Genomic DNA, 57671 nt, shown 5'->3' with positions numbered 1-57671 from the left:
GAGTGTACTTAAGTTTTTGATAGCACCATACAAATAAGTTCATATAGCACCCTGCTCGTTAAACACTAACAGATAATCGATATTAGGGCATGTCCTCAATCTGAACGGAAGAGACTAAACAGGCTAAATACTACCAAATTGTATCAAATAGCTGGTCAATATCTCGATACTATAGTCAAGGAATTTTAGAATCGCTACAAGGCGACCGACCGCAGATAGTACACTGAGTACATCTAGGGCGGGCAACACCGTAGCGGTTTAAAAATGCTCTGACTATATCTGCGCTATTTTTCTTGTTTGGCTACCATTTATCTCATTTTTATCGCCATTTTTAAAATGATGACATGCCCGAATAGTGAGTACTTAATTTTAACTGCTTAATTTTCAATGCGAGCCTTTTAACTCAGTACCTTTTAAGTAAGCTGCTACCTGTAAATCAATGCCTTTAGATAGGGCATAAAAAAGCACCTTAATCTAGGTGCTTTTTTAGAGTCATCACTATAAAAAATTATGAACACAGTCGTCAAAAACGGTGGCGTTGATTATTACATAATAGCGCCAGCAACCAACTTCACCATGATGTCAATGAAGAAGCACTCCGCTGACTGATAAAACCATCTGGCGTTTGCCCGTTATCGGCTTGCCAACGCTGGAATGCTTTGCGCGTGTTGGTACCGATAATACCATCCGTGCCTTTGGTATCATAACCTGCACTGGTTAAGCGCTGCTGCAATCTGGTCACTTGAGAAGTCGATAATGGGTTTTCATAGCGCGGCCATGATTTTCGTAGACCACTTTGCCCAGCCAGTGCTTTACCCAGCAAGCTCACACCCAGCGCATAGCTCGATGAGTTGTTATAAACCTTGATCACATCAAAATTTGGGCTTAACAATAGCACTGGGCCATCTTTACCCGCTGGTAGCCATAGCTCCATTTGCGTATTGGCATCGAGATACACATCATCTATGGTATCAACGCCAAGCGCCGCCCATCTGGCTGCAGGTTGCTTGCTACCGACCACTGAATAATCAAATGAAGATGGAACCGTTACCTCATAAAAAGGCGCCAGACCGCGAACCCAGCCTGAGTTGCTGAGATAATTGGCCGTAGAGGCTAAGGCATCGCCTGTTGACCATGGGTTGCGGTGACCATTACCATCACCATCGACACCATGCTCTAACCAAGTACCTGGGATGAACTGCGTTTGTCCCATGCCGCCAGCCCAAGAGCCTTCTAACTGTGACCACGACACATCACCACGCTGCAATAGCGTCGCTAATGATAGTAACTGCGTTTCGGCGAACTCTTGGCGACGACCGTCATAAGCAAGGCTAGAGAGCGCGCTTGGTAAATCGCTATTGCCAGTCACCACGCCGTATGACGACTCCATGCCCCAAATCGCGGCGATGGTTTCTGCACTTACCCCATACTGCGATTCTAATTGTGACAAAAATGCCCGTTGCTCAGCAAACTTACGCTTACCCGTACTCACACGCCCATCTGATACCGCAGAATCAACATATTCCCACGGCATTTTTGAAAACTCTGGCTGTCCTGAGTCAAGCGAGATGACCTGCTGATTTAAGTAAGCAGAATCCATCAGACGTCGAATCGTTGAGGCATCATAGCCTGATGACAGCGCGCGCATGGAGAAGTCAGACTTCCAATCAGAAAAGCTGTTGTAGCTTGGTTTTGCCACTGGCTGCGGCTTGACGACCGGTGCCGGTGTTGGCTTTACTTGAATGGTTTGGGTCTGGGTAATCTGTACATTACCTTGACGCACAGGCTTGCTGGGTTTTTGCATCGCCTGTTGACTGGTACAACCGACCATTACTAAGGCAGGGAAAAGGGCAATGTACTGTTTTTTTAACATCATAAAAACTCTCAAGTATGGATAAGTAACTTAGCGATTAGCGGCAACAATTAGCAGCCGTTCATCAAATTTAACGTCTAAGCATTTAAAATCAAAGCATTTAACGTCCGAGTACAGCCCGTGGATCGATAGGATTGCCATTCAAGCGAACTTGAAATTCTAGACCGACTTGGTTGGTTTGACCACTGCTACCCATACTGGCAATACGTTGACCAAGTTGTACCTGCTCGCCTTCTTTAACCAGTAATTGACTATTGTGAGCGTAGGCGGTGATGTAATTATCGCTGTGGCGAATCATGATGAGGTTACCATACTCTGGTAGACCATTGCCCGAATACAATACAGTACCAGATTGGCTGGCAAGCACAGGATCACCTTCGTTACCAGCGAACCACATGCCCATGTTACCGGCTGCCGCATCAAAGTTGCGAACCACTTGGTTACGACTTGGATAATCATAGCCCGATGTCGCGTTGGCCGTTACTTCATATGCTGGCGTTGGCGTGCTGGTGACAGGAGGGGTATAAGTCGGCTGTGACGGAGCAGAAGTATTAGCACCATTATAAGTATTATAGCGATTGTTGCTAGCTGCCGTTACTGGCGCGCCTTCCCATAGCTTCAACCACTGACCGCTATAGATGGTATATTTACTATCCAAACCGTTCATCGCCCCAATTTGACGATAGCTCAAGCGATAGCGTTCAGCGATTTGACTGACCGTATCGCCACGCTGCACGCGATGATAGTTAGGAACGCCTTGCGCATTGGTAATAATCTTAGGTCCCACTTGGTTAGCTGATTGGTAAGTAGGCTTCGTCGCACAGCCTACTATCGTTAACGATGCTGCTGTCAACGTTCCTATCAATGCTACTGTTGCCAAGCGCGATCCAGCAATAAGCTTCTTCATACAAGATTTCCTATTCTTTATGTTACTCACAAACTCCTTGTGCTAATCACAAGCATTTTGCTAACTTTTATACCGTTTAGTATTTGGCAGCTAGGATTTGGCAGCACCAAATTATAGCATTAACGCCGACAACGTATTAAGGGTGTCAGCTGGCGTATGATGCAGGCGCACTGGAGATAGACTAATATAACCCGCTGCCACCGCTTGGTCATCCGTCATGTTCATGGCCGATGACTGAATATCTTCAGTTTCTAGTGACGATTCATGTTGCCGCTTACGTAGCGATAGCCAATAGGCATCTCTCCCGCGTGGATCTACCACATGATGTACAGGCCGTGCTATCTGACTATGTCCCAGACAGGTGATTTTTCGACCTTTAATATCATCAGCATCATTTACATCAGGGATATTAACGTTTAATACATGATAGGGCAAACTTTTGAATGCCTCTACTATAGATGTTTCGGTCAACAGTTTGACTATTTCATCGGCGGCCATTTGATAGCGGTGCGCTTGGTCTTGCTCGTCGCCTTTTATTCTCGCCCCTACCAGAGAAGTCGCAATCGCCGGTAAGCCAAAGAGTTGGGCGGTCAATGCCGCGCCAAAAGTACCCGAAAACAATACATCTTGTCCCAAGTTGGCCCCTGAATTGATACCGGTAATCACGCAGTCAAAGCGCGTGTCTTGATACAGCTCGTGTAACGCCAAATAAACACAATCCGCAGGCGAACCATTGACCGCGATAAACCCCGACGGCAACTGCTGAGTATACAACGGCTGAGAGATGCTCAAGGCGCTACTGCAGCCGCTCTGCTCATTGTTAGGTGCGACCACCTTCACCTCACCAACCTTTGATAAAGCTTGCGCCAGCGCTAACAATCCTGGCGCATGTACCCCATCATCATTACTAACTAAAAATTTCATTTGTGCTCAATATATTTAGGTTTGACCGTCTGTCTGCTTGTCTACTTTAGGGTGGTAAAATTGCTATAATTAGCCCAGTATTTGACTATTAATTGCTGAGCGCACTTCACCCCGATGCACCACTGGGAACGATTGTTATCACTCCGTTTTATGCTAACTGTGGTCATTATTAGATAGCACTTTAACCCTATAGTCGTGTCAGGTGCAACGATATTATGGGCGATTATACCTGAATCGCTAGCAGACACGAACCCACTCTTTGCGCAGAATTTGCCTGTTGCTTGACAGCATCCTTTATTTTTCACGGTAGTCAAACGGCAATATAGTCAGTCCCAAATAAAATGAGTATAAGTATTATAATGCGCCACTGGTATAAATTTTCCTTGCTTGCTGTGTCTAAGCTGACAGAGGCGACGAAAAATTCATCCCAGTAGTACTATGTTTATTTTATAGTGGCTCGACTAGATGCAATTAAAACTGGTCGGTAACACGTTACAATAGACAACAACGTACAACAATATAAACTTATACTTTTATGCTGACGTAACTTATAGGTTGATGCTACTGATATGTTGCTGCAAAATGCCTTTGGCTCACAATATATCTACACATAAATCAATATTTTATGTGACTTTTGTTTTTTTACCCATTAACATATGACCATTAAATAAAGATAAGCGAGTGTAATACTGAATGAATAATCAATCGATATTATCTATAGCTTCTGTGATAGCAAAGACCGTCTCAAAAATCGGTTTTGCAGGACTGATAACGTCTGTTGCCATGCTGTCTCAAGCGACCAATGCTGCACCCAATCCAGCAACCACTATCCCATTGGATATGTCTGGCATGAATATCACCAAGCACGAGATTGCCGTGATGCAAGTATTGTCTGAGATTTGCCCGCCGATGCTAAATGGTAAACAGAAACAGCGTTTTTATAAGTCTTATACGGTACAGCTGCATGAATTGATGCCATCGTTAGAAGACCCAAAAGCGGCGATTCAATATCTATCAACACAGCAAGACTATCGCCAGATATTACAAGGCATCCGTAGCTGGACCATGGGCTTCTCTAAACAAGAAAATAAAGCCTTGTGCGAAGATTTGGCGAACGCTGAATATTAATGGATAATTAATAGATGCTTTCGTTGTATGACAAAAGTAGAACTTTTGCTAAGTCTAGAAATATTACTCTGTACAATCCTTTCTATTATTCACTTGGACATTAACAGCAATAAATAATGATAAAAAAATATAGATATTGCTGCCTTTGCCTTATTGAGTTAAGCAAATAGAACGCTAGCGCGACGAGCTTTATAAGTGAGCTTATCGCGTCTAGGAAAAGCTTGCTGTCACCCCACTGCTCCATTGCAGTTGGTGCGGCAAGCTTTTTTGTGGCAAGTAAAAAAACATGCATAAATCTCAATATACCTAAAAGCCTTTTAAGTATTGCCTGCCTTTTTCAGTTGCGTCCTATTTTTTTTATTTATCGATTCCCCATCGGTTGGCATTTTGCTAAGATAAGGCGTTAATTTTATGTCCGTCGCTCAGGCCTCGTTTTCCTCACACATTGGCTCTTTTAAAACCTTATGTTTGAGACATAGGGTTTGAAATAACGTATGAGGTTTAGTACTAGCCATGATGCGATAGATACATTTGGTTCCATGATGCGGTGTAACAATCTATGACAGTAAAGCGTGTAAAAAAACAGCTGGTGCAGCTGGTCGTTGGTATGAGTATTTCTATGAGTGCGGTGATGGCGAGCGCTGCCATTCAGCCACCTGAGATGGAAAATACAGCCTATGTGCTAATGGACTACAATACTGGTGAAATATTGGCACAAAAAAATGCCAAACAAGCTCTCCCACCAGCGTCTTTGACGAAAATGATGACCAGTTACATCATTGAGCAGCGCTTAGCGTCAGGTGATCTTAAAGAAGACGAACAAGTATTGATGAGTCAAAATGCTTGGTGCCGTGGTAGTAGCAGTCAATCTTGTATGTATGTGCCAGTGAACCAAAAGGCCAGCGTTATTGATATGCTGCGCGGTATTATCATTCAATCAGGTAATGATGCCTCAAAAGCCATGGCGGAGCATATTGCTGGTAGCGAAGATTCATTTGCCATCCTAATGAATGAGCAAGCAGAAAAGCTGGGTATGGAGAATACCCACTTCGTCAACTCTACGGGTATGCCTGACGAAGGTCATGAAGCCTCGGCGTTGGATTTGGCCAAACTAGCCCGTGCTATTATCAAAAACAGCGGTGACTATTATGGTATTTATGCCGAAAAAGAGTTTACCTACAATGGTATTACCCAAGGTAACCGTAATGCCCTACTCGCCACTGACTCTACCGTTGATGGCCTAAAAACAGGTCATACTGATGCCGCTGGCTATTGCTTGGTTGCGTCAAGTAACCGTGAAGGCATGCGCCTAATCTCTGTCATCATGGGTACCGAAAGCCAGCAAGCGCGTGCCGATCAGTCACGTGAGCTACTCAACTGGGGCTTTGGCCACTTCACGACCGTAACCAAGGCACCGGCTGGCCAGTTCGTGAGCAAAATCCCTGTATGGTTCGGGGAAGCAGAGGAAGTAGAGCTGACTACAGGTGATAATCTGCAAATTCTAACCAGTAAAACGCAGAAGAACAAAATCACGACCGTAGTTGATATCCCTGAAAGCTTAGAAGCGCCTATCAAAAAAGGTCAAGAAGTTGGCAAAATGATGGCAGTCATCGATGGTAAGGCAGTCGCATCAGTGCCTATCATAGCGACCAATGATGTCGAGCAATCAGGCTTTATGAGTCGTATGTGGCAACATGCCGTACGCTGGGTACAAAACTTATTTTAAAGTAAGGCTATTTAGTCATCGCACAAATACTTTTTAAGAGCATGAGTGAATAAAAAAGACGCCTCCAATTTGGGCGTCTTTTTTTGTTTCTATACTGAGTTATAGCTATACTAATTGATACTTATATCTATTGCTTTTAAAGCAATTAAGCTCAAAGTGAATACTTTTGAAGTAAGCCACTTTTGAGATAAGCTATGCCCATATTAGCCAACTTTTCAGCAGATTACTTAAGGCTTTATCTTCATAAGCTGCGCTATAACAGTAATCGATACCAGCCGCTTTTAAGCCATGCTCAAAGCTGTCTAAGTATTGCGCTTGATGCGGCGCGTACCAGTAGACCAATAGCGCGCGGTTCTCACTCTCGTAGCTTTCAAACTGGCGAATACGCTTGGCGATAACTTCAGCGATGCCTGCGGACACATCTTCTGCAAACATCACCATATCGACTTTCTTCGTATGCAGTGCTTCGATCACAAGATGTTCATGCTGGTGACAGATGACTGTCGCCCCTAAACGCTCAAGCTCATCTACCAAAACTCCCGTTTCATGATCATAGTAGTAAACCACGTCCAATCCAGCCAATAGTTTTTGCTGACGAACGTGGGTTTTTTTGGGTAGAGGAATGGTGAGTATAAACTGCGTACCGACGCCTAGAGCGCTTTCAACTTCGATAGTTGCACTCATCAGCTGAGCGATTTGTTTGACCACCGGCAAGCCGATACCTGTCCCTTCGTACTGCCGAGTTTGTGAGGAATCTATCTGAAAAAATGGATTAAAAATATCATCGATATAATCGCTATCGATACCAATCCCCGTATCTTTGATAGTAATTTGCCAGCGGTTACTATTGTCAAAATGGGTCAATTGCGAGCTGATACTCACTTGTCCCACTGGTGTAAACTTAATTGCATTGCTCAGGAGTATTGATAATATCTGTTTTATTTTGCTCGCATCGCCTTCGAGCGTATAGTCTATATGGTGAATATGACTGACTAACGCCAAGCCTTTTTGTTTAGCAGCACACTCAACATCCGCTAACAGATCAGCGATTAACTGTAAGGGGTTAAATTCACTAAAATGTAGGCTAACTTGACCCTTTTGTATTTGATTCAATTGAATGATTTGGTCAAGCGACAATACCAATTTTTCACTGCCATTACGGATGATATCAACCGCATCTTTTTGCTCATTGTTTAAGCGCTCATCATCTAATAGATGCAAACCGCCAACAATAGCATTCAACGAGGTTTTTAACTCGTGAGTGATCATACTTTGAAAGTTATGCAACTGCACATCTAGGGACAAGTCCTTATGATGTAGCTGCTGTTCAAAGACGGCAAGTGCCTCGTAGTCTTGTTTGGCCGCTTGCAGGCGATCAAACAAAGTTATAAAGGTCTGTTTGATTTGCACCAGTTCTTGAAACTCAAACTGCTGCGGGATCACTGGCAGCTGTTCAAGCTCTGGGTTCTTACTAACGATCTCACACACCTCGGTTAGCGCTGCGATGTCTTTGACAGGCCAGCTGAGCTTACGCAGAATGTATAGCGCCCAAATAATAGCGAGCATGGTAGTGATAAGCCATAACAACAGGTTGCTACGAAACCAATTGGCCCGCAACTTATCTACATCTAAAGTGATATTAATATAGCCAACCAAGGCACTATTATCGGTTAAGGCTTCAGGGGCTGCCAGCTCAAGCGTGTTGTCTGATAAAAGCGTGTTTGGTTGCTGAGTGGCGTTTATCGTTGCAGCACTATCGTCAACGATATCATCACTGATGACTGGATAATTAAAGCTGACCGTACTGGCAAACAAAGCGTTTTGCCAGTCATCGTTTGACTGATAGGCGGTGAACCTATCTATATCAGCAATAGGCTGCGGCGTTGAATAAAATAGGATGCTTTGGATATTTGGTTCTGCCGCCAACAGAATGCTGACTTGCTTGGCAACAGTGTCGGCACCATCTACTGTCGACGCACTGCTTGTCAGTAAGGCGGCCAATTGCTGAATATGACGATGCTTCTGTTGATAATGATGCACCAAACCGTAAATAAAAGACAATAAAATACCAGCCAATACAGCCAAAATGATGGCTTGCACGACCGAGCGCCAGATAAGCTTAGGAAGGGTTTGCAGCGGTTGGTTGTTCATGTCACTCAACTGAGTTAAGACGACTGTTTATTTATACTACAGGTATTTGTAAGATATGGTAAGAGCAACATGCACATACTGTGTTGCAGCCTTGTTATAACAAAGCTGCAGTGAGTCTATATTCATAAATAAAATTATAAACATTTAAAGGCAGGTAAAACCGTTGTTTTAACGCGGTTTTTTATCTTTTGTGGTGAACTTCTGCGTTCGATTACGCTCACGTTGACGTAACTGTTGCGCTTTTGCTTTGGTTGGCGTATCACTTTTATTAGCGTAAGGATTTTCGTTGAGCTTAAAGACCACATTAAGCGGCGTACCTTCGAGCTTAAACACCTGACGGAATTGGTTTTCTAGATAACGCTGATAGCTCTTAGGGAGCGAGCCAGTTTGGTTACCATGAATGACAATCACGGGTGGATTGTGACCACCGATATGCGCATAGCGTAACTTGATACGGCGACCAGCGACCGTCGGTGGTGGATTGGCAGTCACGGCATCTTGTAAAATCTGAGTCAAACGGTTGGTCGACACTTCAAACATAGAGGACTGATAAGCACGCAGGATAGATGGATATAAATTACCCACGCCAGTGCCATGTAATGCTGAGATTAGATGCACTTTTACATACGGAATAAAATTAAAGCGGCGATCCATCTCAATTTTGATATAGTCTCTTTGATCTTGAGTCAGACCGTCCCACTTATTGATTGCTACGACTAAAGCACGACCGGCATCAAGGGCGTAACCAATCATATGCAAATCTTGATCGACGATTCCTTCATGAGCATCAATGACAATAACCGTGACGTTAGAGTCTTCAATGGCTTGCAAGGTTTTGATAACTGAAAATTTCTCTACTTTTTCATCGATTTTACCACGGCGACGGACACCAGCCGTATCAATCAATACGTAGTCTTTACCATCGCGCTTATAAGGGATATAAATACTGTCACGCGTGGTGCCAGGCATATCGAACACCACAACGCGGTCTTCACCCAATAGACGGTTCACCAAGGTGGATTTTCCCACGTTTGGACGACCGATAATGGCAAGCTTTAAACCTCTCGGCTCTACCACTGCATCTTGTTCAGGCATATCAGCAGTCAGAATTTCGAGCAAGTTACCGATACCGCGACCATGGCTGGCTGCCATCGGATACGGCTCGCCCAACCCTAAAGCATAAAATTCTGCAGGGGCAGAGTCATGGACACCATCGACTTTGTTGGCAACCACATAGACCGGCTTGCCAAGGGTGTGCAAGAACTTACCGATTTCGGCATCAGCGCCAATCATCCCAGCCCGTGCATCAACCACAAACACAATGATATCCGCTTCGTGAATGGCAGTATGCGACTGTTCAGACATGTAGTCATCGATGTTGCCGCTGCCATCATCCGCTTCACCAATACCGCCCGTATCGACGACGATAAAGGCTTTGCCTTCATATACCGCATCGCCGTATTGACGGTCACGAGTCAATCCTGACAAATCAGCAACCAGTGCCTGCCGACTTTTAGTGAACTGATTAAATAAGGTAGATTTACCGACGTTTGGACGACCAATTAAGGCGACCACAGGCTTGATACTCATGGGTTACTCTCAGTGAAGGGCACAATGACGGACAAGACAGTTACTCGCTTAATAATACGAGTAAACATGCTGTGCTTGAACGTAAACTAAAATGAATGATAAATATAAAACGATATAGTCAATCCTCTATAAATTAGATACGGTGTCAGTCTCGTTTAGTCTACTATTTGTAGTACTTTCACTCGCCTTTCTTGTCTCTAAATTATATTAAACCGACTATAGCAATAAAAAGGTATTATTTACTATTTTGCAATAAATAGATGGTATGCCTAGAGACAGCATTATTTATGAATACTGTCTCCAGATACCATACATAGGCATTACCTACCGCTATTATATAGAGATAATGCCGACAGCGCATCGGTCGCATAGAGTACGCGAAACCCTGTCGTTAAACAAGCCATTTACACAAGGCATGAAACGCTGACAAAGCAGCGTTTATATCTCTTAGCATCGACATTAAACAGTACGCTTAGTCATAGGCTTAAAAAAACCATTGATAAAGCGCCTGTTCATCAAGTCTTAGCGAGCTAATTGCCAGATAGCAACTTGGCCTGAGGTACTTTGGGTCAGCAAGCGGCTACCTTGAGCTTGCAAGTTGGTAAGCGCGCCTTTGGTCTCTACACGGCTGACGATTTTTCCGCTAGCAGGGTCAAATAAATGCACAACCCCATCATAATCACCCACTGCAATATAGTTCCCAATCATGACAGGGTTGGTTAAGTGGCGATAAGCCAGCTCTTCACTTTCCCATAGCATCTCACCATTGCTACGATCATAAGCGACTACTTTTCCGTCTAAGCTGGTGGCAATGACTTGCTGATTGTTTACCGCTAGCGCTTTTAGGCTGGCAAGATCATTGACAAACATCACTTGACGTGACGCCAAGTCAATCCCTAATAGTTGCCCACTATAGCTGATAGCAAACAGCTGATTATTATTGACGACAGGCTTGCCGTCAACATCGCTCATACGCTCAACTTCACTACTGCCCGCGCCCACGCCCACACGTCTTGACCACTGCGGTAGACCGCTATCGGTGGTCACTGCATGCAAACGTCCATCAGCCGTTGCCAATAATGCTGTTTTTTCATCTAACAACGTCGGTGCCGCACTACCGCGCACACTGATAGCAGGTACTTGAGTGGCGAACTGCCATACCAACTGACCAGTCTGTAGTGATAAGCCGTGCAAGAAGCCATCATTGGCCGACAAAATCACCCGATTATTACTAATAAGCGCTGGTGACAGTACCGAACCTGATAACTGTTGCTGCCAGCGTTTTGCGCCAGTCGCACTATCAAAAGCCATGACTCGCCCGCTACGTGTACTGACAATTGCAGTTTGGCTCAAGGCATCTATTGCCACGCCGCCTGTGATTTGATCACCGACATTGACCGACCATGACTCTTGACCAGCGCTATTAAAGCCGGTCAAATCACCACCGCGTGATGCCGTTACTATTTGACCATTGGCATATCCGACCTGTAAATCTAATGGGTCTTTTTTGCTGGCTTTTCTGTTACCGACATCAGTGCTAAATACAGGCTGTAGCACGCTAATAGGCTGAGCAATTTGCACCAGTTTTACAGGATCGTTAACGACAGGTTTGATACCGCGATTACAGCCAACGACAGCCGTTGCCAGTGCTGCGATGACAGCCACGTGCATGACAGTCGTCTTGATGGTCTTAGCCTTTAACGTGTTGCTAGAGCGAATAGATTGAGTCATGATAGGTTCTCACTACAAATAAATTAATCATTAATAAATTAGCCATCAGTAAATAGGCAATTGAGCAGTAATAAAAAAGTCCGGTACATTCCCGCTACATTGGTACCGACTGTTAATACTGCTCTGCTGACTTACTGCGCTACTTAGTTTGTAGAACGGTTTGAGTTACGATATAAATCATTAAAACTAAGAGGGTTGCTCGGCGGTAGCGGTATTTTCCTCAATGACTAATGGCTGCTCAGCAGTAGCAGGCTCTTGCAGCAGGCCAGCTTGCGGCTCAATAGGCTCAGGCACGATACCCAAACTTTCCATCTTTAAAGCCAATACCGCACGCGTTTCTTGACGACTACGTAACAATTCCCAAGCATTGTTATAAGACTTAATCGCTGAGTCTTTATTGTCTTGCACCAGATAAATATCACCCAGCAGCTCTTGCTGACTGGCTTCAAAGGAGCTTGGCATATCGTTGTTGGCTTCGGCTAAGGCTGCATCTGCATCACCAGCCGCCAATAGCGTCTTAGCATAACGCAGACGAGTAATCGCAGTCAGACCCGCATCACCCAAATCGATTGCCAGCGCTTTTTTTAGCGTCTCACTTGCGCCTGTAAAGTCATCACCATCAACCTGTTGACGCGCTTTAATCATCAGCGCTTGCCACGCATAGACGGAGTCACCATGCGTGCTGACCAAGTCATCAATGTCTTTATTAAGCTGCGTACGGCTGTCTGATAGTGCTGCTTTTGCCTCTGCTTCTAAATCTGGATTTTGTGACGCCAGACTGACTTCTTCATTCAATCGCTGGATGTCCGCATAGTGATCGGCAGCAACCGTATCCACACGGGCATGATTGTCCTGCCAATATGTCCAGCCAAAATAAGCGGCCAGTGCCAACAAAATCGCAGTGACAATATAGCTGCCGTATTGCTTTAACGCTTGCATTGAGTTGTCTGCATTCGGCGAATTGGGTGTCAGAGCCATAGGTAGTTACCTGATAAAATTGTTATTAAGTTGCTGATGCTAAAGCGGTTCAGTGACGAGAAAAGTGCTCTTTACTCGATAGCCAATCCTGCGCGACCGTCTGTTGCTCACCTGTCTGCATGTCTTTGATGCTAATAGTCTGATCATCCAGCTCTTGCTGCGCAATAATAACCGTCAACGCAGCGCCCGATTTGTCCGCTTTTTTCATTTGCGCCTTTAGACTCGTCGCACTTGCCATTTTTACCCGCACATCTGGACGGCTATAACGCAAACGTTGTGCATAGCCAATACCCGCACCATAAACATCGGGATGAGCCACGACAAAGACATCGCAAGCTGGCACATCAGCAATCGGAGCGACAGCTTCCATGAGTAACAATAAACGCTCAAGTCCCATGGCAAAACCAACCGCAGGCTCAGACTTCATCGGCTTGCTACTATCGCTACCGATTGATTTTAGCTGTCCAATTAAACCATCGTAGCGCCCACCGGCACAAACGGTCGCTTGGCTACCAAGCTTGTCAGTGACCCACTCAAAGACGGTTTTGTTATAGTAATCAAGACCGCGTACTAGATGCGGGTTAATCTCAAAACTGATGCCAAGGTCGGTCAAATACGCTTGCACTTGTTCAAAATGTGCGACGCTCTCTGCTCCTAAGAAGTCAGCCAGCTTTGGTGCATCTGCCAATACTGCTTGGGTACTCGCCTCTTTACTGTCTAAAATACGCAGCGGATTGGTCGTCAAGCGGCGTTTGCTATCATCGTCTAGCTGCTCTTGTTTGTCCGTTAAATAAGTAACCAGCGCCTCACGATAAGCATGGCGCTCATCCAGCTCGCCCAAGCTATTTAACTGCAAATGCATCTCATCTTTTAGACCCAGCTCTTGCCACATCAGATGCGTCATAGCAATTAATTCAGCGTCGGCATCCGCTAGCGCACTGCCAAAGCTCTCGACACCCAATTGATGAAACTGGCGGTAGCGACCTTTTTGTGGACGCTCATAGCGGAACATCGGGCCGATATACCAAAGCTTAGGCGTATCACCACGCAGCAAATTGTGCTCAATCACTGCACGTACCGCCCCAGCTGTACCTTCAGGACGCAATGCTAAGGGCGTTGGTGGCTCGGACTTATCGGTAAAGCTATACATCTCTTTTTCGACGATGTCGGTTGCCCCGCCGATAGCACGGGCAAATAAGTCGGTTTGTTCTACGATAGGCAGGCGAATGTGTTCATAACCGTATCTACCCAATACATCAGCCAATATCGACTCTAAGTGCAGCCATTTTGCGGATTGGTCAGGCAAAATATCATTAAACCCTTTAATAGCTTTAATCATGGTACGGTTGTATCCTTAAAAATTTTAACAAGTATTCTATTATTGTTGTCATGCTTTAAAGAACGCTACTGGAATCTGAATTATCCCAGCTTATTTTACTCGAATAATTTCATTCTCACGTTTTTTGGCCAATTCTTCTGCGTGCGCGCGAACCATACCTTCTATCTCATCGACCAAATTTTCGGTATCAATCAGATGGCTTTTCTCACCCATACGGTACACCAACGATTTTGGTGCAGCACCGACAATACCAATATCCGCTTCTTTCGCTTCACCCGGACCATTTACCTTACAGCCAATCACGGACAGGTTCATCGGCTCACGGATGTCTTCTAAACGCGACTCAAGCGCAGTCATCACTCTAATCACATCAAACTCTTGACGCGAGCAGCTTGGACAAGCAATAAAGTTCACGCCGTTAGATCGAATATTAAGCGATTTTAAAATATCGAAACCAATTTTAATCTCTTCTTCTGGCTCTGCTGCCAAGGAGATACGAATAGTATCACCAATACCATCTAGCAATAAGCCACCAAGAGCAATGGCTGACTTGACCGCGCCTGTGCGATAGACACCCGCTTCGGTCACGCCTAAATGCAGTGGATTGTCAATTTGAGCAGAGATAAGACGATAGGCATCCAAGGTCAAAAACACATTGCTGGCTTTAACCGAGACTTTGTATTGATCAAAGTTCAGACGCTCCAAAATATCGATATGACGCATCGCTGACTCCAGCATTGCCTCGCCAGTTGGCTCGGTATACTTACGCTGAATGTCTTTTTCTAGGGAGCCTGCATTGACGCCAATACGAATCGGAATATTGTAATGCTTGGCACAAGCGACGACTTCACGTACTTTGGCGTCGCTACCGATATTACCCGGGTTAATACGTAGACAATCCGCACCCGCTTCGGCAACCGCTAGCGCAATCTTATGATCAAAATGTACATCGGCGATCAATGGGACGCTGACCAGCTTGCGAATCTCACCAAAGGCTTTGACCGTATCCATCGTGGGTGTCGATACGCGCATCAGATCCGCGCCCGCTTCGACGCAGCGCTCAATTTGCGCCACGGTCGCTGCCACATCACAGGTGTCGGTGTTGGTCATGCTTTGCACACTAATCGGTGCATCGCCACCAATCGCAACATCACCAACATAGATTTTTTTGGTCAGACGACGGTTAATAGGCGATGGCATTGACATACATAAATCCTTTAATCAGAACTGAAAAAACAATAGGCGAAGAGGTAAAAAGGCAGAAAGACTAAGGAGCCAACTCAAAACTGGCCTGCTTATCCGTAGCATAGGTATCTAAGGCGACGGCTTCTTGATTGAGCATTAAGCTGACGTTATCGACATTATCAATCTGCACATTAAATGGTGGCATGCCTGACAATTGGTAGTCACCAGCTGTCTGCGCGCCATTCATCAAGTTGCTACCAGAAGCGTCAGTAATACTAATAACGGCATTATCCGTAATCTTGATATCCAAAGCCGCCACACTGGTATTGGCATCACCGCCCAAATTGAGTGCAGAGCCAGACGCGCCGACCCCATTGGCATCGGTGTTGACTGCAGCACCTTGTGCTTGCTCTATGGCTGAGATATCCTCGACAGCTGCCGCTGGCTCTTGGTTATTCTCTTTGCTCGCATTGCTCACCATACGAAATAAAAATATCGCTAAGATGATTAGCGCGATAACGCCTATGATTAATAGGGGGTTAAAGCGAATACGGTTGTGCGTATCACGCTGCAATGTACCCATTGGGCGCAAAGGCGTGTCTATATTGCTTGCCGACTGGGCTTTTAGCTCTTTGGGATAAGCGGCATCGAAACTGCTCGCTATTTTTACCGGATCTAAGCCCAAAAATTTGGCATAATTAATCGCAAAACCACGAGCAAAAGCCGCTTGCGGTAGCTCAGAGAAGTTTTCACTCTCTAGCGCTTGCAAATGACGCTTTAAAATAAATAGCTCAGCTGCCACCTCTTCTAAGCTGATTTGTTTATTTTTTCGGGCTTGCTGCAATACGGCACCAAATGATCCCTGCGGGTTAGATTGAGTGTTTGATGATGGGGTGATCATTTCCATGGTGCCTCTGGATTATTAAGCCAAGTCTTAAGTTGTTTTGCCTCATCGCTTAACGGGTAAGCCGATAAAAGCTGCTGTGCCAATTGTTGGCGCGTTGTCTTGTTGTTTTGTACAGCGGCAATTTTGATGCCTTGCAACAGTAAGCGTGGGCTAATACCCTGCCCTTGTACCAGCATCAAAGTCTCGTCATAGAGCCGCTGCGCTTGCTGCACACGCTGCTGCTCAAGCAATAAGTCTACCAATTCAATATGGGCGATAATACTATTGCGATTGCCATCTAATGCCCGCAAGAATGCTTTGGCTGCTGCTGGATGATCATTGAGTTGCAGATAGGTGCGACCCAAGTTTTCTAGCGCGCCAATACGGCCTTCGTAACCCAATGCTGCACCGGCGATTTCAAACTGCGCCGCCGCTTCTTGGTAACGCTTCATTTGCGACAAATAAACGCCGTAATTATTGTGCGCTTGCTCAAAATCTTTATCAAGCGCGATGGCTTTTTTAAAATACTGGTCGGCTTTTTCAAGATTGATGCGGCTGCCTTCTTGCTGCAACAAAACGCCCATCATATCATAGGCTGGCGCGTAACGGCTATCAGCAGCAAAGGCTTTTTCTAACTGACGCTGCGCGGTATCAAGCTCGTTTTTGCGGATATATTGCGCAGCAAGCGAGGTGCGCACACGAGCGATTTCTTGTTGATCCAAGTTGCGATTGTCACTCGGTCGCGTGGACGTTTGATAAGGGGTGCTACCCGTTAGATCATTGGTCGTCGTGCTTTGACAGCCGCTCACTAGCAAGCCTGCCAATGCACTTGCCAGCAGCATACGCTTTGGCGTAGTCAGTGACTCAAGCGCTGATATCAACGGCTTGAATGCCGAAAGAAAGGGTTTTTGATATTTGAACTGACAAGAATCTTTAGAAGTCATCATAGCCGCCATCATAAAACTGTGGTTCAGTACAGAGGATCAAAGAAGCATCAGTTTAATAGATTTAGCCCCCATAAGTACAATTTAGTTACTATTAATTGTGGTCTTCATGATTATTAGCCGTTGTGACTACAATTTTATTACCGTTGTGATGGATAAAAGACAGCTAATGAGTAGAAATTGATAGATTGTTCATCACTTTTATCCATATCGTCTTTAATTATTGACACCAGTCTAAACGGTTGATACCGCCCCTATCCATGCTACTTTAAACCATTAATATTACAAACGGCATCACCCTAAACGTTTTCACGGTCTTTGATACTTTGCTGCCACGCCGCTGAGCGACGTGTTCTATCAGCCACTTGTCCGACTAATTGACCGCAGGCCGCATCAATATCATCACCACGGGTTTGGCGAATCGTACAGACAAATCCCGCTTGGCTCAAAATATCACTAAAGGCATGAATACGATTGTTGCTTGATTTGTCGTAATTGGCATGTGGAAACGGATTAAATGGTATCAGATTAATTTTGCTTGGCAAATCACCTAGTAAAGCAACCAATTGATGAGCGTGCTCGTTGCTATCATTGACACCATCAAGCATCACATATTCAATGGTCACATGCTTTTTATGGCGCGGATTCACGTCATAAACATAATTGCGAGCGGCTGCCATCAACTCTTCTAGCGGGTATTTCTTATTAATCGGCACTAGCTCATTACGCAGCTCATCATTGGGTGCGTGCAGTGAAATCGCCAGTGCCACATCGATATCTTGTGCCAACTGATACATTTTTGGCACGACCCCTGAGGTTGATAATGTCACCCGACGCTTTGACAAACCGTAGGCGTGATCACTCAGCATCAGCTCCATCGAGCCAACCACTGGCTTATAGTTTAGTAATGGCTCGCCCATGCCCATCATCACCACGTTGGTCACGTTATTTTCCCACAAGCTATGATCAACGTTGTCTAAACTGTCATTTTCATCAGTCATATAAGAAGCATTAGCTACCCAAAGCTGTCCGATGATTTCAGCTGCCGTCAAATCGCGCTCAAAGCCCTGTTTGCCAGTACTACAGAAACTACAATCTAACGCACAGCCAACTTGTGAAGACACGCACAAAGTCTTACGGCCGTTTACTTTGCTGTCATCTGCTGGAATCAGTACCGTCTCAACCAAAGAGCCGCCAGTGACTTCAAACACCCATTTGCGCGTACCATCATCACTATATTGACGATGAATCACTTTTGGCGGAACGACGCAAGCATTGGCTGACAGTTTATCGCGCAGTGACTTACTCAGATTGGTCATCTGCTCAAAATCTGTGACGCCGTGCTGATATATCCATTTAACCACTTGCGTCGCTCGAAACGGCTTTTCGCCAATACTCTTAAAGTAATCGGCCAATTGCGCTTGTGTCATCCCCAATAGATTGGTCTTGGCCTGCGCTTCATCTACTAGCTTAATACTACTCATAGGCTTAGTAGGTACGTGCTGGATGGGTGTTTGAACAGTTGACATAATAGGTAACCTTTTTGCATAAGCTTAGATAAGCACTGCAATTATTTGTATGAATGTTGCCACGAGCAATGCATGAGCAATCCGTTATGAGCGTATTTTTTATCGATGCTGGTGTGAGCACTGAGCATTTATGAATACCGAACTTTGATAAATGCCAGCAATTTGATAAAAGAATGCTGATAAGGGATTGATAACGCTACATAAAGTCAATAATGAGGCAAGTCATTAAGGATTTCAATGAATAATACAGATTATTATAATAGCTAAAACGGCTTATACCCATAAGATATAAGCCGTATTCTCACACCAGTTATTAACAATTAATTTTGTTAATAATAGCTGAATAGTGAATTAAATATAGAGCTGGTACAAGGCAGACGAGCGCAAATCGTAGCTAGCTCATCAAAGCCGGTACATTAAGCGAGTCTGACACAGTAACAGCCTATATTTAGTTTACTATATTAACGCGTACGTGCACAAACTTCATCATCATTGAAGAAGTAGCTGATTTCACGTGCTGCTGATTCAGCTGAATCTGAACCATGAACGGCGTTTTCATCGATGCTACTAGCGAAATCAGCACGGATAGTACCTTCAGCAGCGTCTTTTGGATTAGTAGCGCCCATGATGTCGCGATGCTTAGCGATCGCGTTTTCGCCTTCTAACACTGATACCAATACTGGACCTGACATCATGAAAGATTTTAGGTCATTGTAGAATGGACGCTCAGCGTGCTCAGCGTAAAAACCACCTGCTTTTTCATCATCAAGTTGCATCATTTTTGCTGCAACAATTTTTAGACCAGCTTGTTCGAAGCGGCTATAGATAGCGCCGATGTGGTTGCCAGCAACTGCGTCAGGTTTGATGATAGATAAAGTACGTTCGTTAGCCATGAAAAGCTCCTAATAAATGAAAAATAAAATGATAAATTCAATAAGAAATGAAATAGTAAAAGGGTTATTTTATCTCTGACCACAATGTTGACATAGGTTAGTTTAAACCACTCATTGCTTATCAATACGAAAACATGAGCGCCAACATCGGATTGCTGCCTATTATAATGATTAAGCCTATAAATGATAGGGTTAATTTATGACCGCACCTTGCATAAAAGTAAATTTATAAAGGCGGCATATCTTAAGACAAAGTAAGTATCCGTCAATAGCAGGTACTTACCCTACTTATCCAATCACTGACCATCTTTGTCCTTTATGAGCATGGGACTGGCTAAGCAAAAACGCTATACAAACACTATTAGCGAAAAACCCTCAACATATAAGGCTAAGGGTTTTCGTTAATACGAAGCTATGCAGATCACTGCTTTCAAGCAAGGCTAAAAACAACTACTCGCCTAGGCGGCTGTCTCGACAACTGCCCGCATTACATTCACGCACCCGCTCATTTAAGAAGTTAACGCGACTGGTCGTCGTGCGAGTGGCACAGCCCATATTAACAAAAAATCCATTTTCATCATCATGATAGCTACAACGATCATCACGCTCACGTATCCAAGCCAGTTGTCCACGTTTTAGCGTGGATTTTTGCTTTTTATTGAGCTGTTTGCTCAACTTATTATAAGAGTTATTCAGCTCTTTATCGGCTTGCAAATATACCTTTGTTAAACAGTACAAACCATCAAAGTCATTATTAGGATTATCACAATTTTCAGCGCCCCAAGAAAGCATAGGTATCATAAAAGCTGCAGAAGTTAACAGCGCTAAAGACGTCTTGCGAACGGAATGCTTAAGAATATTCGTTTTCATCACGTTTTCCTTTTCGTGTATTGATAAAATTAAAGCCACTGATGACATAATACACCGAATTAAACCAAAATAATGTTAGCAAGTCTATTTTTTCATGCAAAAAAAACCCCAATGCTCAGCACTGGGGTTTTATCGCTCAATCTACCTATTAATAGTAGTTTTTTAACACTACTTACGCATCATATGGGTCACGCAATACGATGGTCTCTTCGCGGTCAGGACCGGTTGAGATAATATCAACTGGGCAACCAATTAGTGCTTCGATACGTTTGATATATATTTTGGCGTTTTCTGGCAAGTCGTCATAATTGGTGATACCAACCGTTGACTCACTCCACCCTTGTAGCGTTTCATATTTTGGCGTCACTGACTCATAGAATTCAGCATCATGCGCGCCAGCAAACTCCGTATCTGGCACGTCATAGCCTACCCCAATGAGCAGCTCTTCAAGTCCGTCTAGGACATCAAGCTTGGTCAAGCAAATACCTGATAGTGAGTTCAATACCACTGCACGGCGCAAGGCTTCGGCATCGAACCAACCACAGCGACGTGCACGACCTGTCGTCGCACCAAATTCATGACCAACTCGAGCTAAATGCGCGCCAACATCATCGAACAATTCAGTTGGGAACGGACCACTACCAACACGGGTGGTATAAGCTTTGGTGATACCCAATACGTAGTCTAAGTACAATGGACCAATACCCGTACCAGTCGATACGCCGCCCGCGGTGACGCTTGAGCTGGTCACAAACGGATAAGTACCATGATCGATATCAAGCAATGTACCTTGTGCGCCTTCGAACATCAGGTTCTTGCCAGCCAGTCGCAATTGATTGAGGTCTTCAGTTACATCAGTAACCATGCCTTTGATTTCTGCTTTCCACTCTTGGCAAAGCTTAAATGTTTCATCAAAATCAATCGCGTCAACTTTATAATACTGGGTCAGTTGGAAGTTATGATATTCGATTAAGTTACGTAGTTTTTCTTCTAAATCATCACGGAATAAATCAGCAAGCTTGATCGCACGGCGTGCCACTTTGTCTTCATAGGCAGGACCGATACCACGACCTGTTGTACCGATTTTGCCAGTACCACGCTTGGCTTCACGCGCCTGATCAAGTGCGACGTGATATGGCATAATCAATGGGCAGTTTGGTGAGATGCGCAGACGCTCACGTACCGGCACGTTGTTGTCTTCTAACTCTTTCATCTCTTTGAGCAATGCGTCTGGTGCTAACACCACGCCATTACCGATGAAGCACGTCACGCCTTCACGTAAGATACCTGATGGGATCAAATGCAAGACCGTGGTTCTGCCATCGACAACTAGCGTGTGACCTGCATTGTGACCGCCTTGAAAGCGAGCAACTGCTGAGGCTTTTTCGGTGAGTAAATCGACGATTTTACCCTTACCTTCATCGCCCCATTGGCTACCCAAAACTACGACATTCTTACCCATGATCAATCCTTACCTTTATGTATTGAGGTGTGTGCAATAACGGTTAAAAAACTAAAATGATGTTAAAACTGCTTATAACCTAAGACAGTTTTAAGGTATTTACTATCTGTTTTGCTAAGTACTAACGTATTTTTCGAAAGCGCTTAGCATGATGATTTTTTCTTACACTGGCGGCTATTTACTTAAAATCTGCTACAGCTAAAGGGTTTTTAGTTGCCACTGATTATCAGCAAAATCCAAACGGTGCGTGACATCTGCGGGACTATCTTGCGCATCTAATGGTATGGTAACGCGGTAGCCTTGCTGACGTAAGCTTTCAACTTGTTGTAACAACGTCTGCTTTTGAGTCTTATCAGCATTGTGCAAGGCGGCATAATCCACCAATACAATACTTGGCGCATCAAGCTGCGTATGGGCAAGCAAACGACTGACATCCATACTAAAACCGGTCGCTTCACGTGGCTGCTGGCTATAACTTTGCATACCATCAAAACGCCCACCGCGTACTAGCGGCTGGGTCTCACTATTGATATAGCCGTTAAAGACAATACCCGTATGATAATGATAGCCTGACAGTTCTGTCACATCGATACTGACCGGACACTGCCACTGCTCTTGCAGATGGGCAGTTAGGCGCTGTAACTCGTCAACAGCAGTAGCAATCTGTGTATCCTGCTGCGCCGTCGCTGACAATTTTGCCAATAAATGCGCCATATCATGACCAAAACGTGCCAATGCGTAAAAGTCATCGCCCATCGGTAACGCTTGGCAGACGCGCTTTAGCTCTGGCAAATTCTTATTGGCATACAAGTTCATCAATTGCTGAGTATCATGCTCAGGCAATTCGGCCAATTCAGCCAAACGCTTGAATATCGCCACGTGACCCAAATCGATGTGTAGCGCGGCACTCATATTGAGACTATTGAGCATCGTAAACAACACATCTATAAGCTCAATATCTGCCGCAAGCGAGGCGCAACCAAATATCTCAGCACCTAATTGCAACGGTGTGCGCGAACCAAAAAGCCCTGATGGCAAGGTATGAATCACATCCCCTGCATAGCAGTAACGCGCGATACCTGTGCCGCCGTGATGCGCATCAATACGCAAAATCTGCGGAGTAATATCCGCGCGCACACCCATTAGGCGACCGGTCAGCTGATCGATGATTTTAAAGGTTTGACGCTTTAGATCTTCTGAGGCATCACTGAGCAGCGACTCAGTAAACTCAATCATCGGTGGATTGACCAACTGATAGCCATGAGTAATCAGTTGCTGTGTAAGCTTGTGCCTGAGCACTTCTTGTTTTTGAGCATCTTCAAACAATACATCGACCACCCCATCAGGCAGCAACCAGCTATTGGCAACATCGCTGGCGAAATTGCTCAAATATGGTAGGCGGTTGGGTGCGGCGTTGTGATCAGCGGACTGAGTCGCTGCTTTGTTGGCAATATTTGACTGGACAGGTTTTGCAGAATCAGAACTGACAGACACAATAAATCCTTGTTTGGCGTATCGCTTACCAAAAACGCGGTACTGATGCGGTACTTAAAGGTTATCTTTACAATTGCATTGACGCTGGGCGTTTTTATTTTTAACGCGCAACATCGTTGACCCAATTATTTATAAACAAACTAGGTAACCGCAAAAGGGTGAGTAATAAGTATAAGTTCGGAAGATAAGACGAGTATCTTTATGCGCTAATAAACGACGATAAATAATCAAGGCACTTTATGCTTTAGTTTAGCATAGCAGTTAAGGTTCGCCTAGTGACAATTCGCCACAATCACCATCTAATTTCGGGACATCGCTGCTACAAAGACAACGATTATATTCACCTTAGATACATCGCTGTGCGCCTAAGAATGTTAACATTATCCCTGTATAATAAAGACAGTCATGAGCATGGCGAGAACCACGCCTTCGACCCAGACTCATGGTACACTATCCTATATTTTTATCTCGGAAGCCTTATGTCATCTGATTATCATCCAAACCCAGCCATCAACCAAAGCAACGTTTTAGGCACTGCTCTTGCCAGTTGTTGCTTTGATCCTATCACCGGTTTTTATCGCAATGGCTTTTGTCATACTGGCAATCACGATGTCGGTCAACATACCGTTTGCGCCAAGATGACCAGTGAGTTTTTAAACTTTTCCGCCAGTCGTGGCAACGATCTCATTACCCCGCTACCTGAGTATAACTTTGCAGGTCTACAGCCTGGTGATTACTGGTGTATCTGCGCCTTACGCTGGGTCGAAGCGCTAGACTTCGATATTGCACCACCAATAAAACTCGAAGCGTGTCACGAAAGCTTATTGAGCTTAGTCGATATCGACACCCTAAAAAGCTATGCGCTTTAACGGATACGATTAATGGTTAGTGGTTAGTACTTAACAATGACTACTGTTTAATAATGGTTAGTTTTTAATAAATGACGGCCGTTAATAAATGGTAGCCGTTAATAATGACAACGGTTAAACGGATAAAAAGGTTTGCTTGGCGCGGGCTTTTATTTTATTAAAGGAGGGTGTATGGACAATGATGATGACCAATTGATCAAAAAAACGGCGCGTATTACACCTGAGTCTAACGTCAGTCGTATTTATGCCGATATGCACGACGAGCATCTTTATTTAGACAATTATGACAGCTATATCTACGGCGATACTGACGCCACTGCCGAAGATACGATTGAAACCATGACGGTCTATGATCCAGACTCTGAGCGTTATGAAGATATCGAATATAGCAGCACAGATGAAGTGGTCAGCTGTTACTCCTACTCGCGTAAAACTGGCGAAAAACTCGATCAAATAGCCTTAAATGACGTCAATCGCTGTTTGAGCAACAATGGTCAATTTGTCTGGCTCGGTCTGTATGATCCTAGCTTAGAAACCATGGTCAAAGTTCAAGACGCTTTTGGTTTACATGAGCTGGCGATTGAAGATGCTTTTGCCGATCATCAGCGCGCCAAAGTCGAAAACTACGACAACGATATGGTGTTTGTGGTGCTGCGTACGGCGAAACTTGAAGACAATGTCATTCGCTACGGTACGACAGCGATATTTATGGGCAAAAACTACCTGATTACCATTCGTAATGGCCCATCCAACTCTTACGCTCCTGTGCGTGAACATTGCCATCGTCGTCCTGAAAAGCTGCGTATGGGACCGATATTTGTCCTGCATGCTATTCTCGATTTTATCGTGGATAACTATATGCCGATTACCGATCGTTTGGGTCGCTACTTGCGTGAGCAGGAACGCTATGTATTTACCTACGAGTTCGATAAAAGCACCCTAAAAAACCTCTATGAGCTCAAATCGCAGCTGGTACACATGCGTGCCATTATTTTACCAGTGCAAGACATCTGTAGCTTCTTTATCAATCACAAAAAGAGCGAGTTAATCTCAGGGTTCTCGCAAGCAGCCAAGCCTTACTTTCGCGACGTCAATGACCATCTATTGCACTCTTTAGATGCCATCAATGGTCTCAATGAAATGCTCAGCGTCGTGATGAATACCTATATGGCAATGGTCAATATGGGACAGAACGAAGTCGTGCGTAAGCTTGCAGCGTGGGCTGGTATCTTGGCAGTACCGACAGCCATCGCTGGTATCTACGGAATGAACTTCGACTTTATGCCTGAGCTGCATTGGAAGTATTCTTACTTTGTCATTATGGCAGTAATCATCACTCTATGTAGTTACTTGTATTACAACTTTAAGAGATTAAAATGGTTGTAATATAAAATAAAAAGTATAAAAAAGGGCTGCCATTGGCAACCCTTTTTTTATGCTCATTCTACGTCAATTAGGTGTAATGGACATTATTCACGGCGGTGCTTGGTATGACTATCGGGCGCTTGAGCATTATCAGGAAGAAGCGCCTTGATAGCCAAGTTGGCATACTTCCGATCGAGATTGTCTTCTGGACGACCAAACGTTTTTGCCGTCCACGTTAGCACCACAATAGAGGCGCTCAGTACCATAATAGCCACAGAAATCGTCGCCAGTAGCCACAGATGGAAGTAGTCTGATACGGCCTGCACATCGACTACCAAATGTCGTGACAAAGCCGTAATGGCGATAAATATCAAAAACTGTACCGGCAGACGATGGGTCTTAAAATAAATACCAATCATGGCCAACAGTTCAAGATAAATAAACAACATCAAGATATCTTTTAAGTCCGCTGAGCCTTTTTGGATAATGCCAATAAACTCTTTGCCCGCAGCCCAAACCACGACCACACTGATTAAAAATAAGATTATGTAATGAGAGATATCGACGAACTCTCTACCAATATTTTGCAATCGCTCATGAATACCCACGTTCTTTTTAGCCATGTTAGATCCTATCAACGGTAAAGGGGTTGATGTAGTCTGAGTCTGTATAGGCTCAGGCTTCTTATCTATCGGCAATCCGTGCTCTTATGATTAACTTATTAACTGATATCTAAACCGGCGGCTTTTTCAGCGGCATCAACAGTTTGGCGAATAAGGGTATTAATCGTCATTGGGCCCACGCCACCTGGTACAGGCGTATAAGCACTGGCGATGCTTTCCACACTCTGCATTTCGATATCGCCGACGCCGCCATTATCCGTTGGATGGAAACCTGCATCGATGACCACCGCACCCGCTTTAATCCACGCAGCTTGAATCAATTCAGGCACGCCCACTGCTCCAACCACGATATCAGCGCGCTGAATATGAGCGGCTAAATCCTGTGTTCTTGAATGACAAATAGTCACCGTACAGTTTGCATTCAATAGCATCATCGCCATTGGTTTACCCAAAATAGCACTACGCCCGACGACGACCGCTTCTTTACCTGCCAGCTCAATACCGTGATGCTCTAATAAATGCATGATGCCTTGCGGTGTACATGAGCCATAGGCCGACTGCTGCATGGCCATACGACCAAAGCCGATACAAGTCACGCCATCGACATCTTTTGCTAAGTCAATCTGCTCAAAACAAGCACGCTCATCGATGTGCTCAGGGACCGGATGCTGCAGCAAAATACCATGAACGTCAGGATTGTTATTAAGCTCATCTATCTTTGCCAATAGCTGCTCTGTCGTCGTTACACTTGGCATCTCAACACGTATAGAGTCCATACCAACACGCTTACAGGCATTGCCCTTCATACGCACATAAGTCGCTGAGGCGGGATCATCACCGACCAATATCGTCGCTAAGCTTGGTGTACGTCCAGTTTTATCCTTGATAGCATCCACGCGCGTGCGCAGTTGCTGTTCTATTTGTTTGGCAAGTGCTTTGCCATCCAATACGGTGGCGGACGCTTGGGCAGTAGACGCAATAGACATAGGAACTCCAATAGAGGGTGCGATAAAAAAATAAAGACAGCGCCGCAATTACTTGCATGCCTGTCTTATCCTTAATCAAGGTATGGTTGATAGTCATATTGTACCTGCCTACGCTAAAAAATCCTAGCGCACAATAGAACTTAACGGCTCGCATTCGACTCAATAAAAAAGTTAAAAACGCTATTTTATTAAAAACTGTCATTTATTGAACCCTTACTCACTGAACAAAGAAAATGACAGTGACTCACTAGAAACGTCATATTTATTATTTTTCTAAATATATAAGCATTCACGTTAATGAATTTTATTTTTTTGTTGAGTTAGATTGCTGTGCTTTGAAACATTTTTTAAGTTTGCTATATTTATGATGAATTTATTTCTCAGGTAACTATCAGAATTAGTTAACTATTGAGGAATTAGCCATTAAACAGAGGGCTATTAAAAATAATAATTAGGAGACAATCACGATGCACACCACAGAAAATAAAGAACGTATTATCGATAATTCTGAAGATTTAAAAACTAAAATTACCGAATCCATAGATGCTTTTAAGCTGCGTGCTGAGCTGTTAATGGCCAATATAAAAGAAGGCGGTGATGATAGCTACGATCACTCGACCAGCAATGCCGGAGAAAAAGGTCTTAAGTCAGGCAAAGTGTCTGAGCTTACCGTTATCGCCCCTTTAAAAGAAGGCGGAGCAGAGCGTTTAAAAGAAATCTTAAAAATTGCAGGTGGCAACCTCAAAGGCGCTACGCGAGTAGGTACGCTGCACGATCTGCGTTTTGCGTTTTTAGATAATGATACTCGAGTGCTATTTTGCACGGCTTATGATGGAAATTGGGATCCATACATTGATGATTTTGCGACCAAAATTCCTGAGTTGATGGACATCTTATTTGGTAGTGTCGAAGGCTGGCCTGGTATCAAAGACCCAAGCGTCAAACAGTTTATTTTAGACCATCAGATTACAGCGGCGGCTTGGTACGTTGGTGTCCCTCATCTCACTATTCAAGATATTCGCCGTCAAGACCGTATTGTCAAAGGTATCAATAAAGCTTTGGATGATGCGCAGTCTTAACCTTAAAAAACGTCTAATTTTCAATAACTTTGTATTGTAGAAGAATCCTTTAAAAGTAGGCTTACCTATGAGTAATATTAATAATAAAAAACCACTAACAGAGTTGACCAATAAGTTGCATGACTTAAAAGATGAGTTTGGCAATCGTATTGAAGACAGTAAATTCGATTCGTGGCTCCAAACTATTAAAGAAGACGTTGGCGATAATATTGAGATGTTTGCCCGTAAAGCGCGCGGCGTATTCAATCCCAATCTGGTCGATATGCAGCTAGAAGACATTCAATCTCTTATTTTGCGTGAGCGCCCTAGCCCTTATTTCGGTACAGTTATCGCCGTCAAAGTCAATAATGCCGCCGTTGGACGACAAATGCTTGCCCAAGTTTTGCCCGATGTGACGGGCAGCAAAGAGTGGCATAAAGACATGCAAGCGACACTGTCTATCGTTATGACTTATGAGGGGCTAGAAGCATTGGGTGTGCCGCAATCCTCCTTAGAGAGTTTTCCTGATTCCTTTAAAGCAGGTATGGCGAATCGTGCCGATAAGTTGCGCGATACCGATGGCAATGATCCTGAAAACTGGATGGCACCTTTTGGTGATAAAGGGGATATCCATGTTTGCGCTGCAATCATTGCCGATAGCAAAGAAAAATGGCAAGCAAAACTTGCTGAACTAAAAGAAAACATGCAAACGCATATCGACTATGAGCATCCTGCCAACGGTGATATCGAAATCCTCATGGAACACGATTTTGGTTCTGACAACAATGTCAAAAATGTCTTTGGCTATCGTGATGGTATCAGTAATCCAGAGATTAAAGGCAGTGGTATCCAAACGCCGCCGAGTAGCACGAACGAAGCCATCGCAGCGGGTGAGTTTGTCTTGGGTTATGAAGGAGAAGCTGGCACGATTCCACCGATGCCGCAGCCAGAGATCTTGGGCAAAAATGGCTCGTTTATGGTACTACGTGCTTATAATAGCCATGTTGCTGCCTTCAATAAATTCCGCAAAGATAACACCGATAGCGAGGAAGAAGCTGAGCTTTTAGGCGCAAAAATGTGGGGACGCTGGCGTTCTGGTGCGCCCCTCGACTTGTCCCCTGATCATGATGACGAAGCGTTGGGAGACGATGCAAGCCGTAACAATGATTTCGGCTATAAAGACGATCCCTACGGTAAAAAATGTCCCTTCGGTGCCCATGCACGGCGCATGAACCCAAGAGACAGTAAGGACTTTATTTTATCTGATGTACGAATTCATAGAATTGTCAGACGTAGCGTCGGCTTTGGCGAAGTATTACCGCCTGATGTGACCGAAGACGATGGCAAAGAGCGCGGTTTATTTTTTATTGGTATCAATGCTCATGCGATGGAAACAGTCGAATTCTTACAATCACAGTGGATTAACGACGGCAACTTTATGAGCCTAGGAGAAGAAAAAGATCCAATGATAGGTTTGCATCATAGTAATAAAAACAGCGATGCGAATACTTTTACTGTGCCTGATGATCCTATTCGCAAACGCTATCATGGTATCGAAACTTTTAATACCTTGTACGGCGGTGAGTATTTATTTATACCAAGCTTATCAGCACTAAAATGGATCAGCCAGCTGTCGTAATAGGATAATAATCCTACAGGTTTCGTACATTCTATTACTTATTTATATCTTACAATTGTTCGCTCTTTAAATAAAAGCTATAAACTTTTTATCAATCTATCTCTCGGTGCTGTTCAACCATTTCAACACCCCCACTATTATAATAAATAGGAAAAACCATGTTAAAGAAATTATTTAAAGCCAAATTTACGCCTTACGATGCTAAGTATATTCAGCTAACAGCAAAAGATGAGCAGAACATTCGTGTGATTACCGATGATATCAAGAAATACATCGCTAGGAGCGACGATGCCAGTAATATTGGTTACCATACCCGCGATGCCCATGCCAAAGGCTATTGCGCACTCAAAGCTAAGTTTGAGATTTTGGATAATATCCCAAAAGAATATGCCCAAGGTCTGTATGCCACATCAGGCATTCATGATGCCGTGATTCGTTTTTCTAATGGCGCCTCACGCGTTTCACCTGACCGTAAATTAGGGTTAGCACAAGGACTGGCTATCAAAGTTTTTGATGTACCGGGCGAGAAGCTAGCACCAGGTGAAGAAGATAGTACGACTTTTGATTTTAACTTGATCAATCATCCGGTGTTCTTCTGTAATAGAATCGAAGATTATGCCTATATCTCTAAGCTTTTTTTAGAGCTACCGGAGTATGCTGAAAAAGGCGCGAGAGGCAAAGCAAAACTGGCTTTTAACTGGCTAACCAATTACGGCTCAAGACTACCAAGCAAAGAATCATTTAAAACGTTTAAAGCGCTCGGCGGTTTTACGACGATTGAGTCTAAAAACACCTTACTTTACGATTTTCACTCGCAAGGAGTAGTACGTCATGGTGATTACATGGCCAAAATCAGAGTTACGCCAACAGCAGCATCTACTAAGAAGATAACTCGCCGTGATTTAGATGTTAACGCAAGCCAAGAAGCGATTCGTCCATTGATCATCGAAGAGATACGTGAGCATGATTATCAGTTTGACGTCCAGATTCAGCTTTGCCGTAACCTGAAAAAGCAACCCATTGAAGAGATTACGACTGAATGGAAAGAGTCTGACGCGCCCTTTGTGACGGTCGCAACATTGACGATTCCGTGTCAAGATGTGCCAGATGATGGCAATTTTGAGATTATGGAGAACTTGTCCTTTACACCGTTTCGCTGCTTAGCAGAAAACCGGCCTATTGGTAATCTACAACAGTCGCGCCTAAAAGCTTATCAGATCGCGTCGGAGACTCGTCATAAACTTAATGATGTCAAACGCCAAGAGCCTAAGAGCTTAAAGCAGACTTTTGATAAATCGTTCTTTTAAGTTTTAGATGTAGATTTAGAGGATGCTGAACATACTATTGTCCGTACGACCTCATCAAATAATTAACCAAAAAATCGGTCTTTTATAGGCCGATTTCTTAATAAGGTTGGGTTATTTTTTTAGTGTCTAGGGTCTGTTGAACATTCAAATGTGGCAGTGGCGGTGGCTATTTTTTAGACAATACGCAGTGAAATTTTTGACGCCTAGTCGTTCTAGGTTAGACAATTTCGCCATGTATTGGCAAATAATTGCAGACTACAATATAACATCAAGCAAAGTTTGTACCGCCCTATTTGCTGCGTCGATAGCACCAGCGATATAACCAGGAAATGCTTCTGACCATTCACTTGCGCTGCCCGTTATACCATCTTGCCATATGCCTGTTTTTGGCTTGGCAGTAGGTGCTACGGCATGCTGATCTGTGCCACTGGCATCAGCAGGTATTGCAGTCAATGGGTCTTGCGCCCAATCTTTTAGATATTCAGCCGTTGGTGTCTCTGCCTGCACCCCAAATAGACGTACCAGCTGCGCTCGGCAATGGGCTTTCAGCTCTGTTTCAGAGACGCTTTGGCGAACATGAGCAGGAACCCCAAAGAAGCCAAATAATGCCCCATCGCCCTCTAGCAAGGACGCATCATGAATCTCAGTAAGCGGTCCTACTGCACTGCGCGCTGAACCCGATAGTCCTTGATTCCGCCAAAATGGTGAATCATAAACCGCCACATATTTGGCATGTGGCGCCATCCACGTCGCAGTCTCTTGCCATTCATTTGCTACATCTAGCGGTAAAGCAGGTTCAAATATGATATTACTGACCGCCAAGCGAGGCGGTAGCGCAAGCAACACATGCTGCGCTCGATAAGTAGTTATTTGACCATTTGTCATGTGTTCAGAGCTGCATTCGCTCTCTATTTTGATATAGTGATCAGTCTTGGTTAAGCGCCTTACTATCTGTCGCGTTACGATACGCTTGGCATCTAAGCGCGCGTATAAAGCATCAGTTAGAGCCGTCATTCCACCCACGAGGCGCATAGATGGTGGCGAACTCTGATAGCTTTGAGTACGGCTAGGTAACTCATTGGCAGCACGCTCAACCATCATGTCGCCTTCTTCGAACTGAGCGAAACGTGTCAAATCTAATGCCTCAATCAAATCACTTAATTGCGGCTGATACTCTGGCCAAAACCACGAGGGCCCTAAGTCGAAGCCATCGTTTGATTTTTCATTATCCACACTTTGACTACTAGCATTCTGATCTACTGATGATTTCGCAATAGCGATGCGCCCGCCCACTCTATCACGTGCCTCAAGCAATATATAATCGATGCCTCGTTGCTCTAATAAAAATGCCGCATATAGACCACTTAAGCCACCGCCAACAATCACAATAGGTAGGTTTTGCATAACAAATCATTCCTGCTCAATAAAGATTATTCAGCCAATAACTTGGTCAGCAGCTCGTCTATCTCAACCTTAAACTCTTTATCTTCAATCTTATTGGCAGTGATTTTGGCATTTTGCAGACTTTGAATAGCCGCTTCTTTGTTACCTGTCTCAAGCTGTAGCACCGCCATAGAAAAAGCAATCGACGACAGATGATCTTTCGAATTGATCGCCGTGGCTTTGGTTAGTGCTTTGTCATAAAGGACCAGTGCTTCGTCCAAATCTTCTGTAAAGTCAGCAAGCGTTTCCCACTGCTCTGGATGATCTTTGTCTGTGTTTTCGTTATCAGTACAGATGGCTTTTAGCTCAGCATAAAACGCATCAAACGCTGCTTGATTGCCTATACGGTCGGCCTCCAATAACTCTTCAGCTAACTTATAAATAGATTTATATATTTTGGTATTAATCATTGCTTACAACCTTTTATTAACTTGGGGTATAGATTATTTGGTTAGGATTATAACGTAATTCTAGGGCGTGTCCTCATTTTAAAAATGGTGATAAAAATGAGATAAATTGCAGTCAAACAAGGAAAATAGCGCAGATAATATCGGGATATTAACCAGCTATTTAACGATGTTTGGCAAAATTTAGCCATTTTTAGCCCGTTTAGATATGATCAATTGAATTGAGGACACGCCCTAGCGGCTCAGATGATTGCCACAGAAAAGGACACGATATTTATATGGCTGTTATTAAGATTACTATGAACGTTATTAGGGCTACAACTCTCGCCAGTGCAACCAAAGCCGCGTATCTAGCTCAAACTGGTGATATTCAGGCTCCATATGGCAGCATAATTGATAAAACGCTTTGTTATGCTCATGCTCTTTAAAATGTGCCAACTCATGCACAACAATCATGCGCAAAAACTCAGGCGGCGCTTCTTGAAATAAGCTCGCCACGGTGATGCTATTATGCGATTTCAGCTTACTGCCCTGTACGCGAGACTGAGTGGTATGAATACCCAGCGCATGTTTTAAGACTTTTAATTTACTGCTATAACTGACATTCGATAACGGGCCAACTTTGCGCATATATTGGTTTTTTATCTCATTGATATACTGATAAAGTGCTTTATCGCTTTGTACTTGGTGCTGAATAGGATACTTTTTTGCTAGATAAGCGCCCAGTTTACCTTCACTAATGAGTAACGCGGCTTGGGTTTGAATTTGCTCAGAATAATGAGCGATGTACTTGAGTGTGGTCACAAATTTATCCTTTGCTGGTACTTCAAATTTTGTCTGTCTAGATTTTACCCTATATCTACTATCTGCCTATCATTGGTTCATAAATAAACCCCATAAGTTGAATCCAACTTATGGGGTTATCTCTTACAATACTTTTATTTAGAACCTACTACGTATAGATAGTTTTATACGCGATTGCCAATGAATCCATTAACGCTCTAAATGTAGATACTGCAAATGACGCTCGTACTGATTTAAGATATCGACCAATACTTGCTCTTTAGAGTAGCCCACCAAGTCATACTCTTGCGAGCCTTCGCTTAAGAACACTTCGGCACGATAATAGTACTCTGCATTCTTAGTTGAGGTGCTCAATGTGAAGTTAGGACGCTCAGCTTTGATCAAATTAACTTCATAAATAAAGTCATCTTCATCGCCATGTCCAACACGCAATTTGAGACCATCTATTTGACCGCTACTCTCGTCCATACCCTCATCTATATCTTGCCCGATATGTTCAGGGTTACGGATATCCAAAGACGTCTTTAAACCACCTGCGGCAAATTCTTTTTCAACTTCCGTCATGGCAGGTCTGACCACATTTTGTAAAAACCGTTCAACTTGTGCATGTTTAGGGAAGCTGACAATACGTTGCAAGCGAGCTTTCCAGCTCTTACCGCTATCGAGCACGTTAGCCGTACCAATCGTACTGGCTTTGCGCTTATTACCCTCTTCTTTTAATGATCTCCACATCGCCACCATATAAAGGACTAAAATAAGCGAGAATGGCAAACCGGCAATCACAGATACTGACTGTAATGAGGCAAAACCACCAGCAAACAATAAGCCTAAGGTAATAAGACCGGTCGCTGCTGCCCAAAATAAGCGTAACCAAACTGGTGCGTCGGTATCATTGGTCATGCCTCTTGAGCTTAGGTTCGCCAATACTAAAGCGCCTGAGTCAGCTGAAGTCACAAAGAATACTAACCCAATCACAACACCGGCAAATGATAGCACTTCGCTGTAAGGAAAGTACTCAAACAAGGCAAACATACCCATCGCTGCATCATTAACAGCGATTTCGCCAAGCTCGGTTGCACCATTGGCGACCAAATCTATCGCTGAATTACCAAAGATAGAGAACCATGCAAAAATGAAACCAAGTGGGATAAACATCACGCCAAACACAAACTCACGCAAGGTACGACCACGGCTAATACGCGCGATAAACAAACCTACAAATGGCGCCCAAGCGACCCACCATGCCCAGAAAAATATCGTCCAGCCTGATTTCCAATCGGCACCAGCAGTACCGTCATAGGCATACACATCAAAGGTTTTGAAAACGATGGTTTGGAAGTATTGACCAATATTTTGGGTAAAGGTATTCAGCAAATATACCGTGTTACCCATCACCAATATCGCGATTAATAGCAATATCGACGATAGCATATTAAATTCGGATAAACGGCGGACGCCTCTTTCCACACCAGTCATCGCAGAGATCGCTGCGGCAGCGACCACACCTATGATGATAAAGGTTTGAACCATTTTGCTGGATTCAATCCCAAACACATGAGTCAAACCCGCATTGGCTTGCAATACACCAATACCCAAACTGGTCGCAATACCCATCAAGGTACAAACCACACCAAAGGTATCGATACCATCACCAAGCCAGCCTTTAATTAAGCGCTCGCCAAAGATAGGCGTCAGTGGTGAACGTAACGCGAGTGGCATGTTTTTGCGATAAGCAAAGTACGCCAATGCCATACCGATTAAGGCATAAATACCCCAACCATGTAGACCCCAATGTAAAAAGGTCTGCGACAGTGCTTCACGCATGGCCGCCTCACTACCAGGCTCAAGCCCTGTATGCGGCGTCAAATAATGCATCAACGGCTCAGATGCACCAAAGAACAATAAATCAATGCCGATACCAGCAGAGAACAGCATTGCTGCCCATGCTAAAAAGGGAAACTGGGCTTTTTCGTGGTCTTGCCCAAGCTTGATATCGCCATATTTAGAGAAGCCAACAAACAGGGCAAAAATACTATAAGCGGCTACCACCAGCATGTAGTACCAGCCAAAACTCTCCGATACCCATGCCATGCCAGCGCTTAATAATGTCTCGCTATAATCTGGAAACATGATCGTCCAGATTATCAATAAAATAGAAATAATAGCTGAGCCTAAAAAAACCGTCTTATTTAGAGTCAGGGATTTCGTCGCATCTTCTGATGGCGAGCTGTACATAAAAGACCTCAATAGGTAAATTAAACAGGGTCTGATATTGCTTTGTCCGTCATAACCTTATGACTGATAACCGCATGACATATAAATAACCGCATGACGCACAAAGCAGTACCAATCAATAACAATTTGCTAAGCAATGAAATCTACCTTTAGCAAAACCTCAAAAACCAATAATACAAACTGAAATAACTGTCACGCTATAATCCGATAAAGATAGAAGAAATAAAGCGTGAGCAGAGTAGTGCTGATAAAAAAGACCTTTACTATGAAAGGCCTTCTTATTGAAATTGTCTTATATTATTCATTGTCCAATAGCTTAGACAGTCGTTTAGACAACAGAACTGTAATTACGCATCGGCTCCGCTCTGAGCGGCGCGCCATTGGCAACATAATAGTCTGCTGTTGAGCGTGGCAGCTGCACACCGCGCATCTTATCAACGATTTTTTCTGCCAGCATAATGGTGGTGGCGTTTAGGTTGCCGCTGATGATATTTGGCATAATCGATGCATCAACGACGCGTAGGCCATCGATACCATGTACCAGCCCTTCACCATTAACCACTGAATCATTGTCTTCGCCCATCGGACAAGTACAAGAAGGATGATAAGCCGTCTCACTGTGGTTACGAACGTACTCATCCAACTGCGCATCGGTCACCAAATCATCGGTCGGCGCAATAGCACGACCGCGATAAGGGTCAAGCGCTGGCTGATGCATAATCTCACGCGTGATACGCATCGCCGCGCGGAACTCTTGCCAGTCTTGGTCATGAGACATATAGTTAAATAAGATACTTGGATGCGCGCTTGGGTCTTTTGAGGTCAGCTTGACACGACCACGACTTGGCGAGCGCAATGAACCGACATGCGCTTGGAAGCTATGTGATTTGACCGCGCTACGACCATCATAACGCACTGCTAACGGCAAGAAATGATACTGAATATTAGGATGCGTAAATTTCTCATCGGTACGGATAAAGCCGCCACCTTCAAACTGATTTGAAGCACCAAGCCCTGTGCCATTAAATAGCCATTCCGCACCAATCGCTGGCTTGTTCCACCATTTATTGGCAGGTGCAATTGAGACCGGTAGCTTACATTCATACTGCATATACAGCTCTAAATGGTCTTGTAGATTATTACCGACACCCGGCAAATCTAAAATCTCAGTCACGTCCAAATCTTTAAGCCATTGACCAGGACCAATACCTGAACGCTGTAATAACTGAGGTGACGCAATCGCGCCCGATGAAACAATCACTTCACGAGACGCGTAGAATTTTTTGGTTTGACCTTGGTGTTCTACTTTGACACCGACAGCGCGCTTACCATCAAAGAGAATCACATCGGTCAATGCGCCCGTTAAAATGGTGATATTACTGCGCGGTTTGGCACGGTCAAGATAACCACGAGCCGTTGATGCGCGGCGACCATTGGGTGTCACAAAGCGATCCATTGGCCCAAATCCTTCTTGCTGATAGCCATTTAGATCATCTGTACGTGGATAGCCTGCTTGCACGCCCGCTTCAATCATGGCTTCAAACAGTGGATTGACTCCTGGCTTTGAAGTGGTCATCTCAACCGGACCACCGACGCCATGATAATCATTCTCGCCAGCGTCGCAGTTTTCTAGCTTTTTAAAGTAAGGCAGACAGTCCGAATAGGTCCAATCCTCTAAGCCTTTGATTTTCGCCCAATCGTCAAAATCGAGCGCATTGCCACGGATATAGCACATACCGTTAATCAACGATGAGCCACCAAGCCCTTTACCGCGACCGCAGTCCATCACGCGATTATTCATATTCGGCTCGGGATCGGTTTTGTATCCCCAGTTATAAGTCGTCCCTTGCAACGGCATGGCGAGCGCCGCTGGCATCTGGGTGCGAAAATCTAAGCGATGGTCTGGACGACCAGCTTCTAACAGCAACACCTTAATGTTGGCATCTTCCGTCAAGCGCGTAGCCAGCACATTTCCTGCTGAGCCTGCGCCAACAATGATGTAGTCATACTCAGGTGTGGTTGTTGTCATAAAATGCTCCATAATATAGTCTGTTTAAAATAAGAATTAATAAAATACAATTTATTAAAATACAGACTCAAACGCGCCCAACTCTACTTGAATAGATTTGGTCTGTGTATAGTGCTCAAGGGCTTCAATGCCATTCTCACGGCCAATACCCGAATGCTTATAACCGCCAACTGGCATTTGTGCAGGTGATTCACCCCAAGTATTTAACCAGCAAATACCGGCTTCAATCTGACCGATCACTCGATGTGCGCGAGTCAAATCAGCGGTTACCACCCCTGCTGCCAAGCCGTACTCGGTATCATTGGCACGGCGAATGACTTCTTCTTCGGTCTCATAAGTCAATATCGACATCACTGGGCCAAAGATTTCCTCACGTACAATAGTCATATCATCGCTGCAATCGGTAAACACCGTCGGGGCGACAAACGCGCCATTGGCAAGTTCGCCTGACGTGATACGTTCGCCGCCAGTCAATAGACGCGCGCCACCCTTTTTACCTTGCTCGATATAGCCAAGCACTCTGTCCATGTGCGTAAAGCTGACCATTGGACCCATATTGATGTTCTCATCCATTGGATCGCCCAATTTGATACGATTGGCGCGCGTTAAAATAGCCTCTTCAAATTTGGCTTGTAGCGCTTTAGGAATAAATACACGCGTGCCATTGGTACAGACCTGACCACTGCTATAGAAGTTCGCCATCATCGCAATGTCAGCAGCGGTATCGATATCGGCATCTTCAAATATGATTAATGGCGACTTACCACCAAGCTCTAAGGTCACGTCTTTAAGAGACGATGATGCTGCACTCGACATGACTTTTTTACCAGTCGGCACACCGCCAGTAAACGATACTTTGGCAATATCAGGATGCTGGGTTAATGCTTCGCCAACTTCGTAATTACCCTGCACGACGTTAAAGACGCCATCTGGCAAACCCGCTTCGGTAAATATTTCTGCCAGTTTTAAGGCGGTTAATGGCGTGACTTCTGATGGTTTAAAAATCATCGCATTACCTGCGGCCAACGCAGGACCCGCCTTCCACATAGCGATTTGGATAGGATAGTTCCATGCGCCAATTCCGGCTACCACGCCGAGTGGTTCCTGACGGGTATAGACAAAGCTGCTATCACGCAGCGGAATCTGACGACCTTCAATCATTGGCGCGAGCCCTGCATAGTACTCAACGACATCAGCACCAGTGACGATATCGACATACTTGGTCTCAGAGTAAGCTTTACCCGTGTCTTTGGTCTCAAGTAACGCCAGCACATCGTTGCGTTCGCGTAGTATGGCTACTGCATTTAACAAAATACGACTACGCTCAACTGCCGTCATCGCTGCCCAAACTTTTTGACCTTTTTGCGCCGCTTTTACCGCTTCGTCTATCTGCTCATCGGTCGTTTGCTGAATAGTGGCGAGCACTTCACCCGTCGCTGGATTAATATCTTCAAAAGTAGTCAGCGTTTCATCGACAGCCAGATAGCGACCGTTAATATAAGCGGTTTGTACTTGTTCTAAATCGATAATGTCTGTTAAGTTACTTAGATTTGGGTTCGGATTTGGGTTTGTCTTTGAATCTGTCATGAGTTCTCCTGTCGACGACTGGCAAAAGCTTTATAAAAAGCGCTTATACCAAATAATTTCGTCATTGTTTAAGTTTTAAAAAATAAAATTTACGTGGTTCTTTCTTAAGGTTTTTTTAATGAGTTATTTGAGAGCTATGTTTTAATCATTCTCAGGTTGCGTCATCTTTATCAAACGCGCGCGTAATGATTTTTTGTCCGATATATTAATTCCTGAAAAATCAGAAAGCCAAATACCATCAGCGACCAAACGCACCATACATAGCGTTTCAGTATTATCGGTTGCTTTATGCTTTTCCAATTGCTCATTCGACCACGCAGCCCACAACTCACGCAGCTCGCTATCACCCAGCATCAATACATACAAAGTGGCTTGATTATCAAACTCTTCCTGCCCTTTTTCGCCCAAGCTAATCGTGGCATCGATATAAGCGCGGGTGAAAGAACCATAACGCACAGGGTCTTGCGCCATAGCTTGATTGACTTCTGCCTCAAACTTCGCCATCGCATCATGAAACACTTCAAGAATGAGCGCATTCTTAGTAGCAAAGTGATGCATCACGCCACCTTTGGTCACCCCGACTGCATCAGCAACGGCTTGAAAGGTCACTTTAGACAGCCCCTGCTCTAACGTGATTCGTGCCGCTTGATCTAGCAGTGCACGGCGCACCATTTCTGGCTGTTTTTTACGTTTATAAGGGTTTTCTGTTTCCATCTTTATTTCCATGTTTGTTTTCACCTACCTGTCAGTGCACCACAGAGTTAGACAGTAAGTTCATTACAATGACACCGCCGACAATCATCGCAATGCCTACCACCGCTGCGGTATCGAGATTTTGCTTAAAAAACAGCAAGCCCACGAGCGAGGTCAAAACAATGCCCAATCCGCCCCACAGCGCATAAGCGATACCAAGCGGAATGATTTTGAGAGTTTGGGTCAACAAGTAAAACGAGATAGCATAAAGCACGCCCATAATCAGGGTCGGCACCAAACGCGTAAACTGCTCTGACTTTACTAAAAATGTCGTGCCAATCACTTCACAAATGATAGCAATGGCTAGGTAGCCGTAAGCAATAGTGGTAGGACTCATAGTTAAGATACCTGCTTCAAATCATGCATATCTTCTCGATTAAGCATAAGTTAGTCTGCATAAATAGTTTGAGTATGCATTAAAGAAACCATACGGTCGGTATTGTATAGAAATAATTTAGCAATGTGAAGGGCTGGTTTATGCTATTTTGTTTCATTGCATACAAACGATTGTCTTATTATTCAAAATACTAAGTCGAAAATCTACACGATTTATCTGATTAAATTGCAATTATGATTTTATAGTCATTCTGCATAGATAAGGATTTCAGCTATTTTTAGCTCATTTAGCATGACTATTGAGCGAATTGAAGACACGCCCTAGCTAATAAATAAAAATTGTAAAGGTCAAAATGTGCCAAAGCAGTTCGTTTTATCAGGGATTACCGGTTATTTTTGACAGATTACGACAATATTTATAATTAATGGCGTAATAAGGTTGACAGCCTATAACTACTTGGCTAAAATGTGCTCCTCTTAACGCAAACAAGCAATGCTTTTTAGCATCATGTTTGTTGAACTTGTCGTTATGACCGCTTATTCTCCAATAGCTCAGTTGGTAGAGCAACGGACTGTTAATCCGTGTGTCCCTGGTTCGAGCCCAGGTTGGAGAGCCATATACTAAAAACCTTCATCATTATTTGATGAAGGTTTTTTTATGTTGCCCGTTTTATGGTAATAATATTAGCACTGCCGTGGTGTTCTTTTAGGCGTTTTTGTTGTATGGTAAGGATAGTTTGATTGAGTCAGTTTTCGTCTGAGTGCTTTACTCCTACTCACTAAAAGTAATGGTTTATTATGATACCTGTACGTATAAAAAATAAGTTTTCTGATCATCCGCAAAAAATCATGCGTCCGGTCAGTATTCGCTTGTCTGAAGAAATGATTGAGCTGTTAGAAGCGACCTCATCGGAGTTGGGATTTAAACGTATCCAAGGACTGATTCGTCTATATATTCGTCAAGGTCTAGACCGTGACCATCAAGATTATACCTTAGCGCATGACGAAGTATTTATCGAGACCTTGCGTAAGCGCGGTGTCAGTCAACGCATCATCGATGAAGCCATTGTGGTAACCCATAATAACAATATCACTCACCCATTGTCTGAGCTGCAAAACGACGACTAAGCGCGTGACTCTTAACCGTTAAAGTTTACTGATTTCCAAAAAAAGACTGAGTCTGCTTAATAGCGCTCAGTCTTTTTTTGGCTTTGATAAATCCCTATTTTTCTGTCTGTGAATTTGAATACAGTCATTAGCCATAATTCAACACAAAAGACAATTAAACGAGGTATATTAATAATAGTCATTATTCATTGTTATTCATTATGGCCGACAAGGAGGTACACAATGAGTGGGTTACATCAGTATTTCAGCAAAGCCTTTTTATGCACTTGGCTATTAGCACTGCCTTTAACACTGTCTTTAACATTGCCACTCGCTGGGTGCTCAGCGCCGCAAGCGGATCCCAGTAAAAAAACCATTCCGACCAACTCTGACCAATGGCAAAAGAAACTTGGAGCGACTTTTGAGGAGCTACCAAAGTCCGACCAACAACTGCTGAGCCGCTATATGCTACGTATGAAGTTGAGCGGCGCTTATGAATCAGGTGCTATGCCGCGTATTACTATCAAGCAAGCGCTGATACAACAACGTGAATACGAGCGCTTACATCCCAATAATCCAACTGGTAAAAAAAGTCCTATTATTAAAAGTCAGCAAGCTGCATCAGCCAATGCACAGAACTATCCGGTTGCCCTATTACCTGTCAAAACCAGTGATAGCGACAGCTTAAACCAAGTAAAACTACAATTTATGCTCTCAAATCATGGCAAGGTTGCTATTCAAAGTTTCAAAGGCACATTGACCATGCAAGATGCAAAACTGGAAAAAGGTAAACGCTTCAACATACCGCTCACACAATTCGAGCCAGCTATAAAGCCTGAACAATCTGGCAAGATAATTATCGAGAGTAGTATTGAGGACATCAACGTCATGCGCGCTATCAGAAACGCCCACGACGTGACGATAAATATTAGCAAAGGCATGCTAGTTTTAGAAGACGGACAACGAGTTGAATTTGATGAGTCATTAATGAAGTAAATGAACTCATTCAAGCTGCTAAAAAACATCTATAAAAAAAGCCCCAATCAATTACTGATTGGGGCTTTTTTCGAATTTGGCGGAGACGGAGAGATTCGAACTCTCGAAGGGCTATGAACCCTTGTCGGTTTTCAAGACCGGTGCATTCAACCGCTCTGCCACGTCTCCATTGGTGCATCATTATATAGATATCATCTCATAATGCAAGCGATTCATATTAAAAAAATGAAATTAATTTGCCGATGGTTTTAAATCAATGACTTACCGTTTGCTCGCAACTCTTTAATCAGCTTTTCAGCTTAACCTATTCACTTGAAGCCGTTTTATTTGCTCGAAGCTAAATGTAAGCACATATCAAGCAACCTGTTGGCATAGCCCCATTCGTTATCATACCACGCAAAAACTTTATACTGGTCGCCTACGTGCATAAGCTGTTGCCCATCAATAATCAGTGACTCCGTTTGATGAATAAAGTCACTTGAGACCAATGGCTCATCGGTATAGGCCATGATATCGAGTAAGCAACCTATGCTAGCCGTTTTAAGCACATCACGAATCTCTTCTATACTGACATCTGGAGTATCAAAGACAAAGGTGACATCAATAGCGGCAACATCGATGGTCGGCACTCTGATTGAATGTCCATTTATTTTACCAACCATCGCTGGCAACACCCGTTCTGTCGCAGCGATACTACTAGAAGTAGTTGGGATAATATTATGACCGGACGCACGCGCGCGCCTTGGATCGCGATGGGCTTGATCCAGCACCGTCTGGTCAGCTGTGACCGCATGGATCTCAGTCATCATCGCTGACTTGACGCCAAACACTTTATCAAGGGTATCAATCAGCGGCACCAACGCCTGCGTGGTACAAGAGACGCTCGATATAATCGGCAGCTCACGCGTGAGCTCCTCGGTATTAACGCCCATGACGATACAAGCATCGACATCATCAAAGGGTGCAGCACTGATAATGACTTGCTTGGCGCCAGCTTCGATGTGCAATTGCGCTTGGGCGTAAGAGCGAAAATGACCCGTACACTCAAGCACGATATCAACCCCCAGTTCCTGCCAAGGTAGCTTTTTTGGATCAGGTTCTGAGAGCATGTTAATACAATAGGTATGATTGTTTTTTGTCAGGCAAAGCTGACTTTTACTATTATCATCAACTGCCCCAGTTCCAGCTACAATTTCAGCACTAACGCCCAGTCGACTTAAACGACCATGGGTACTGTCAAATTTTAATAAATGCAATAAAATATCGGCGGCGGCTAAGTCATTAATCGCGACCACATGAATGGCTCGACCCAACACTTCAAAGCGCTCTAGCAATGCACGCAATATATTACGCCCTATACGACCAAAGCCGTTAATAGCGACTCTAAGTGGCTGCGTATGCTCACTGGTGGCATAAAACGTCGCTGCTACAGCAGGATCAGAAGTTAATTGATAAGTAGCGCTAGAAAAATCAGGCATAAAAAGGCATCGCTATAATAAGGGTATATAAAAGGGCGCGACTATGAAACCAAACCAACAAGCTATAAAATCTGCCGTTTAAGCAGCGCTTTTATGGTTGGCTAAAAGCTCTGGTACGTTTAGCAAGCACTGTTAAGCAAGCACTAAGGCGTGATAAAGATCAAAGCTAGACGAATGGTATTGTAATCAATACTCTGCTTAAGATGGTCAAATATTGGACGCAGTTTGATACTGCCATCATCATTAAAGTCGTTCGGATTATTAGCGACTTTAATCGCCACATAAGCATTACCTACCGCTGTCATCACCTCGGCATCGGGACGCAGATGATCACAGGCGAGGCTTGGGTCTTGAGATTTTAACTCACCGATATGGCGCATAATGGTCGATTGCGACAACTGACGCGCTTGCGAGATTTCCGCAATTGACAAACTCTCTTCTAATAAGATTCGGGTCGCTAGCAAGGTGCTTTCTGACTTATCAGAGATTTGATTGCCCAGCTTCTGTTTTTTATCTATTTGCGCTTGCTGTTGCTCGCGGCGCTTCTTCTGCAAATTGGCATAAGCATCAATCACTGACTTACTTAGCGTACCGCCCGATTTTAAAATAAACTTCTCATGTGCCTGCGTCATGCTCTCTTCATCGAGCATGGCGTAATTGGCATCAGCCTCATCAGACAATACTAAAAAGCGTTTGTCCGCGCCGCGTGCGAGCGGATCAAGTTGCAAACTCATGTCATTCATACCGAGCAGTTGCAGCCCTGCCAGCGATTTTAATCGTGATAATGCCACATAACCTTGGCCAAGCTCAAAGGTGCGCGACAAGTCAATCTCCGCCGCATCAAGGGTCATACCTTGCGATTTATGAATGGTAATCGCCCAAGCTAAGCATAATGGTACTTGCTCATAGCTTGCCAGCACGTCACCAGTCTCATCTTCGATAATCCATTCTTCCGGCTCAGCAATGACTTCACGACCAGAATTTAGCCGAACCACAGGCATTTTTTGCGTGCTTGGCTTTTTAACTTTTGGTTTATCTTTGTCTTTGGTAGTCTTTTTACCTTTGCCTTTTATATTCTTATCAGCATCATTTTCAGTGCTTTCACTATCGTCTTCTATCAAATCATCACTATTATCTTTATCATCATTAATTTTTACCGCAGCAAAACCAATCAGCTCGCCCATCGTGCCATTAGAGACTCCTAGCTCGGTATTGTTTTTAATAAACATTACCTTGGCACCGACTTTTAATACCAAATCATCTTGGGTACGGACGGTCTTTTTCAGAGTCTCAACCAGTTTACTATCACCCGTAGAGGTTGCGGTAAAACGCATCATCTCGCCATCTAATGCGGCAAGTTCTTTATCATTGATACTATTGACGTTGAGATTATGGGTATACAAACGGGTACGTTTGATATCGACGTTTTGATCAAAGGTCGCCTCTAAAGCTGCAATCGCTTCAAAGGTCACTTCTTGCCTGCGAATTTGATTGAGAATATCATCCAAATCAAGACCGCCATTAGCCGCCTCACTGACTTGCCGATGCTGCTCAGACAGATAGCAAATATGAAACTTAGCATCGAGCCAAGCTTCAGACATAAAGGCAAATTTTTCACGGTTGGTTTCACCCTTGCTGCCAATCGGTGGCAGCTGGAAGAAGTCCCCAGCAACAACAACCTGAATACCACCAAACGCTTTATCATTTTTACGCACATGCTTAAGTACTTGGCTGACCAAATTGAGCTGCTTGGCATGCAACATCGATATCTCGTCGATAATTAGGACAGCAGTATCTTTTAGTCTATCCGCTAAGAACTGTTTGCGCGATAGATTGCTTAAATCACGATCAGTGAGCTCATCCTTAATGCCGATGCCCGACCAACTATGAATGGTCGTGCCATTCATATGTGTGGCGGCAATCCCCGTACTCGCGGTCACAGCCACAGGGACACGGCGCGCGCGCAAATAGTCAATATATTGATTGAGAGTATAAGTCTTACCTGAACCTGCTGAGCCCGTCAAAAATACATTTTGACCCGTTTTTAAGATATCAAGAGCAGAAGATTGACGCATATATCTAAACCAATTTAGTTAATAGTAATAAGAAAAGAGCTTAAGAACAGGTTATGAGGGAAAAGCTATCCACAATTATAACAGCTACGCCAGTTTTGCGAACCACTTTAACCCGTCAAGCTTACATAACCTAAAGTTATATGATACGAAGTATATCATTATAAAAAGTCATTATCGCTCAAAGCCAAAGCTCAGTACGATAGAGTCATAACTTGGTCAGGAAGGCCAGGTATGTTTATCCATATAACCATAGTACACAACAAGGAATCGTTCATGTTATACGCCTATCCCAATACTGAAAAAAGCCCCGTTCAATTCCGCAAAAAATATGACAACTTTATCAATGGTGAGTGGGTCGCGCCAGTCGATGGTGAATACTTTGATAACTCAAGCCCAATCGATGGTAAAGTTTTTTGTCAGGTCGCACGCTCAAAAGAAGCTGATATTGAAAAAGCCCTTGATGCCGCTCATGCTGCCAAAGACGCATGGGGCAAAACCAGTGTCACTGAACGCGCTAATCTATTGTTAAAAATCGCTGATAAGATGGAAGCTAATTTAGAGGCTATCGCTATTGCTGAATGCTATGAAAACGGTAAGCCCGTACGCGAAACCTTGGCTGCCGACATTCCACTAGCTGTCGATCACTTTCGCTATTTTGCCAGTGCCATTCGCGCCCAAGAAGGTGGTATCAGCCAAATCGATGAAGACACCGTCGCCTATCACTTCCATGAGCCACTTGGCGTCGTCGGTCAAATCATTCCTTGGAACTTTCCTATCCTAATGGCAGTTTGGAAACTTGCCCCTGCCCTTGCTGCTGGTAACTGCGTTGTACTCAAACCTGCTGAGCAAACGCCAGCTTCTATTTTATTCATGCTAGAAACCATCGGTATCGCTGATATATTACCAAAAGGCGTACTTAACGTCGTCAATGGTTTCGGTGTTGAAGCTGGTAAGCCTCTAGCATCTAACCCACGTATTAATAAAGTGGCTTTCACTGGCGAGACCACCACTGGTCGTCTCATCATGCAGTACGCTAGTGAAAACATCATTCCAGTAACGCTAGAGCTTGGTGGTAAGAGTCCAAATATTTTCTTTGCCGATATCATGGATGAAGACGACGATTTCTTGGACAAAGCGGTAGAAGGCTTGGTCATGTTTGCGCTCAACCAAGGTGAGGTCTGTACTTGCCCTTCACGCGCATTGGTACATGAGAGCATCTATGATGAATTTATGAAACGCTGTATCGCCCGCGTTAAAGCCATCAAAATGGGCAACCCACTTGATACCGATACCATGATTGGTGCGCAAGCCAGCTCAGATCAGTTAGAGAAAATCCTCTCTTATCTTGATATTGGTAAAAAAGAAGGCGCCAAAGTATTGGTTGGCGGCGAACGAGCCAAACATGAGGGAGATTTGGGAGATGGCTACTATGTGCAGCCGACTATCTTTGAGGGTACCAATGACATGCGCGTGTTCCAAGAAGAAATCTTTGGACCTGTACTCGCCGTCACAACCTTTAAAGACGACGAAGAAGCCATGAGCATTGCCAATGATACATTATATGGTCTAGGCGCTGGCATCTGGACACGTAGTGTACATAAGGCCTATCGTTTCGGACGTGGCATCCAAGCTGGTCGCGTATGGACCAACTGCTATCACATCTATCCATCGCATTCTGCATTCGGTGGTTATAAACAGTCTGGTATCGGCCGTGAGAACCATTTGATGATGCTGGATCATTATCAACAAACCAAAAATATGCTGGTGTCTTACGATCCTAAAAAAATGGGGTTCTTTTAAGCCAACGTTCGAAGCACTTTGCAATCGAGGTTGCAAAGTGTGTTAGGTATATTCACAGATTATTTTTATGCAACAACTCTAACAAGGAAGAATTATATGAGTAATAAAATGAAAGCCGCCGTATTACATGAGTTTAACCAACCATTACAGATCGAAGAAGTTGATATTCCAACGCCAGGCGCTGGTGAGATTGTCGTCAAGATGCAAGCATCTGGTGTCTGTCATACTGACTTGCATGCCATTGAAGGCGATTGGCCTGTAAAACCTAGCCCACCATTTATCCCTGGACATGAAGGCGTTGGCCTGATTACTGCCGTTGGTGAAGGTGTTACCCATGTAAAAGAAGGTGACCGTGTTGGTGTACCTTGGCTCTACTCTGCTTGTGGTCACTGTACCCATTGTTTAGGTGGCTGGGAAACCTTGTGCGAGCGTCAACAAAACGCAGGCTATTCAGTCAATGGCAGCTTTTCAGAATACGTACTGGCCAATGCCAACTATGTCGGTATCATCCCTGAAAGTGTTGACTCGATTGAAATTGCACCCGTTTTATGTGCAGGCGTCACCGTGTACAAAGGTCTTAAAATGACCGACACCAAGCCTGGTGATTGGGTTGTTATTTCTGGTATCGGTGGTCTCGGTCATATGGCCGTACAATACGCCATTGCGATGGGACTCAACGTTGCGGCAGTCGATATCGATGACGAAAAGCTCGCATTTGCCAAAAAACTAGGCGCGACCATTACCGTCAATGCTAAAAATACAGATCCTGGTACTTACTTAAAAGAAGAAATTGGCGGTGCTCATGGCGTGTTAGTAACAGCCGTATCTGCTATCGCGTTCGATCAAGCGTTGAGCATGGTCAGACGTGGTGGCACGGTGGTCTTTAACGGCTTACCAACTGGTGACTTCCCTGTTTCTATCTTTGATACGGTGCTCAACGGTATTACCATTCGCGGCTCTATCGTCGGTACGCGTCTCGACTTACAAGAGTCGTTGGACATGGCAGCAGCAGGTAAAGTAAAAGCCACTGTTAGCGCTGAGCCGTTGGAAAACATCAACGATATATTTGAACGTATGCGTAACGGCAAAATCGAAGGTCGCATTGTGATTGACTACAGTATGTAGTTATAGTTGATTCAGTTTAAAAGAGAGTCAAGGCAACCGAGCGCAGATGTATATGTGATACCTCAAGTGAGGTTAACGCTGTAACTCTTTTATAGAGGATTGACTATATTGCTTGTGAGATTCTGACATTGTCTTAATGCTTCACACATTTAATCACAAACCATCAGTCGTATCGTCTTCATTCACATGCTATAAATGATGTGAGTGAAAACGATACGGCTTTTTATATTCTCATCCAGTATGACACTTATACTTAATAAGACGCTCATAGCTAATGAGACGTTTTCTACAATTACATTCTATATGATAAGGAAATCATCATGAAAGTCAAAGCGACAGAGTCCTGCATAGACTTAATCGAACTACTGAAATCCAAGCACGGTGAGCTGATGTTTCATCAATCTGGTGGCTGCTGTGATGGTAGCTCCCCCATGTGTTATCCGCTAGGTGAGTTTAAGGTAGGCGGCCAAGATGTATTGGTCGGTGAGATTGCTGGCTGTCCATTCTATATGGGCAAAGCGCAGTACAAATTATGGCAAAATACGGATTTGACCATTGATGTGGTTGACGGGCGTGGCGCCAGCTTTTCGCTAGAAATTCCTGAAGGCAAACGCTTTATTGTACGTTCAGAAATTTGCTCAATATAAATGGCTGTTAGAGCGTACCCTTATTTCGAAATGGTGATAAATACTGCTAAATATCCTCAAAAAACCTATCAATAGGCTCCTATAGATAGTCTATTTTCTCTATCTACACGCTCTAGTCATTTTTATTTTATTATTCTGGCAAAATAATAGATATTGTAAAGAGTAGCTTACTTTGAAAAGCTCGTTTTGATTAGCATGGATGCTACAAGGAATAGAACATGGAAGTCGACGCAAAATTTGATTATGTCATCGTTGGTGGCGGTTCAGCAGGCTGTGTACTTGCCAGCCGTCTCACAGAAAACCCAGACATTAGTGTTTGTTTATTAGAATATGGCGGCGATGGTAAAGACCTCGCGGTACGCGTACCTGCTGGCTTAATTCTTTTGGTACCAGGTAAACCTCTCAAATTAAATAACTGGTGTTTTCACACCACTCCTCAAACGCATTTAAACGATCGACGCGGCTTCCAACCACGTGGACAATGTTTGGGTGGCTCATCGGCCATCAATGCTATGATTTACACCCGTGGTAGTGCGCTAGACTATGAACGCTGGGTTGAGCAAGGTTGTAAAGGTTGGGGGTTTGAAGATGTACTGCCCTACTTTATCAAAGCAGAAAACAATGTACACGGTGCCGATAAACTACACGGTGACAGCGGACCGCTGCATGTTAGTGACTTACTCAGTCCGCGCGATATCTCCAAAGCATTTGTAGAAGCGGCCGTTGCCAATGGTCTTGATCACAACTCAGATTTTAATGGTGAAAAGCAAGACGGCGCAGGATTGTATCAAGTCACCCACTTCCATGGAGAAAAGCAAGGGCAACGCTGCTCTGCCGCAGCCGCCTATCTACATCCCGTTCAAAATCGTTCGAATTTGACCGTCATTACCCATGCGCAAGCCAACCGTGTCATTATTGAAAACCATCAAGCTGTTGGCGTGGCTTACGAAAAAGACGGTGTCGAGCATCGCGTGATGGCACACCAAGAGGTCATACTATCAGGCGGTGCTTTTGGCTCCCCTAAAGTCTTAATGTTATCAGGCATTGGTCCTGCTGAGCATTTGCAGGCGCACGGTATTGAGGTCGTGGTCGATGCCCCTGAAGTCGGTGGCAATCTACAAGATCATCTGGATGTAGTTTTTGATTATGAAGTGAATACCAAAGATGTCATTGGGGTTGGCTTGGCGACTATTTCGACCTTAACCAAGAGCATACGCCAATGGAGAAAGGATGGCACTGGCCTATTGTCTACTAACTATGCAGAAGCGGGCGCGTTTTTTAGCGTCGGTGATGATCCAAAAGAATGGCCAAATACCCAATTGCACTTTGTGATCTCGCGCGTGATTAACCATGGCCGTGATATCAAACGTGGCTTCGCTGTCTCTTGTCACACCTGCTACCTACGTCCTGAGAGTCGCGGTACGGTCAGGCTGGACTCTGCCAATCCCTCAGATGCGGTATTGATTGATCCAAACTATCTATCACACCCTAAAGATGTAGAGTACATGGTAGCAGGCGCTGAGCGTACGCGCGCCATCATGCAAGAATCTCCAATGGCCGAATATATTACCGAAGACTACCCTGCCCCCTATATCGAAAAAGATGGCATGCTTGGCTATATTCGCAATAAGTCAGATACCATTTACCATCCGGTGGGCACTTGCCGCATGGGGTCAGATAATAACTCCGTAGTCGATTTAGAATTAAAAGTGCGCGGCGTCAGCGGATTACGCGTGATTGATGCGTCGGTCATGCCAACGTTGATTAGCGCCAATACCAATGCACCAACGATTATGATTGCTGAAAAAATGGCCGATCTTATCAAAGCCAAACATGAAAACGTTGAGCAAGCTGTTTCATAAGAGACAGAAGAAGGATGAGCACCTTATTACGGGTGCTCTTTTTTAAAAATCTTATCTACTAAAAACTTCATATTCAATAAAGCGAGAATAAGCTGATGGTATAAGAATGTGGCTCATATTTTTTCGTCGCTATCTTTAGGACTTATTTAGGCCATTCTATATTAGCAATCTATTTTCTGGCTTTAGAATATCTAAAAAATCGACAAGCTGCGTTAGATTGCTAAATTCACTGGCTATTAGGGTATTAGGGTATTAGGGCTTGTCCTCATTTTAAAAATAAGGACAAGCCCTAATACATTCGGAAATAAAGATATTAAAACGGTACATTTTCTATCAAAATTATCTTAGAGATGGCTTGCGTTACCACTGTTTAAAAGAGTATATTTAAACGACTTATTTATATCAGTATTTTTTGCAAACTTGAATCAAGGTTAAGGTCTGTTGAATTTTTTATCTTGTATACAAAAAAACGATATAAGCAATTGCTTTAAAGGGAATTAAAAGCACGTCAAGTACATTTATGGGTCAAAAATGACTCTATAAATATATTGGCGAATATTTATAATTACATAGGATGTAATAATGCAAAAATCACTCTTCAAATTGACCTTATTGGCGACGGTTATCTTAGGTATCAGCGCCTGTAGCGGCGACAACAAAACTACAGATGACTCTGCTGCCAGCTCAGACGCTAAAGCCGCGAAAACCCTACTTTATTGTTCAGAAGGCAGCCCTGCTGGCTTTGATCCCGCACAGTACACCGCAGGTACTGATTTTGATGCGAGCGCCTATCCTATCTATAATGGCTTGGTGGAATTCAAAAGAGATGGCACTGAGATTCAGCCAGCCTTAGCCGAAAGCCAGGATATTAGTGAAGATGGCAAGACTTATACCTTTAATCTGCGCAAAGGCGTCAAATTCGGTAAAACCGATTACTTTACCCCAACCCGCGATTTTAACGCGGACGACGTGGTCTTTACGCTAGAACGTATCACCAATCCTGATTTTGAATTTAATAAAGCCTATCCTGCTGAGTTCCCGTATTCTGTCGGCATGGGGCTGCCTGATCTGATCTCTACTATCGAAAAGGTCGATGACAATACCGTGAAAATCACTCTCAGCGAGACCAACGCGCCGTTTTTACAAAACCTAGCGATGGCCTTTGCTTACATCGATTCTGCTGAATATGCAGACAAGTTAATGGCTGCTGGTAATGCGGCTGACATTAATACCAAACCTGTTGGTACCGGACCTTTCGTCTTTACTTCCTATCAAAAAGATGCGCAAATTCGTTATACCAAAAATCCAGATTATTGGAACAAAGACGATATTCATATCGACAATCTAGTGTTTGTCATCACCAAAGACTCGGCGGTTCGCGCGCAGAAAGTGCAAGCTGGCGAATGTCATGTGTCCGCTTATCCAAAACCTGCCGAGATTGACTCTGTTAAAAAATCCGGTAAGGCCACCGTCCTTGATCAACCCGGCTTTAACGTCGGTTATGTCGGCTACAACGTAGAAAAACCAAAGCTTAGCGACCTTAAAGTTCGTCAAGCATTAGATATGGCCATCAATAAAGACGCTATTATTAACGCCGTTTATCAAAGCGAAGGGCTTAAAGCCACCAACCCTATGCCACCAACACAATGGGGTTATGATAAATCGATCAAAGACGCGCCTTATGACGTCGAAAAAGCCAAGTCCCTTATGAAAGAAGCAGGCGCAGATAAGCTTGCCATCAATCTCTGGTATATGCCCGTTCAGCGCCCTTACAATCCAAATGCCAAACTCATGGCGGAAATGCTACAAGCAGATTGGGCGAAGATTGGTGTTAATGCCAAGCTGGTCACTTACGAGTGGGGCGAGTATCTAAATCGCGCCGCTAAAGGCGAGCACGATGTTATTCTAGCTGGTTGGACCGGTGATAATGGGGACCCAGATAACTGGCTTGGTACCCTATTATCTTGTGATGCGGTCGGTGGTAACAACTACTCGCGCTGGTGTAATAAGGACTTTGACAGTTTAGTGACCAATGCCCGTCAAATTACCAATCAAGATGATCGCGTCAGTGATTATGTACAAGCTCAGCAGATATTCAAAGAGCAACTGCCTTGGACAACGATGGCACATTCGGTGGTAACCGTATTCACGGCACCAAACGTTGTCGATTATAAAATTAGTCCACTAGGTTCAATACGCTTTGATGGTGTGAAGGTTGAATAACCTTGGCTAATTAAGTCCGGTACGACATACACGACTGTTTAATTGGTATTCGGCTGGGTCAGACTCTCTGCTCCAGCCGTATTTGTATGAGTTAAGCGCTTTGCTAAACACATTGCCAAACATATTGTCACGGACAGTCTCAGCACTGCTAATACGCTAATCATCGATCTATAACTATTGACCCTCAATTATTGAGCAGCCCATGCTACTGTATATTCTGCGTCGCATTGCCATTCTAATTCCCGTCTATCTTGGCCTAACGCTATCGACATTTACCCTGATTCGGCTCGTCCCCGGAGACGCCGTCGAGATTATGATGGGTGAGCGTATGGTCGATCCAGAGCTCCATGCTCGTGCCTTAGAAAGACTAGGATTAGACAAACCCCTCATCGTTCAATACTGGGACTATTTAACCGGTATCTTAACCGGTGATTTTGGTCAGTCCTTTCGTACCCGTACTCCAGTATTACAAGACTTCTTTGCCCATTTTGTGCCAACCTTAGAGCTGGCGGTATGCGCCATTGTTATTGCCAGTGTCATTGGGGTCAGCTTAGGTATCTTTGCCGCGCTGCGCCGTGGTACTTGGATTGATTACACCTTAATGTCAGGGGCGCTGGCTGGCTATTCTATGCCTATTTATTTATTGGGACCTATCCTAACCGGTATATTCGCCCACTATCTAGGCCTATTACCCGTCGCCGGTGTCATATCTGTCGCGCAGTTTTTGGACGTCAAACCTTTATATGGTTCATGGCTATTGGGTTCCTTGACTTCAGGTGAACCGGGCGCATTTTGGGACGTGGTAAAACATTTTACCTTACCGTCTATTGCCTTATCGACCATACCACTCGCGATGATTGCACGTATGACGCGCTCGGCGATGCTGGAGGTACTAGATGAAGATTATGTACGTACCGCACGCGCTAAAGGCTTATCGCCGCGCCGCGTGATATTGGTACACGTGATGCGCAATGCCTTGATTACTGTGGTGACGGTAATTGGCTTACAGATGGCAACCTTGCTCGCTGGCGCCATTATTACTGAGACTATCTTTAGTTGGCCGGGTGTTGGTAATTGGCTACTCGATGGCTTCTTTACCCGTGATTATCCTATTGTGCAAAACGGTATCTTATTGGTCGCCACCGCCTTGATTTTGGTTAGCTTATTTATTGATATTTTGTATGGTCTGATCAATCCGCGCATCAGACATACTTCTTAATTTAACATTGATAAATACTCATATTATAAATAGTGGCTATTGGTGTTTGCATGGTTTTGAGTGATTTTTTAGCAAATGCTTAATACTTATTAAGGCTAAAACTCTAAAACTTTAAATATTAGCAAAGCACTAGCCACTGTAGGAAATGCTCATGAAGCCTTCTGTTCTTCCCTCTGATCTTAAGCTGATGGCAGCGACACCGCCGTCGTCTTGGCAGTTATTTTTATCGACATTTTGCCGCAATAAAGGCGCGGTACTTGGTTTTATAGTACTGGCCTTGATGGTGATTATCGCCATACTTGCGCCCGCCCTTGCACCGCATGACCCTTATGAATTATTTACCGGTCAAGAGCAATTGCCGCCAGCGTTTTTAAGTGGCGGCGATACGATGTTTTGGCTTGGGACTGATGATGCCGGTCGAGATACCTTATCTCGGGTGATGTATGGCGCACGTTACTCGTTGTTTATCGGTCTAAGTGCGACGACCCTTGCTATGTTGGTCGGCGTCTCGCTAGGGCTTAGCGCCGCGTTTTGGCCAAAGGTTTGGGGCAAGGCGGTGATGCTAGTCAATGATATTTTGATGTCTTATCCAAGCTTGCTATTGGCGATTATTATTGCGGCTATCTTAGGGCCGTCTATGACCAACACCATTATTACCATTGCCTTGGTTTGTACCCCACCTTTTATTCGTCTGACACGCGCTACCGCCATGGTAGAGCTACAACGTGAGTACTTTGTTGCCTCGCAAGTCATGGGGGCTGGCGTGCTGCGCTTATTATTTATAACTATTTTACCTAACTGTATGGCACCGCTTATCGTCCAAGCGACAATGATTTTTTCCTCTGCTATTTTAGAAGCAGGCGCAATTGGTTTCTTAGGCTTTGGCGTGCAACCACCAGATGCCGAATGGGGCGCAATGCTCGGTACAGCGCGGCAATATATTCAAAGTAATGTTTGGCTCGCTATTTGGCCGGGTGTCGCCATCTTCTTAGCTGCCTTGTCGATTAACCTGACGGGTGATGGCTTACGCGATGCGCTAGATCCCAAATTAAAGCAGGTGACCTAAGATGACTGATACCTTAGATAAAACAGCGCTTACCAATACTTCTATGAATGGCTCGTTAATAAAAGAAGCGCCACTGTTGTTAGATATTGAAAATCTTTCGGTCACTTTTGGTCAAGGCGCACGTGCTTTTCGCGCCGTCGATGATGTATCATTAAAAATCACCCAAAGCGAAGTCATCGCCGTCGTCGGTGAATCAGGCTCAGGTAAGTCGGTCACTATGATGGCGCTCATGGGACTTCTGCCGCCCTCTGCGACAGTTCGTGCCAAGCGGGTGATGTTTGATAATAAAGACATGCTGAGTATGTCAGCCAAAGAAAAGCGCGGCATCATTGGTAAAGATATTTCCATGATTTTTCAAAATGCCATGTCTTGTCTAAATCCGAGCTTTACCATTGAGATGCAACTGGGTGAAGTACTGCGTAAGCATCTTGGACTGCGCGGTGCAGCGGTACAGACGCGTATCTTAGAGCTGCTCGAACTGGTTGAGATGCCGGATGCCAAAAATCGACTTAAGGTCTATCCGCATCAATTATCGGGCGGTATGAGTCAGCGGGTCATGATTGCGATGGCGATTGCTTGCGAGCCAAAACTGCTTATCGCCGATGAGCCAACCACAGCGCTTGACGTCACGGTGCAAGCACAAATTATGGATTTGCTCGGGCGCTTACAACGCGAAAAGCAAATGGCAATGGTATTAATTACCCATGACTTGGGTTTGGTCGCGCAAAACTCACGCGATGTCGCCGTCATGTATGCCGGACAAGTGGTCGAAACCAGTACAGTGCCGGAGATTTTTCAACATCCTGCCCACCCTTATACCGAAGCTTTACTGCAAGCCATCCCTGAGCTGGCTATCGGTCAAGACAGGCTCAATAGTTTGCCGGGTGTGGTACCCAGCCAATATGATCGCCCAAGCGGTTGCTTATTGTCTCCCCGCTGTCCCTATAAAGAGCCCGCTTGTGAAGTACCGCCGCCCATTTTAGATACGCCCAATGGCAAAGTGCGCTGTATTCACTCTGAAT

At 44.3% G+C, this 57671-nt stretch carries 45 protein-coding genes and 2 tRNA genes (1 of these 47 only partly in view); 18 read left to right on the top strand and 29 right to left on the bottom strand.

Annotation, left to right across the window (positions count from 1 at the left end; translation table 11 throughout):
* Positions 1–571 precede the first annotated feature (571 nt).
* The 3 genes from AAEY79_RS03460 to surE all read right to left on the bottom strand — a co-directional run bounded on the left by AAEY79_RS03460 (position 572) and on the right by surE (position 3704).
* Positions 572–1876, bottom strand: a complete 1305-nt coding sequence (locus AAEY79_RS03460; protein WP_025650570.1) for a lytic murein transglycosylase — start codon at positions 1874–1876, stop codon at positions 572–574.
* Positions 1877–1973: 97 nt separating this feature from the next.
* Entirely contained in the window at positions 1974–2780 is an 807-nt protein-coding gene (locus AAEY79_RS03455) for a peptidoglycan DD-metalloendopeptidase family protein (protein WP_025650571.1), read from the bottom strand.
* Positions 2781–2891: 111 nt separating this feature from the next.
* Positions 2892–3704: a 5'/3'-nucleotidase SurE gene (gene surE / locus AAEY79_RS03450; protein WP_201565735.1), complete on the bottom strand. Its 813-nt coding sequence runs from the start codon at positions 3702–3704 to the stop codon at positions 2892–2894.
* Positions 3705–4397: 693 nt separating this feature from the next.
* Here surE and AAEY79_RS03445 point away from each other — a divergent pair.
* Both AAEY79_RS03445 and AAEY79_RS03440 read left to right on the top strand, forming a co-directional pair.
* Complete coding sequence (locus AAEY79_RS03445; protein WP_025650574.1) at positions 4398–4832, top strand: MCR_0457 family protein; 435 nt, start codon at positions 4398–4400, stop codon at positions 4830–4832.
* A 559-nt stretch (positions 4833–5391) separates the two neighbouring features.
* Positions 5392–6558, top strand: a complete 1167-nt coding sequence (locus tag AAEY79_RS03440; protein ID WP_025650576.1) for a D-alanyl-D-alanine carboxypeptidase family protein — start codon at positions 5392–5394, stop codon at positions 6556–6558.
* 192 nt (positions 6559–6750) lie between these two features.
* On the opposite strand, the gene AAEY79_RS03435 is transcribed toward AAEY79_RS03440, so the two are convergent.
* The 13 genes from AAEY79_RS03435 to AAEY79_RS03375 all read right to left on the bottom strand — a co-directional run bounded on the left by AAEY79_RS03435 (position 6751) and on the right by AAEY79_RS03375 (position 23610).
* Complete coding sequence (locus AAEY79_RS03435) at positions 6751–8709, bottom strand: HAMP domain-containing sensor histidine kinase (RefSeq protein ID WP_025650577.1); 1959 nt, start codon at positions 8707–8709, stop codon at positions 6751–6753.
* 168 nt (positions 8710–8877) lie between these two features.
* The gene (der, locus tag AAEY79_RS03430; protein ID WP_025650578.1) at positions 8878–10299 is read right to left on the bottom strand and encodes a ribosome biogenesis GTPase Der; all 1422 of its coding nucleotides are present in this window, start codon (positions 10297–10299) and stop codon (positions 8878–8880) included.
* A gap of 522 nt (positions 10300–10821) precedes the next feature.
* On the bottom strand, positions 10822–12030 hold the full coding sequence (gene bamB, locus AAEY79_RS03425; protein ID WP_101211619.1) for an outer membrane protein assembly factor BamB: 1209 nt from the start codon (positions 12028–12030) through the stop codon (positions 10822–10824).
* A 186-nt stretch (positions 12031–12216) separates the two neighbouring features.
* Positions 12217–13008, bottom strand: coding sequence for a tetratricopeptide repeat protein (locus AAEY79_RS03420; RefSeq protein ID WP_101211618.1), 792 nt, complete (start codon positions 13006–13008; stop codon positions 12217–12219).
* 49 nt (positions 13009–13057) lie between these two features.
* The gene (hisS, locus tag AAEY79_RS03415; RefSeq protein ID WP_025650581.1) at positions 13058–14347 is read right to left on the bottom strand and encodes a histidine--tRNA ligase; all 1290 of its coding nucleotides are present in this window, start codon (positions 14345–14347) and stop codon (positions 13058–13060) included.
* A gap of 90 nt (positions 14348–14437) precedes the next feature.
* Complete coding sequence (ispG, locus tag AAEY79_RS03410; protein ID WP_025650582.1) at positions 14438–15553, bottom strand: flavodoxin-dependent (E)-4-hydroxy-3-methylbut-2-enyl-diphosphate synthase; 1116 nt, start codon at positions 15551–15553, stop codon at positions 14438–14440.
* A 61-nt stretch (positions 15554–15614) separates the two neighbouring features.
* Positions 15615–16433, bottom strand: a complete 819-nt coding sequence (locus AAEY79_RS03405; protein WP_101211617.1) for a helix-turn-helix domain-containing protein — start codon at positions 16431–16433, stop codon at positions 15615–15617.
* Entirely contained in the window at positions 16430–17365 is a 936-nt protein-coding gene (pilW, locus tag AAEY79_RS03400; protein WP_227523224.1) for a type IV pilus biogenesis/stability protein PilW, read from the bottom strand. The genes AAEY79_RS03405 and pilW overlap by 4 nt, the downstream gene beginning before the upstream one ends.
* A 296-nt stretch (positions 17366–17661) precedes the next feature.
* The gene (gene rlmN, locus AAEY79_RS03395; RefSeq protein WP_407074168.1) at positions 17662–18846 is read right to left on the bottom strand and encodes a 23S rRNA (adenine(2503)-C(2))-methyltransferase RlmN; all 1185 of its coding nucleotides are present in this window, start codon (positions 18844–18846) and stop codon (positions 17662–17664) included.
* Positions 18847–19352: 506 nt separating this feature from the next.
* The gene (gene ndk / locus AAEY79_RS03390) at positions 19353–19784 is read right to left on the bottom strand and encodes a nucleoside-diphosphate kinase (RefSeq protein WP_025650586.1); all 432 of its coding nucleotides are present in this window, start codon (positions 19782–19784) and stop codon (positions 19353–19355) included.
* A gap of 450 nt (positions 19785–20234) precedes the next feature.
* Positions 20235–20654, bottom strand: a complete 420-nt coding sequence (locus AAEY79_RS03385) for a lysozyme inhibitor LprI family protein (protein ID WP_025650587.1) — start codon at positions 20652–20654, stop codon at positions 20235–20237.
* Positions 20655–20826: 172 nt separating this feature from the next.
* Positions 20827–22116 carry an adenylosuccinate synthase gene (locus AAEY79_RS03380; RefSeq protein WP_201565743.1) on the bottom strand — a complete coding sequence of 430 codons (1290 nt, stop codon included), beginning with the start codon at positions 22114–22116 and terminating at the stop codon, positions 20827–20829.
* A 198-nt stretch (positions 22117–22314) separates the two neighbouring features.
* Positions 22315–23610 (bottom strand): ATP phosphoribosyltransferase regulatory subunit, encoded by a 1296-nt coding sequence (locus AAEY79_RS03375; RefSeq protein ID WP_201565745.1) that lies wholly within the window; start codon positions 23608–23610, stop codon positions 22315–22317.
* A gap of 479 nt (positions 23611–24089) precedes the next feature.
* Between AAEY79_RS03375 and AAEY79_RS03370 the strand changes: the two genes are divergently transcribed.
* Positions 24090–24479 (top strand): DUF2237 family protein, encoded by a 390-nt coding sequence (locus tag AAEY79_RS03370; RefSeq protein ID WP_025650590.1) that lies wholly within the window; start codon positions 24090–24092, stop codon positions 24477–24479.
* Positions 24480–24650: 171 nt separating this feature from the next.
* Positions 24651–25865, top strand: a complete 1215-nt coding sequence (gene corA / locus AAEY79_RS03365; protein WP_025650591.1) for a magnesium/cobalt transporter CorA — start codon at positions 24651–24653, stop codon at positions 25863–25865.
* Between the two features lie 83 nt (positions 25866–25948).
* Here corA and AAEY79_RS03360 read toward each other — a convergent pair whose 3' ends face one another.
* Together AAEY79_RS03360 and folD are read right to left on the bottom strand one after the other, a co-directional pair.
* The gene (locus tag AAEY79_RS03360) at positions 25949–26467 is read right to left on the bottom strand and encodes a phosphate-starvation-inducible protein PsiE (protein WP_025650593.1); all 519 of its coding nucleotides are present in this window, start codon (positions 26465–26467) and stop codon (positions 25949–25951) included.
* A gap of 98 nt (positions 26468–26565) precedes the next feature.
* Entirely contained in the window at positions 26566–27453 is an 888-nt protein-coding gene (gene folD / locus AAEY79_RS03355; protein ID WP_352287249.1) for a bifunctional methylenetetrahydrofolate dehydrogenase/methenyltetrahydrofolate cyclohydrolase FolD, read from the bottom strand.
* Positions 27454–27920: 467 nt separating this feature from the next.
* Between folD and AAEY79_RS03350 the strand changes: the two genes are divergently transcribed.
* From AAEY79_RS03350 to AAEY79_RS03340, 3 genes are all read left to right on the top strand, one after another.
* Positions 27921–28532, top strand: coding sequence for a hypothetical protein (locus tag AAEY79_RS03350; RefSeq protein WP_025650595.1), 612 nt, complete (start codon positions 27921–27923; stop codon positions 28530–28532).
* A 67-nt stretch (positions 28533–28599) separates the two neighbouring features.
* On the top strand, positions 28600–30150 hold the full coding sequence (locus tag AAEY79_RS03345; RefSeq protein WP_352287248.1) for a Dyp-type peroxidase: 1551 nt from the start codon (positions 28600–28602) through the stop codon (positions 30148–30150).
* A 158-nt stretch (positions 30151–30308) separates the two neighbouring features.
* Positions 30309–31457: a catalase family protein gene (locus AAEY79_RS03340; protein ID WP_025650597.1), complete on the top strand. Its 1149-nt coding sequence runs from the start codon at positions 30309–30311 to the stop codon at positions 31455–31457.
* Positions 31458–31712: 255 nt separating this feature from the next.
* Here the strand turns inward: AAEY79_RS03340 and AAEY79_RS03335 are convergent, their stop codons facing one another.
* The 8 genes from AAEY79_RS03335 to AAEY79_RS03300 form a co-directional block, all read right to left on the bottom strand.
* Positions 31713–32861 carry an FAD-dependent oxidoreductase gene (locus AAEY79_RS03335; RefSeq protein WP_025650598.1) on the bottom strand — a complete coding sequence of 383 codons (1149 nt, stop codon included), beginning with the start codon at positions 32859–32861 and terminating at the stop codon, positions 31713–31715.
* Between the two features lie 26 nt (positions 32862–32887).
* Positions 32888–33310: a tetratricopeptide repeat protein gene (locus AAEY79_RS03330; RefSeq protein ID WP_173238980.1), complete on the bottom strand. Its 423-nt coding sequence runs from the start codon at positions 33308–33310 to the stop codon at positions 32888–32890.
* 312 nt (positions 33311–33622) lie between these two features.
* The gene (locus AAEY79_RS03325) at positions 33623–34111 is read right to left on the bottom strand and encodes a M48 family metallopeptidase (RefSeq protein WP_025650600.1); all 489 of its coding nucleotides are present in this window, start codon (positions 34109–34111) and stop codon (positions 33623–33625) included.
* A gap of 189 nt (positions 34112–34300) precedes the next feature.
* Positions 34301–36346, bottom strand: a complete 2046-nt coding sequence (gene betT / locus AAEY79_RS03320) for a choline BCCT transporter BetT (RefSeq protein ID WP_352287245.1) — start codon at positions 36344–36346, stop codon at positions 34301–34303.
* A gap of 328 nt (positions 36347–36674) precedes the next feature.
* Positions 36675–38375 (bottom strand): choline dehydrogenase, encoded by a 1701-nt coding sequence (gene betA / locus AAEY79_RS03315; protein WP_101211604.1) that lies wholly within the window; start codon positions 38373–38375, stop codon positions 36675–36677.
* Between the two features lie 54 nt (positions 38376–38429).
* Entirely contained in the window at positions 38430–39962 is a 1533-nt protein-coding gene (gene betB / locus AAEY79_RS03310; RefSeq protein ID WP_227687584.1) for a betaine-aldehyde dehydrogenase, read from the bottom strand.
* A gap of 141 nt (positions 39963–40103) precedes the next feature.
* Complete coding sequence (locus AAEY79_RS03305) at positions 40104–40688, bottom strand: TetR/AcrR family transcriptional regulator (protein ID WP_240990809.1); 585 nt, start codon at positions 40686–40688, stop codon at positions 40104–40106.
* 19 nt (positions 40689–40707) lie between these two features.
* Entirely contained in the window at positions 40708–41052 is a 345-nt protein-coding gene (locus AAEY79_RS03300) for a multidrug efflux SMR transporter (RefSeq protein WP_201583348.1), read from the bottom strand.
* A 540-nt stretch (positions 41053–41592) separates the two neighbouring features.
* Here AAEY79_RS03300 and AAEY79_RS03295 point away from each other — a divergent pair.
* From AAEY79_RS03295 to AAEY79_RS03285, 3 genes are all read left to right on the top strand, one after another.
* Positions 41593–41668 (top strand) — tRNA-Asn (locus AAEY79_RS03295).
* 181 nt (positions 41669–41849) lie between these two features.
* Positions 41850–42179, top strand: a complete 330-nt coding sequence (locus AAEY79_RS03290; protein ID WP_025650606.1) for a hypothetical protein — start codon at positions 41850–41852, stop codon at positions 42177–42179.
* A gap of 222 nt (positions 42180–42401) precedes the next feature.
* Entirely contained in the window at positions 42402–43154 is a 753-nt protein-coding gene (locus AAEY79_RS03285; protein WP_352287241.1) for a hypothetical protein, read from the top strand.
* A 77-nt stretch (positions 43155–43231) separates the two neighbouring features.
* Here AAEY79_RS03285 and AAEY79_RS03280 read toward each other — a convergent pair.
* The 3 genes from AAEY79_RS03280 to AAEY79_RS03270 form a co-directional block, all read right to left on the bottom strand.
* Positions 43232–43322: transfer RNA gene (locus AAEY79_RS03280), tRNA-Ser, on the bottom strand.
* A 155-nt stretch (positions 43323–43477) separates the two neighbouring features.
* Positions 43478–44632, bottom strand: coding sequence for a glyceraldehyde 3-phosphate dehydrogenase NAD-binding domain-containing protein (locus tag AAEY79_RS03275; protein WP_352287238.1), 1155 nt, complete (start codon positions 44630–44632; stop codon positions 43478–43480).
* Positions 44633–44775: 143 nt separating this feature from the next.
* Positions 44776–46707 (bottom strand): AAA family ATPase, encoded by a 1932-nt coding sequence (locus AAEY79_RS03270; protein ID WP_352287235.1) that lies wholly within the window; start codon positions 46705–46707, stop codon positions 44776–44778.
* Positions 46708–46980: 273 nt separating this feature from the next.
* On the opposite strand from AAEY79_RS03270, the gene AAEY79_RS03265 reads away from it, so the two are divergent.
* From AAEY79_RS03265 to AAEY79_RS03230, 8 genes are all read left to right on the top strand, one after another.
* A complete protein-coding gene (locus AAEY79_RS03265) occupies positions 46981–48507 on the top strand; it encodes an aldehyde dehydrogenase family protein (protein WP_201615811.1) in 1527 nt (508 codons plus the stop codon).
* 96 nt (positions 48508–48603) lie between these two features.
* Positions 48604–49632: an alcohol dehydrogenase AdhP gene (gene adhP / locus AAEY79_RS03260; RefSeq protein ID WP_173240509.1), complete on the top strand. Its 1029-nt coding sequence runs from the start codon at positions 48604–48606 to the stop codon at positions 49630–49632.
* A 320-nt stretch (positions 49633–49952) separates the two neighbouring features.
* Positions 49953–50279 carry a DUF779 domain-containing protein gene (locus tag AAEY79_RS03255; RefSeq protein ID WP_173240507.1) on the top strand — a complete coding sequence of 109 codons (327 nt, stop codon included), beginning with the start codon at positions 49953–49955 and terminating at the stop codon, positions 50277–50279.
* Positions 50280–50497: 218 nt separating this feature from the next.
* Positions 50498–52141 carry a GMC family oxidoreductase gene (locus tag AAEY79_RS03250; protein WP_201615813.1) on the top strand — a complete coding sequence of 548 codons (1644 nt, stop codon included), beginning with the start codon at positions 50498–50500 and terminating at the stop codon, positions 52139–52141.
* Positions 52142–52723: 582 nt separating this feature from the next.
* Complete coding sequence (locus AAEY79_RS03245) at positions 52724–54364, top strand: ABC transporter substrate-binding protein (protein WP_352287230.1); 1641 nt, start codon at positions 52724–52726, stop codon at positions 54362–54364.
* A 202-nt stretch (positions 54365–54566) separates the two neighbouring features.
* The gene (locus AAEY79_RS03240) at positions 54567–55583 is read left to right on the top strand and encodes an ABC transporter permease subunit (RefSeq protein WP_352287227.1); all 1017 of its coding nucleotides are present in this window, start codon (positions 54567–54569) and stop codon (positions 55581–55583) included.
* 151 nt (positions 55584–55734) lie between these two features.
* Entirely contained in the window at positions 55735–56649 is a 915-nt protein-coding gene (locus tag AAEY79_RS03235; RefSeq protein ID WP_025650615.1) for an ABC transporter permease, read from the top strand.
* Position 56650: 1 nt separating this feature from the next.
* Positions 56651–57671 carry the 5' portion of an ABC transporter ATP-binding protein gene (locus AAEY79_RS03230; RefSeq protein ID WP_265088701.1) on the top strand. The gene runs 68 nt beyond the window's last position, so only the first 1021 of its 1089 coding nucleotides appear in the window; the start codon lies at positions 56651–56653; its stop codon lies beyond the right edge, outside the window.

It is taken from the genome of Psychrobacter sp. GW64-MNA-CIBAN-0177, assembly GCF_040309585.1.
GTDB lineage: Bacteria > Pseudomonadota > Gammaproteobacteria > Pseudomonadales > Moraxellaceae > Psychrobacter > Psychrobacter okhotskensis.
This window is presented reverse-complemented; position numbering and strand designations above follow the sequence as displayed.

Coding starts and splice junctions, on each gene's coding strand:
- AAEY79_RS03290 (WP_025650606.1), top strand. CDS start 41,850: ATGATACCTGTACGTATAAAAAATAAGTTTTCTGATCATCCGCAAAAA.
- AAEY79_RS03460 (WP_025650570.1), bottom strand. CDS start 1,876: ATGATGTTAAAAAAACAGTACATTGCCCTTTTCCCTGCCTTAGTAATG.
- AAEY79_RS03420 (WP_101211618.1), bottom strand. CDS start 13,008: ATGGCTCTGACACCCAATTCGCCGAATGCAGACAACTCAATGCAAGCG.
- AAEY79_RS03370 (WP_025650590.1), top strand. CDS start 24,090: ATGTCATCTGATTATCATCCAAACCCAGCCATCAACCAAAGCAACGTT.
- AAEY79_RS03340 (WP_025650597.1), top strand. CDS start 30,309: ATGTTAAAGAAATTATTTAAAGCCAAATTTACGCCTTACGATGCTAAG.
- AAEY79_RS03405 (WP_101211617.1), bottom strand. CDS start 16,433: ATGATCACCCCATCATCAAACACTCAATCTAACCCGCAGGGATCATTT.
- AAEY79_RS03270 (WP_352287235.1), bottom strand. CDS start 46,707: ATGCGTCAATCTTCTGCTCTTGATATCTTAAAAACGGGTCAAAATGTA.
- betT (WP_352287245.1), bottom strand. CDS start 36,346: ATGTACAGCTCGCCATCAGAAGATGCGACGAAATCCCTGACTCTAAAT.
- AAEY79_RS03275 (WP_352287238.1), bottom strand. CDS start 44,632: ATGCCTGATTTTTCTAGCGCTACTTATCAATTAACTTCTGATCCTGCT.
- AAEY79_RS03345 (WP_352287248.1), top strand. CDS start 28,600: ATGAGTAATATTAATAATAAAAAACCACTAACAGAGTTGACCAATAAG.
- betA (WP_101211604.1), bottom strand. CDS start 38,375: ATGACAACAACCACACCTGAGTATGACTACATCATTGTTGGCGCAGGC.
- AAEY79_RS03300 (WP_201583348.1), bottom strand. CDS start 41,052: ATGAGTCCTACCACTATTGCTTACGGCTACCTAGCCATTGCTATCATT.
- bamB (WP_101211619.1), bottom strand. CDS start 12,030: ATGACTCAATCTATTCGCTCTAGCAACACGTTAAAGGCTAAGACCATC.
- AAEY79_RS03335 (WP_025650598.1), bottom strand. CDS start 32,861: ATGCAAAACCTACCTATTGTGATTGTTGGCGGTGGCTTAAGTGGTCTA.
- AAEY79_RS03445 (WP_025650574.1), top strand. CDS start 4,398: ATGAATAATCAATCGATATTATCTATAGCTTCTGTGATAGCAAAGACC.
- ndk (WP_025650586.1), bottom strand. CDS start 19,784: ATGGCTAACGAACGTACTTTATCTATCATCAAACCTGACGCAGTTGCT.
- ispG (WP_025650582.1), bottom strand. CDS start 15,553: ATGTCAATGCCATCGCCTATTAACCGTCGTCTGACCAAAAAAATCTAT.
- folD (WP_352287249.1), bottom strand. CDS start 27,453: ATGTCTATTGCGTCTACTGCCCAAGCGTCCGCCACCGTATTGGATGGC.
- AAEY79_RS03435 (WP_025650577.1), bottom strand. CDS start 8,709: ATGAACAACCAACCGCTGCAAACCCTTCCTAAGCTTATCTGGCGCTCG.
- rlmN (WP_407074168.1), bottom strand. CDS start 18,846: ATGAGTAGTATTAAGCTAGTAGATGAAGCGCAGGCCAAGACCAATCTA.
- AAEY79_RS03330 (WP_173238980.1), bottom strand. CDS start 33,310: ATGATTAATACCAAAATATATAAATCTATTTATAAGTTAGCTGAAGAG.
- AAEY79_RS03385 (WP_025650587.1), bottom strand. CDS start 20,654: ATGAAAACGAATATTCTTAAGCATTCCGTTCGCAAGACGTCTTTAGCG.
- AAEY79_RS03455 (WP_025650571.1), bottom strand. CDS start 2,780: ATGAAGAAGCTTATTGCTGGATCGCGCTTGGCAACAGTAGCATTGATA.
- AAEY79_RS03360 (WP_025650593.1), bottom strand. CDS start 26,467: ATGGCTAAAAAGAACGTGGGTATTCATGAGCGATTGCAAAATATTGGT.
- AAEY79_RS03250 (WP_201615813.1), top strand. CDS start 50,498: ATGGAAGTCGACGCAAAATTTGATTATGTCATCGTTGGTGGCGGTTCA.
- hisS (WP_025650581.1), bottom strand. CDS start 14,347: ATGATTAAAGCTATTAAAGGGTTTAATGATATTTTGCCTGACCAATCC.
- AAEY79_RS03235 (WP_025650615.1), top strand. CDS start 55,735: ATGAAGCCTTCTGTTCTTCCCTCTGATCTTAAGCTGATGGCAGCGACA.
- der (WP_025650578.1), bottom strand. CDS start 10,299: ATGAGTATCAAGCCTGTGGTCGCCTTAATTGGTCGTCCAAACGTCGGT.
- AAEY79_RS03440 (WP_025650576.1), top strand. CDS start 5,392: ATGACAGTAAAGCGTGTAAAAAAACAGCTGGTGCAGCTGGTCGTTGGT.
- adhP (WP_173240509.1), top strand. CDS start 48,604: ATGAGTAATAAAATGAAAGCCGCCGTATTACATGAGTTTAACCAACCA.
- AAEY79_RS03350 (WP_025650595.1), top strand. CDS start 27,921: ATGCACACCACAGAAAATAAAGAACGTATTATCGATAATTCTGAAGAT.
- AAEY79_RS03240 (WP_352287227.1), top strand. CDS start 54,567: ATGCTACTGTATATTCTGCGTCGCATTGCCATTCTAATTCCCGTCTAT.
- surE (WP_201565735.1), bottom strand. CDS start 3,704: ATGAAATTTTTAGTTAGTAATGATGATGGGGTACATGCGCCAGGATTG.
- AAEY79_RS03265 (WP_201615811.1), top strand. CDS start 46,981: ATGTTATACGCCTATCCCAATACTGAAAAAAGCCCCGTTCAATTCCGC.
- AAEY79_RS03285 (WP_352287241.1), top strand. CDS start 42,402: ATGAGTGGGTTACATCAGTATTTCAGCAAAGCCTTTTTATGCACTTGG.
- AAEY79_RS03255 (WP_173240507.1), top strand. CDS start 49,953: ATGAAAGTCAAAGCGACAGAGTCCTGCATAGACTTAATCGAACTACTG.
- AAEY79_RS03305 (WP_240990809.1), bottom strand. CDS start 40,688: ATGGAAATAAAGATGGAAACAGAAAACCCTTATAAACGTAAAAAACAG.
- corA (WP_025650591.1), top strand. CDS start 24,651: ATGGACAATGATGATGACCAATTGATCAAAAAAACGGCGCGTATTACA.
- AAEY79_RS03380 (WP_201565743.1), bottom strand. CDS start 22,116: ATGGGTAAGAATGTCGTAGTTTTGGGTAGCCAATGGGGCGATGAAGGT.
- pilW (WP_227523224.1), bottom strand. CDS start 17,365: ATGATGACTTCTAAAGATTCTTGTCAGTTCAAATATCAAAAACCCTTT.
- AAEY79_RS03245 (WP_352287230.1), top strand. CDS start 52,724: ATGCAAAAATCACTCTTCAAATTGACCTTATTGGCGACGGTTATCTTA.
- betB (WP_227687584.1), bottom strand. CDS start 39,962: ATGACAGATTCAAAGACAAACCCAAATCCGAACCCAAATCTAAGTAAC.